53 protein-coding genes (1 of these 53 running past the window's edge) are annotated in these 57,671 nt (G+C 39.7%); 6 read left to right on the top strand and 47 right to left on the bottom strand.

The annotated features are described in order from the left end of the window. The 8 genes from U3A58_RS17470 to U3A58_RS17435 form a co-directional block, all read right to left on the bottom strand. Positions 1 to 523: the 5' portion of a hypothetical protein gene (locus U3A58_RS17470; RefSeq protein WP_323825631.1), read on the bottom strand. It extends 143 nt beyond the left edge of the window; only the first 523 of its 666 coding nucleotides appear in the window; the start codon lies at positions 521 to 523; the stop codon falls past the left edge of the window. After that, the gene (locus tag U3A58_RS17465) at positions 513 to 1,208 is read right to left on the bottom strand and encodes a conjugal transfer protein TraI (protein WP_323825629.1); all 696 of its coding nucleotides are present in this window, start codon (positions 1,206 to 1,208) and stop codon (positions 513 to 515) included. The genes U3A58_RS17470 and U3A58_RS17465 overlap by 11 nt, the downstream gene beginning before the upstream one ends. Further along, positions 1,205 to 3,646: a TraG family conjugative transposon ATPase gene (locus U3A58_RS17460; RefSeq protein ID WP_323825628.1), complete on the bottom strand. Its 2,442-nt coding sequence runs from the start codon at positions 3,644 to 3,646 to the stop codon at positions 1,205 to 1,207. The genes U3A58_RS17465 and U3A58_RS17460 overlap by 4 nt, the downstream gene beginning before the upstream one ends. A gap of 2 nt (positions 3,647 to 3,648) precedes the next feature. Then, a complete protein-coding gene (locus U3A58_RS17455; protein WP_323825626.1) occupies positions 3,649 to 3,966 on the bottom strand; it encodes a DUF4133 domain-containing protein in 318 nt (105 codons plus the stop codon). Positions 3,967 to 4,053: 87 nt separating this feature from the next. Then, positions 4,054 to 4,515: a hypothetical protein gene (locus U3A58_RS17450; RefSeq protein WP_323825624.1), complete on the bottom strand. Its 462-nt coding sequence runs from the start codon at positions 4,513 to 4,515 to the stop codon at positions 4,054 to 4,056. Between the two features lie 13 nt (positions 4,516 to 4,528). Beyond that, positions 4,529 to 4,831, bottom strand: coding sequence for a DUF4134 domain-containing protein (locus U3A58_RS17445; protein WP_323825622.1), 303 nt, complete (start codon positions 4,829 to 4,831; stop codon positions 4,529 to 4,531). Between the two features lie 28 nt (positions 4,832 to 4,859). After that, positions 4,860 to 5,273, bottom strand: coding sequence for a hypothetical protein (locus U3A58_RS17440; protein ID WP_323825620.1), 414 nt, complete (start codon positions 5,271 to 5,273; stop codon positions 4,860 to 4,862). An 82-nt stretch (positions 5,274 to 5,355) separates the two neighbouring features. Next, complete coding sequence (locus U3A58_RS17435) at positions 5,356 to 6,189, bottom strand: RteC domain-containing protein (RefSeq protein WP_323825618.1); 834 nt, start codon at positions 6,187 to 6,189, stop codon at positions 5,356 to 5,358. A gap of 404 nt (positions 6,190 to 6,593) precedes the next feature. Between U3A58_RS17435 and U3A58_RS17430 the strand changes: the two genes are divergently transcribed. Continuing rightward, a complete protein-coding gene (locus tag U3A58_RS17430; RefSeq protein ID WP_323825616.1) occupies positions 6,594 to 7,403 on the top strand; it encodes a LytR/AlgR family response regulator transcription factor in 810 nt (269 codons plus the stop codon). Between the two features lie 77 nt (positions 7,404 to 7,480). On the opposite strand, the gene U3A58_RS17425 is transcribed toward U3A58_RS17430, so the two are convergent. Beyond that, on the bottom strand, positions 7,481 to 8,386 hold the full coding sequence (locus tag U3A58_RS17425; protein WP_323825614.1) for a terpene synthase family protein: 906 nt from the start codon (positions 8,384 to 8,386) through the stop codon (positions 7,481 to 7,483). Further along, positions 8,383 to 8,973 (bottom strand): Crp/Fnr family transcriptional regulator, encoded by a 591-nt coding sequence (locus U3A58_RS17420; RefSeq protein ID WP_323825612.1) that lies wholly within the window; start codon positions 8,971 to 8,973, stop codon positions 8,383 to 8,385. The genes U3A58_RS17425 and U3A58_RS17420 overlap by 4 nt, the downstream gene beginning before the upstream one ends. 288 nt (positions 8,974 to 9,261) lie before the next feature. Here U3A58_RS17420 and U3A58_RS17415 point away from each other — a divergent pair, with 288 nt between their 5' ends. Together U3A58_RS17415 and U3A58_RS17410 are read left to right on the top strand one after the other, a co-directional pair. Further along, positions 9,262 to 9,738 carry a MauE/DoxX family redox-associated membrane protein gene (locus tag U3A58_RS17415; RefSeq protein ID WP_323825610.1) on the top strand — a complete coding sequence of 159 codons (477 nt, stop codon included), beginning with the start codon at positions 9,262 to 9,264 and terminating at the stop codon, positions 9,736 to 9,738. Between the two features lie 416 nt (positions 9,739 to 10,154). Then, positions 10,155 to 10,439 carry a DUF6520 family protein gene (locus tag U3A58_RS17410; RefSeq protein WP_323825608.1) on the top strand — a complete coding sequence of 95 codons (285 nt, stop codon included), beginning with the start codon at positions 10,155 to 10,157 and terminating at the stop codon, positions 10,437 to 10,439. A 58-nt stretch (positions 10,440 to 10,497) separates the two neighbouring features. Here the strand turns inward: U3A58_RS17410 and U3A58_RS17405 are convergent, their stop codons facing one another. From U3A58_RS17405 to U3A58_RS17390, 4 genes are all read right to left on the bottom strand, one after another. Then, positions 10,498 to 11,850 (bottom strand): RagB/SusD family nutrient uptake outer membrane protein, encoded by a 1,353-nt coding sequence (locus U3A58_RS17405; RefSeq protein ID WP_323825606.1) that lies wholly within the window; start codon positions 11,848 to 11,850, stop codon positions 10,498 to 10,500. A 126-nt stretch (positions 11,851 to 11,976) separates the two neighbouring features. Then, positions 11,977 to 15,201: a SusC/RagA family TonB-linked outer membrane protein gene (locus U3A58_RS17400; protein WP_323825604.1), complete on the bottom strand. Its 3,225-nt coding sequence runs from the start codon at positions 15,199 to 15,201 to the stop codon at positions 11,977 to 11,979. Beyond that, the gene (locus U3A58_RS17395) at positions 15,198 to 16,565 is read right to left on the bottom strand and encodes a peroxiredoxin family protein (RefSeq protein WP_323825602.1); all 1,368 of its coding nucleotides are present in this window, start codon (positions 16,563 to 16,565) and stop codon (positions 15,198 to 15,200) included. Before U3A58_RS17395 ends, U3A58_RS17400 begins: the two co-directional genes overlap by 4 nt. 633 nt (positions 16,566 to 17,198) lie before the next feature. Beyond that, the gene (locus tag U3A58_RS17390) at positions 17,199 to 17,420 is read right to left on the bottom strand and encodes a hypothetical protein (RefSeq protein ID WP_323825600.1); all 222 of its coding nucleotides are present in this window, start codon (positions 17,418 to 17,420) and stop codon (positions 17,199 to 17,201) included. A gap of 346 nt (positions 17,421 to 17,766) precedes the next feature. Here U3A58_RS17390 and U3A58_RS17385 point away from each other — a divergent pair, with 346 nt between their 5' ends. Beyond that, complete coding sequence (locus U3A58_RS17385; protein WP_323825598.1) at positions 17,767 to 18,342, top strand: hypothetical protein; 576 nt, start codon at positions 17,767 to 17,769, stop codon at positions 18,340 to 18,342. A 137-nt stretch (positions 18,343 to 18,479) separates the two neighbouring features. Here U3A58_RS17385 and U3A58_RS17380 read toward each other — a convergent pair whose 3' ends face one another. The 29 genes from U3A58_RS17380 to U3A58_RS17240 form a co-directional block, all read right to left on the bottom strand. Continuing rightward, the gene (locus U3A58_RS17380; RefSeq protein ID WP_323825597.1) at positions 18,480 to 18,869 is read right to left on the bottom strand and encodes a hypothetical protein; all 390 of its coding nucleotides are present in this window, start codon (positions 18,867 to 18,869) and stop codon (positions 18,480 to 18,482) included. 20 nt (positions 18,870 to 18,889) lie between these two features. Next, positions 18,890 to 19,126, bottom strand: coding sequence for a hypothetical protein (locus tag U3A58_RS17375; protein WP_323825595.1), 237 nt, complete (start codon positions 19,124 to 19,126; stop codon positions 18,890 to 18,892). Between the two features lie 130 nt (positions 19,127 to 19,256). Beyond that, positions 19,257 to 20,990 (bottom strand): RNA-directed DNA polymerase, encoded by a 1,734-nt coding sequence (locus tag U3A58_RS17370; RefSeq protein WP_323825593.1) that lies wholly within the window; start codon positions 20,988 to 20,990, stop codon positions 19,257 to 19,259. After that, positions 20,983 to 21,939: a hypothetical protein gene (locus U3A58_RS17365; protein WP_323825591.1), complete on the bottom strand. Its 957-nt coding sequence runs from the start codon at positions 21,937 to 21,939 to the stop codon at positions 20,983 to 20,985. Before U3A58_RS17365 ends, U3A58_RS17370 begins: the two co-directional genes overlap by 8 nt. A 357-nt stretch (positions 21,940 to 22,296) precedes the next feature. Continuing rightward, complete coding sequence (locus tag U3A58_RS17360; RefSeq protein WP_323825589.1) at positions 22,297 to 24,240, bottom strand: UvrD-helicase domain-containing protein; 1,944 nt, start codon at positions 24,238 to 24,240, stop codon at positions 22,297 to 22,299. After that, positions 24,222 to 26,303, bottom strand: a complete 2,082-nt coding sequence (locus U3A58_RS17355; RefSeq protein WP_323825587.1) for an ATP-dependent endonuclease — start codon at positions 26,301 to 26,303, stop codon at positions 24,222 to 24,224. The genes U3A58_RS17360 and U3A58_RS17355 overlap by 19 nt, the downstream gene beginning before the upstream one ends. Positions 26,304 to 26,480: 177 nt before the next feature. Beyond that, positions 26,481 to 27,716 (bottom strand): Shedu immune nuclease family protein, encoded by a 1,236-nt coding sequence (locus U3A58_RS17350; protein WP_323825585.1) that lies wholly within the window; start codon positions 27,714 to 27,716, stop codon positions 26,481 to 26,483. Between the two features lie 936 nt (positions 27,717 to 28,652). Beyond that, positions 28,653 to 29,903 carry a GmrSD restriction endonuclease domain-containing protein gene (locus tag U3A58_RS17345; protein ID WP_323825583.1) on the bottom strand — a complete coding sequence of 417 codons (1,251 nt, stop codon included), beginning with the start codon at positions 29,901 to 29,903 and terminating at the stop codon, positions 28,653 to 28,655. Between the two features lie 198 nt (positions 29,904 to 30,101). Then, positions 30,102 to 30,788: a hypothetical protein gene (locus U3A58_RS17340; protein ID WP_323825581.1), complete on the bottom strand. Its 687-nt coding sequence runs from the start codon at positions 30,786 to 30,788 to the stop codon at positions 30,102 to 30,104. A gap of 272 nt (positions 30,789 to 31,060) precedes the next feature. Beyond that, on the bottom strand, positions 31,061 to 31,978 hold the full coding sequence (locus U3A58_RS17335) for a hypothetical protein (RefSeq protein ID WP_323825579.1): 918 nt from the start codon (positions 31,976 to 31,978) through the stop codon (positions 31,061 to 31,063). A 23-nt stretch (positions 31,979 to 32,001) separates the two neighbouring features. Further along, on the bottom strand, positions 32,002 to 32,718 hold the full coding sequence (locus tag U3A58_RS17330) for a hypothetical protein (RefSeq protein ID WP_323825577.1): 717 nt from the start codon (positions 32,716 to 32,718) through the stop codon (positions 32,002 to 32,004). A gap of 178 nt (positions 32,719 to 32,896) precedes the next feature. Then, positions 32,897 to 33,040 carry a hypothetical protein gene (locus tag U3A58_RS17325; RefSeq protein WP_191321942.1) on the bottom strand — a complete coding sequence of 48 codons (144 nt, stop codon included), beginning with the start codon at positions 33,038 to 33,040 and terminating at the stop codon, positions 32,897 to 32,899. Between the two features lie 157 nt (positions 33,041 to 33,197). Beyond that, the gene (locus U3A58_RS17320; protein ID WP_323825575.1) at positions 33,198 to 33,854 is read right to left on the bottom strand and encodes a DUF6904 family protein; all 657 of its coding nucleotides are present in this window, start codon (positions 33,852 to 33,854) and stop codon (positions 33,198 to 33,200) included. A gap of 404 nt (positions 33,855 to 34,258) precedes the next feature. Continuing rightward, positions 34,259 to 35,608: an ApeA N-terminal domain 1-containing protein gene (locus tag U3A58_RS17315; RefSeq protein WP_323825573.1), complete on the bottom strand. Its 1,350-nt coding sequence runs from the start codon at positions 35,606 to 35,608 to the stop codon at positions 34,259 to 34,261. Positions 35,609 to 35,728: 120 nt separating this feature from the next. Then, positions 35,729 to 36,658, bottom strand: a complete 930-nt coding sequence (locus tag U3A58_RS17310) for a HEPN domain-containing protein (protein WP_323825572.1) — start codon at positions 36,656 to 36,658, stop codon at positions 35,729 to 35,731. Positions 36,659 to 36,928: 270 nt separating this feature from the next. Continuing rightward, positions 36,929 to 40,009 (bottom strand): type I restriction endonuclease subunit R, encoded by a 3,081-nt coding sequence (locus tag U3A58_RS17305; RefSeq protein ID WP_323825569.1) that lies wholly within the window; start codon positions 40,007 to 40,009, stop codon positions 36,929 to 36,931. Next, positions 39,996 to 41,528, bottom strand: a complete 1,533-nt coding sequence (locus tag U3A58_RS17300; protein ID WP_323825567.1) for a Fic family protein — start codon at positions 41,526 to 41,528, stop codon at positions 39,996 to 39,998. Before U3A58_RS17300 ends, U3A58_RS17305 begins: the two co-directional genes overlap by 14 nt. A gap of 44 nt (positions 41,529 to 41,572) precedes the next feature. Continuing rightward, the gene (locus U3A58_RS17295) at positions 41,573 to 42,883 is read right to left on the bottom strand and encodes a hypothetical protein (RefSeq protein ID WP_323825565.1); all 1,311 of its coding nucleotides are present in this window, start codon (positions 42,881 to 42,883) and stop codon (positions 41,573 to 41,575) included. After that, entirely contained in the window at positions 42,880 to 44,214 is a 1,335-nt protein-coding gene (locus U3A58_RS17290) for a restriction endonuclease subunit S (protein ID WP_323825563.1), read from the bottom strand. The genes U3A58_RS17295 and U3A58_RS17290 overlap by 4 nt, the downstream gene beginning before the upstream one ends. Then, positions 44,211 to 45,296: a PDDEXK nuclease domain-containing protein gene (locus U3A58_RS17285; protein WP_323825561.1), complete on the bottom strand. Its 1,086-nt coding sequence runs from the start codon at positions 45,294 to 45,296 to the stop codon at positions 44,211 to 44,213. The genes U3A58_RS17290 and U3A58_RS17285 overlap by 4 nt, the downstream gene beginning before the upstream one ends. A gap of 37 nt (positions 45,297 to 45,333) precedes the next feature. Next, on the bottom strand, positions 45,334 to 47,682 hold the full coding sequence (locus U3A58_RS17280) for a type I restriction-modification system subunit M (RefSeq protein WP_323825559.1): 2,349 nt from the start codon (positions 47,680 to 47,682) through the stop codon (positions 45,334 to 45,336). A gap of 292 nt (positions 47,683 to 47,974) precedes the next feature. After that, the gene (locus U3A58_RS17275) at positions 47,975 to 48,343 is read right to left on the bottom strand and encodes a sce7725 family protein (protein WP_323825557.1); all 369 of its coding nucleotides are present in this window, start codon (positions 48,341 to 48,343) and stop codon (positions 47,975 to 47,977) included. Between the two features lie 4 nt (positions 48,344 to 48,347). Beyond that, positions 48,348 to 49,223, bottom strand: coding sequence for a sce7726 family protein (locus tag U3A58_RS17270; RefSeq protein ID WP_323825555.1), 876 nt, complete (start codon positions 49,221 to 49,223; stop codon positions 48,348 to 48,350). A gap of 100 nt (positions 49,224 to 49,323) precedes the next feature. Next, positions 49,324 to 49,998 carry a hypothetical protein gene (locus U3A58_RS17265; protein WP_323825553.1) on the bottom strand — a complete coding sequence of 225 codons (675 nt, stop codon included), beginning with the start codon at positions 49,996 to 49,998 and terminating at the stop codon, positions 49,324 to 49,326. A gap of 367 nt (positions 49,999 to 50,365) precedes the next feature. Then, positions 50,366 to 51,064, bottom strand: a complete 699-nt coding sequence (locus tag U3A58_RS17260) for an IS66 family transposase (RefSeq protein WP_323825551.1) — start codon at positions 51,062 to 51,064, stop codon at positions 50,366 to 50,368. 153 nt (positions 51,065 to 51,217) lie between these two features. Next, positions 51,218 to 52,198 carry a nucleotidyl transferase AbiEii/AbiGii toxin family protein gene (locus tag U3A58_RS17255; RefSeq protein WP_323825549.1) on the bottom strand — a complete coding sequence of 327 codons (981 nt, stop codon included), beginning with the start codon at positions 52,196 to 52,198 and terminating at the stop codon, positions 51,218 to 51,220. Beyond that, positions 52,195 to 52,920, bottom strand: coding sequence for a DUF6088 family protein (locus U3A58_RS17250; protein WP_323825547.1), 726 nt, complete (start codon positions 52,918 to 52,920; stop codon positions 52,195 to 52,197). The genes U3A58_RS17255 and U3A58_RS17250 overlap by 4 nt, the downstream gene beginning before the upstream one ends. A 518-nt stretch (positions 52,921 to 53,438) precedes the next feature. Beyond that, complete coding sequence (locus U3A58_RS17245; protein ID WP_323825545.1) at positions 53,439 to 53,792, bottom strand: hypothetical protein; 354 nt, start codon at positions 53,790 to 53,792, stop codon at positions 53,439 to 53,441. A 129-nt stretch (positions 53,793 to 53,921) separates the two neighbouring features. After that, positions 53,922 to 54,440: a helicase-related protein gene (locus U3A58_RS17240; RefSeq protein ID WP_323825667.1), complete on the bottom strand. Its 519-nt coding sequence runs from the start codon at positions 54,438 to 54,440 to the stop codon at positions 53,922 to 53,924. A gap of 378 nt (positions 54,441 to 54,818) precedes the next feature. Between U3A58_RS17240 and U3A58_RS17235 the strand changes: the two genes are divergently transcribed. Continuing rightward, positions 54,819 to 55,490, top strand: a complete 672-nt coding sequence (locus U3A58_RS17235; RefSeq protein ID WP_323825543.1) for a YiiX/YebB-like N1pC/P60 family cysteine hydrolase — start codon at positions 54,819 to 54,821, stop codon at positions 55,488 to 55,490. A gap of 108 nt (positions 55,491 to 55,598) precedes the next feature. Here the strand turns inward: U3A58_RS17235 and U3A58_RS17230 are convergent, their stop codons facing one another. The 3 genes from U3A58_RS17230 to U3A58_RS17220 are packed head-to-tail and all read right to left on the bottom strand — an operon-like array spanning position 55,599 to position 56,879. Next, positions 55,599 to 56,504 (bottom strand): YihY/virulence factor BrkB family protein, encoded by a 906-nt coding sequence (locus U3A58_RS17230; protein ID WP_323825540.1) that lies wholly within the window; start codon positions 56,502 to 56,504, stop codon positions 55,599 to 55,601. Between the two features lie 28 nt (positions 56,505 to 56,532). Then, on the bottom strand, positions 56,533 to 56,715 hold the full coding sequence (locus U3A58_RS17225; RefSeq protein ID WP_323825538.1) for a hypothetical protein: 183 nt from the start codon (positions 56,713 to 56,715) through the stop codon (positions 56,533 to 56,535). Positions 56,716 to 56,717: 2 nt separating this feature from the next. Beyond that, positions 56,718 to 56,879, bottom strand: coding sequence for a hypothetical protein (locus U3A58_RS17220; RefSeq protein WP_323825536.1), 162 nt, complete (start codon positions 56,877 to 56,879; stop codon positions 56,718 to 56,720). A 273-nt stretch (positions 56,880 to 57,152) separates the two neighbouring features. Between U3A58_RS17220 and U3A58_RS17215 the strand changes: the two genes are divergently transcribed. Continuing rightward, on the top strand, positions 57,153 to 57,389 hold the full coding sequence (locus U3A58_RS17215; protein WP_323825534.1) for a hypothetical protein: 237 nt from the start codon (positions 57,153 to 57,155) through the stop codon (positions 57,387 to 57,389). 81 nt (positions 57,390 to 57,470) lie between these two features. Here the strand turns inward: U3A58_RS17215 and U3A58_RS17210 are convergent. After that, positions 57,471 to 57,671 (bottom strand): alpha/beta fold hydrolase (locus tag U3A58_RS17210; RefSeq protein WP_323825532.1); only part of this gene is annotated, 201 nt, incomplete at its 5' end.

Genomic DNA, 57,671 nt, shown 5'->3' with positions numbered 1-57,671 from the left:
CAGCCAGTCGCTCTCCATCATCCATTTCATAGCTATCGGAAGTCAGTAATTCCCTGAGTTCACTCATGACAAAACCTGACTCCTCTTCAATTTCCCAATTGAATCTGTTGACAGCCAAAATTTCCCGGTCTTCCAGCATCGTTTGATCAATCATATAATAATCCATCCAATCCACCTCCCTGTTAATCTGCTGATATACTTTCAGTATTTCCAGCGCAATTGGATAATCCCGGACTACGGGATGGACAGCAGTCAAGGATCCGAAGTAATTTTTGTGAAGCGAGAATTCACCGTCTTGGATGTCTCCGACCAGACTCCATCCTACCCTAGCTACTTCATATCCTTTTTTTGCCACCTCCAAATAGGCAGAGAGTGCAACGATCTGATTGAGTTTGTAGCTGGTCTGCAGCTTTTTCTGCTTAGTCCACTCCGCCATGGTTTGTGCCTTCGAGCATAGCCCGAAACACATCATTACCAGTAGGAGAATTACCCTGCTTACTCTCCAGGAATAGTTACTGTCCATCCAAATCATAGTTCTGTTTTAGGTTGTTGAGCGGCAGTAATTCACGGGAATGGATCAGGCGCATATTCCGTGAATTCAGCGATCTTAAATCCACTAGATTTTTGCGGATTCTGTCCTCTGCCAGATGAAGGGATGCCAATCGATCTGCATCATTCATCTGGGTAGTATATGAAGTCATCACCCCTGACAAATGGCTGAGATTCTGCAGCGACTCCTCAAGGATTTGTTGATATACCCCACTGATCACCTTCTTTTCTTCCCATGCCAATACAGCAGAAGTGTTGATCACTCCCCAGGTATTTTGATATTCCCTGACCAGCTGTTTTTGCATAGCGGCAATATCCCGCACCCGCTGAAACTGTGTTATGATCCGCTTGACTTTCCATAGTTCCACAAAGAGCTCTTCGTATTGCTTTCGCTGGTTTTCAGTCCACTCCGAGATCTCTTCGAGTTTTAGCTTGCTCAGTTTATTCTCCAAAACTTTCTGGGCATTCTGAAGCCAGATGGTTTGGTTCTGCAAGCGCTGGATTTTTAGATCAATCGCCTGGATGACTTTTTTAACGGCTGCCTTGATTACCTCAATAATCACAGTGATGGGAATAGCGTTAGCCGGTTGGCTAGGCAGTACCGTAAAACCAACAGCCAGCGGAATACTCATGGCAAGAATTCTTTTTTTGAGTTTCATGATTGCTGGTTTTTGAGTTCTTCGGCCAGGATCTGTATGGCTTTTTTCCGGTTCCCGTATTTTAGGGTGTATTCTTCCACCTTCATTTTTTCCCGCTCCTCGGTCGTATAAGTGAGGTATTCTTCCCGGCTCACTTCCACACGGTATACCTTTTTGTAGATGCTGATGTACACTTCCTTGTAATTCCTGCCCGGCTCTTTGGCTTTATTCATCGATAGAATAATTGCCTTCTCCTGATCGGTGAGTCCCAACAACTCCTGTATGTCTTTAAACTTGTTTTGGTACTTGCTCTGATCCAGCAGGATCTTGACATCCGCGTTGTTGATGATCGCATTTTTGATGATCGGGCTGGAGATGATGTCTTCCACTTCCTGGGTCACCACGATGGCTTCGCCAAAGAATTTTCTGACCGTCTTAAAGAGGTACTTGATGTACTCTGCCATCCCTTCTTTTGCTATGGCTTTCCAGGCCTCTTCGATCAGGATGATCTTTCTTACACCTTTTAACTTGCGCATTTTGGAAATAAATATCTCCATGATCATCAGAGTCACTACCGGAAACAGAATGGGATGATCCTTGATGTTATCCAGTTCAAAGACAATAAAGCGCTGCTGCAGCAAATCAAGATTTTCCCGGGCATTCAGCAGGTAATCAAATTCCCCTCCACGGTAGTATGGACGGAGCACATACATAAAATTGTCCACATCGAAGTCATGCTCTCTTACTCCATCCCGCTTTAAAACATCCCTAAATTCATTGTTCAGAAAATCATAAAAGGTGTCAAAGCAGGGGAAGATCTCCGGGTTCTTTTCCAAGAGCCCAAAATACCCGGACAACGCATTTGAAATTGCCACATACTCTGAGCGCTTGAATACCTCATCCTCTTTTTTCCACAACGCGATGAGCAGGGTTTTCAGACTTTCCTTTTTTTCGGTTTCCGGCCGTTTTCTTCCTTCCACATGAAAGGGGTTAAAACGGATCGGATTGTCCTGTTCGTAGGTAAAATAATATCCCCCAACCAGCTCACAGAGTCCATGGTACGAATGACCCACATCGACTAATACCACATGTGTACCCTGTTCATAGTAAGACCGCATCAGGTGATTGGTCAGAAAAGATTTGCCAGAGCCGGAGGGTCCCAACACAAACTTGTTTCTGTTCGTGATCAGGCCCTGCTTCATCGGTTCATCTGAAATATCCACATGGACAGGATATCCGGTAATTCTGTCGCCTAAGCGGATTCCAATGGGACTGGTCGACGTTCTGTAATGTGTTTCTGTATTAAAAAAACAGGTCGCTTGCCCGACGAACGTATCGAAGGTTTCATTCACCGGAAAAGCAGCTTCATTTCCCGGAAGGCCTGCCCAGAAAATCTGCGGAGCACCAACGGTTTCCTGTTTGGGCACCACATTCATTTTGGCCAATGCACCGGCTGCCAGGTTTCTCAGCGTCCCTACATCTTCGGATCTATCTGTCCAGCACATCACATTAAAATGTGCCTTAACCGCCTTTCTTCCTGTGGAAATAGCCTCGTTTAGAAATTCGGCTGTAGCATCCCGTGCAATGGCATTCTCTCTGGAATAGTTGGCCAGAGACTCAAGCCGTTGCCTCTTGGATTCCAGCTCTTTCAACTTCTTTTGGTGATCTTCAACAAACAGGAACTGGTTATAGATATGATTACAGGGAAGCAGGGCACAGACAGGCGTGGAAAAACCGATTGGAAATTCCGTCTGATCGGTTCCGTAGGGTTCATAACTTCTATGGGGACTGACCGTGGAAGGCAGATTCTCCACCTCCCCCAGACTATAGAGCTGTACATACTTGCTTCCTATTTTCCACTCCGGTTTAAACTGAATATCCTGAAGCATACCCACCTCACCAAGATTCAGGTATTCCTCCAAAACACCTGACTTCAACGGGGTTCCCGACAGTTGCTCCGCATTCAGCCTCCTCAGTGAAATCCCGGCATCGCCAAGAATCTGAGCAAGTTGGCCGAGTACATTCTGGAACTCTTCCATTGCATTGCCTTCCAGGATTTCTATCGGAACGAGTGTTTTTCTCAGCAAATTGGAAACAGCCGAACTGCCCAGTTTACTGCTTTTGGGTCTTTTGGTGACAAATAGTCGGCAACGGTGATCCAGATGGGGACGCCCGGCAAAGAAGCGCTCACTTGAAATGGAATGAAAAGAATGATTTTCGCCTTCAAACTTTCCCCGATAACATCCGTCAACAAACCAATCCTGCTTGTGCAGCACCGTATTTCCGGGCAGTACACCAACTGCTTTATTCCAGGCCTGATGGACAGCTTCGAACCCCGCAGAACTAAGCGAAAATAGTTCAGGCAGGTCAATTTCAAAGGCTGCGGTCATATCCCCCACCCGGGAAAGGATCAGCTCATGCTCCACTTTGTATAGTGGAAATAGTTGCTCAAGTTCCATGATCAGCTTTTTATCAGGTTACAGAAGATTTTTCTGCTTCTGATTATCACACTGTCTGGCACCTGATTTTGGGCCATTTTCTTCATCAGGCCGTGCTCACCATAGGTAGCACTCAGGTGGAACACCAGCACAAAATCCGCAGTTGCCAGCACTACAGCCACTGTCAGGCACAGGTACATGGACATCCCTATGACATAGCCGATTGCGAATGCAATCAGTGTAAGACCCAATCCGGCCGCCAGATATCCGATATACTGCGCTTTCAGCCCCTTAAACTCCATGGGCTTGTTGATACCTCTATTGACACTGTACTTGATCATGTTATAGATTAACTAAGGTTCAGAATAGGATAGAGTGGATAATCGTTATGTTCTCAAGCCATACCCAACGGTTGATTCTGAAGGCAGCTATTGAGATTTCCGCAGCGGTATTTTCTGTGGATCTTGTCGATGTTGTTTTAGATTGTTTACAACAAACTCCGGCAGTCCTGATTTGTCCATTGGGGTAACCTTTGACTTGAGTCCTTTTCCATAGGGGTGCATTTTGAGAAAATACTCATCCCCCAAACCGTATTTTCTGGCCATGCCTACCGGATCCAGTCCCATTTCATCCGGGATCTCCACCAAGACAGCATTCTTCGGTAGGTTTACCATTTCCGAAGAAGCATGCAGAATGGATCGGCTTTCACGGTCATAGAAAAAAAGGTAATGCTGGCCGTCCGTTGCAGTCACCATTTCATCGAGTGAAAGCTTTTTGGTGGGAAACTCCACGTTTCGGAGTTCATTGAGCCGCAGATCAACTGTATATGAGTGTCCTGCAATGTCTATTTCCGGAAGTATCCCTATTTTTCGCTGTTTGAGCAGATCCATATCCTGAATATTTTCAGACGCCAAAGAAACTCTGAAGTACAGTGGCTACCACGACCAGAAACACGCAGGAACCAAACCATGCGGCAGCTACTTTTCCTGTATCCGGTTCCCCGTTATTCCATTTGTTGAAAACCTTGACTGCGCCAATGAGTCCAACAATGGCACCTATTGCATACATCAACCCAGTACCCGACTGAAAGTATCCCCGTACCTGCTGCGTGGCCTCGTTGATGCCCGCATTTCCGTCCTGGGCTTTCACCACTCCCGCAAGTAGCAAGAAGTATATAGCACTAATCCATTTAGTAATCCCTTTCATCGAATGTGAGTTTAGTTGGTTTGAATGATCAGTTTGGTAAGGTGTTGAACAGGACCAGTAGATCCTCTTCTTCAAGATCTACCTGTCCGGCCTTGACGGCAAGCAGCAGGTGGTTCAACAGTATTTTGCGTGCCGAATTAGAATCAGGCAATCCATAGCGACCTACTTTTTGCCGTAGGAGTTGAATCACTTCGGCTTTTTTCCCTGCATTGGCCATGAGTTCACTGTCTATTTCAGCCAGCAATGCCGATAAATTATCCAAGGAAGTGTTTCCTTCATTCGTATTCTTGCTTAGCATTCCCGCCAGTCCCACTCTTTTTCCTTTTAGCAGTAAACTGGAAACATCAGGTCGGAAGTAGCGGATAACTACAACCCCATAATAGCAGGTCAGAACAATTCCAAGCAGCTTAAGAAAGACTCCCCATGAAACATTTTCGAGCATAACTGTGTGATTTTGTGGTTACAAACCTGAGGCAGAATCTGCTGATAACCTCACACTGAACTCCGAAGGGGGAGTAAAAAAATCAGCTATCCCCTTTACTGTTTAAGTCGGTATTGTCCATCCAGTTCTCCAGTTTTTCCTTCAGCCGATCCAAGAAAGTGGTACGGCTGTTTTTGCGGATGCGGATCTCCTGAAAGGTTCTATAAAACTGGGAGAGATCTTGCTGGAAAGCCCGTTCCAGATGAGTGGCGATATCCCGGATGGAGGAGTTGCCGTTATTAATGGCTCCGGATGCTTTTAGGGCATAGGCAAGTTCGACCAATGCTGCTTTAGTAGCAGTCCATTTAACAGAATGGCTCTCCTTTTCTGTCCTGTTTTTCAGGTTGCTGATTTCCTTTTCCAGAAATCCATGCAGTTCATCGTAAGCCCGGAATTTTGCAAAGACCTTTCCTGCAGGAACCGAATGTAGATCGCCTAGTGGCAAAAGCTGTGTAATAAAAAAAGGAGTGCTTGGATCAGTTTGGGTAAACAGCTCACCATCATAATCTGATCTTCCCAGCAGGTAGTATTCATAGAGCAGTTGATACCGCTTCTGATAAAGACGGATTTGTAAAAACTGCTTTTCCAGATACCGGATTGTATCCCGTCTTCTTTGTGGGATAGTAGAAAGAATAAAATAAAGCTCCCCGAAATAAATGAGTTCGGCTTCAAAGCCAGGTCTGATTTTTTTAAAGAACTCCATCTCCATTTCCGGTGTATCAAACGTATCGGGTGGCTTCACTTGTGCACAATAGTTATTGACCAGAATAAACGATTTCTCCATCGTCGCCAGTCTGTTGGATGAGGATGCGGCAATAGACGCAATATCCTCCTTCATCTTTAAAAAAAGAGGACTGAAATTTTCACTATAGATCATGATTAGACAATTTTAGTGGAGACGGATCCCCTTTTAAATCATAAGCCCGCGGGCTTATGATTTAAAAGGCCTTGGTACCAGAGAGGTACTGAACAAACTTAGTTTCAAGAATACAAAAAAGTAAAAAATTCCTGCCCATAAAACCTGAAACAGGTGAATATCAGGATGAAACGGCATCACATCATGTTGAACCTAAAACGAACATCAACATATAACTATCTAATGCTGCGATATTTCAAACAGCAAGGTCCAAAAGAACGTCTAGACAATAATAAATGATGCATCCTAACCGGACATATCCCAAAATAATCAAAGAGTTTATTAACTTATAAACTAGTGTTTTCGCTTTTGGAAGCCTTAGCTAGTGTTTATTCGGTCTGCCACGGGCCACAACTTTGTTGATTTTGGCTAAAAAAAATCTACCCGTACAATACAACGACCAGGTACTGCGAATTCTGCTTTGCGTAATCGCCGGATTTCTTGTGGCCATGTATGGTATGGGGGCACGTTATCTGAATTCACTGAACGGAACATCTTTTTATGTCAAGCTGTTGGCGGCCTTCTTAATCGCAGGTTTCTTTATTGAGTTTGTCCATTCGGTGACTGTTCAGTTGGACAAGGTCTATGACTGGAAGGAAAAGCCATTTATCCGCCTAGCCTTGCAGTTTCTGTTAGGCATGTTACTTCCAGGCATCATTGATTACTTATTTCTTTCCATCTATCAATGGTATTTTGGACTGACCGTTGCCCCTGAAAACCCAAGCTCCAACAGTTCCTTCCCCATGATGGCTTTACCGGTTTTCCTATTCAATATCTACTACCTTTTCTACTACCATATCCTGAGAAAACAGGAAAAAACTACCCCATCAAAGTCCAACAAGGAAATTATTTTAGTTCAGCAAGGGACCAAGACAATACCGCTTCAACTACAGGAAATACGGTTCATTTATCATCAAGACAGAATAAACTACCTGGTCACCACCACCGAAACCACCTACTTTTTAAATGAAACACTTGACGAACTTGAGCGAAAGCTACCCTCTCAGGACTTTTTCAGAGTAAACAGAAAGATGATTATCCATTACCGCGCCTGCATCCATTTCAAGTCAAACGGTCATGGAAAACTGTTGCTCCAGCTGACTCCCATATTCAAAGAAGAAGTGGTAGTCAGCCAATCCAAAGCAGGAAAATTCAAAGAATGGATTAATAGGTGACTGATTGAAGTCAGGTTCTATTTTTCATGTTAAACTTACCGCAAATACATTCCCGTCAAACTTAGGAACAAACCAAATTATGAACTTTGGCTTTGAACTTCTCCATCAGTATATCGTTCACTTTCCCCTGACCAAAAAAGACATCCGCCTACCAGCAAAAAGAGACTATCAACGGAAATTTTACATTCCTCAGAAATTTGGCTGATCAACTGGCCTCTCTGTTTAATTTTTTTGCATAGGTAGATAAGTTCTCCCTCCACTATTCTTGCAGCAACATCCAACCCATAATCATGTGACAGTAGAATTACTTCATTATGTAAATCCCCAATCCCCGATTCCTTTGCTACTGACACAAGATCATTTGAAAGGTAGATGTACCTAGCAATATCAGATTCAAGTTCTCTTGTATCACAAGTATGATCTAACATGTTCCCTTTTAGGAGGTGAATAGCAATATAAACTCCAGAGCTGTGAGGTCTCAACTTTTGATATTCGTCCAAAGTTGGTTCCCTGCTTTCCATCCTGTTTTTTCTTTCCCACTGAAGTCCAGCTATGTAAGAACTCCAAATGCACTTGAATTCTTCTTTCTGATCTTCATCAGAAAAATATTCCAAGACCTGTGCATAACAGAAATCTATGGGCAAGCCAAGCTCTGACAAGATGAATTTGCCTTCCTCCAGCTTCTTGTTAGTCATTTCCTCCAAAAAATTTTCTGCGTCTTCACCATCCATTAAGTCCAATAAATCATCCAATGTGAAAAGACAAAAAAACAACTTGGCAATCCCATCCAGCTTGTTTATTTCCATCATTGGAAAAAGGTAGCATGCAAACCAATTCAGTTTTTGAACTGAGCATCGCTCTAAAATCACCCAATCTGCTTCACTATCACTGTTACTTAACCATGTCTCTGCCCAGCGTAATACCGCATCATCTATCATTTGCGAATCTGTATGAACAGCGACGGGAAAATCTGGAAGTTTCATCGTTTTATATTTTTAAGTTCATGTTTAAAACGCTCCACTGTTCGTCGGCTTACCCGGAAGAATGCTCCCAAATCATCATTTGTGATAGCTGGCTCCAGCCCGGAAAAAAGCATCATTAATTCTTCGTACCCTTTTTCAAGGCCTTTTTTACTTAATTCAAATACAATAGCATTCCGCTCATTTATGCGTAAGCTGATCTTGTGGGCCAATTCAACAAACCGGGGATACCTTTCCAAAATATCCCGTTCTGAATCGAGACTGAACTCATAAAAAATGACATCCGAAATGCATTTGAGTATGGTGTCACTGGGAATCCCGGTACGGAAAGAACGATCATCAAAAACAGTATCTGTGGGCTGGTAAATTACAGACAACGAATGTTGCACCTCATCAAATCTGTAAGATCCGATAAATCCTTCGCAGAGATACCTGCTGACAGTATCGGAATCTCCCTGTTCTTTCAATATTTTACCTCTCTTTACACTCTTTAGTTCCATTTCCGCAAACACTAGCCTGTAAGCATCCTCAGGAAGAGCCATAAGCCGGCCAATATCATCAATCAACAGTTTCTTGTACTTATCCTCCATGACCAAAATCAATTATATAAAACAATCTATCCGGATGAGGAAAAAAGCGGAGAACCTATATCTCAATCATTTTTGACCAAATCCTGACTATTAATCTAATTAGCAGAGTGTTTTGAACCAAGGAATTGAGTCATAGAATTAAATATTTAGCTGAAAAACCGACATATGTCGGAAATATGGCCAACATTTCTCATTTCCGACATCAGTCGGAGTTACATGTGGTAATCCTGATTTAATTTTAACTAGGATACAATTACATCCTGTATCTGAAGACTAAAACTAAAAGAAATGATAGGTTATGTCAAAAAACTGAGAAACAAACCGATAGAATTAACTGCTCTAATGATCCATTTGTGCAGTTTTTTACTGATGGTAATGTTGGTCTATACCGGTCTGGATAAACTGATCAGCTGGGATGAAAGCAGAAAAGCATTTCACAACCAGACCTTTCCTGCAGAGCTGGCTGAAGTATTGGCTTATGCAGTGCCGATTTCAGAATTGCTGATTGCCCTGCTCCTGCTCTTTTCAGTCACCAGATGGTGGGGATTTCTCTCAAGTATCCTCCTACTCACCGTCTTTACCACTTATGTTGGGCTGATCTGGGTGGAAGCTTTTCCAAGGGTTCCATGCAACTGTGCAGGACTGTTGCAATCACTGGGGTGGGCAGAGCACTTTATGTTGAACCTGTTGTTTATTTCACTGGGTATTTTTGGACTATATCAAAATCCAACAAAAAAGCCCAAGGCGGATGCCTCAGGTTTTTAACAGGTTGTTAAGCTTTAACTATATAGAAACATTTTGCTTCTATGATGCAAATCTAACCAATAAACCTGATTAAGCATTTCATGTTAAACCAAACTTGAAGTTAAAAAACGGGCAGGGACATTGGTCAGATCCCCACCCAAAAAATAGCAATTACAATAACCAAGCAGTTTTCCTGCTTATAAAATTTGCACCGTCTCTTCCTAAAGCAGGCAGTAGGAAGGCCAGCTTACACTGGGCGGTGCAGAGAGCGGAACCGGCTCCCAGACCGGGGCAACCCGGACGGTTCAACCTCTGAACTGGAGTTCTTGGGTGGATTCCTCAAGAAGGAAGAAATCCTAGGAAGGAACTCCTGATCAGAGGAACAGAACAAGCAATGTTTAACCGAGGGGTAAAACCTTCTCATTAACCACACGATTATGAAATCATTAACCAAAATGCTCCCTGCACTAGGATTAGTGTTCGGAGCAACACTGGCTATGGCTATGAATGTACCAACTATGGTCGCTGAAAAGACTGCCACAAAAGTTTGGACTCCCGATGCTTCTTTACCAAATGGTTATCGGGATATCACAGACCTAGAAATCAGCCAGGATTATTCCTGCAATGGCACCGGGCCGGAATGTGCAGTCGAATTCTCCAACGACAATCCGGCTACCGGCATCAAGAATGTGCTGGAAGCAGGGGTCTTTACAGAAATGTAAATTTCCATAACCGGTACTAATTCAAACACCCAGGGCAAACTTTGCCCTGGGTGTTTTCTTATCTTGGATTTTGACGTATTCCTGACCGTTGGATTTCTTCCTTTGGAATTGGAAATACGTACTTCGGAGAAGTCGGGGGAATCACCAGTTCCTCACCGGCTATTGTCCTTTTGATTTCTGTGGAATGGCCAGCTTCCTGATTCAGCCTTCTCAAATCCGACCAGCGGATTCCTCTTCCGATCAATTCTTTTTTACGCTCCAGCAAAATGGCTTCCAACAGCTCATCTCCTATCAGGGTAACCGGATCATAGAATTCAGGCTGTATTCTGTTTTTTATCAGATCATTCAGGTACTTCTGAGCCAAACTATCATCTCCGGATCTCACATATCCCTCTGCTACAATCAACTGAAGCTCACCTACTGTCAACCCGCCGAACATCGCTGCATTGCCGGTATGCTTGCCTGTATAGTTAAAAATACCAGGCTGATTTTCATTGAAGTAGGCTGGTAGACGGAGGTCGCCTTCCTGATAACTCTGTATCAATGCCGAGTCCACAGCGACCTGTCTGGAATAGAAATAGGAATAGGAAATCATCTGGGAATAAAATATCGTTTCCTCATTGAAACGATCAAATGGTCGGGAGGCATTCACATTTATTTCATTAAAATTCATTCCTCCTTCCGGATACAGCTCCAATGCCTCAGCCGCTGCTTCCACCGCCTCACTATAGGCAAATTGAGTCAGATATATCCTTGCCAACAACCCTAATGCCGCAGCCTTGCCAGGTCTGGATTTCGGCAACTGCAGATCCGGTAATAATGCTATGGACAAAGACAGATCCCCAAGCATCTGAGTATAGGAACTTTCCAGATCAGCTCTTCCAGGATTACCCGTGACGTCGGGATTTTCCTTTAAGACCAGACCCAGCGCATCCCCGTTTGCACCATTCGGGACAAATGCAGGGGTAAACTCCTGTAACAGCTGAAAATAGGCATACGCCCGGTGGAACAGTGCTTCACCTTTTAGCTTTTGTACTTCGGCATTATCATTATTTCCCAATTTTTGGATAGCATCAAGTGCTACATTGGCATAGAAAACCTGCTTGTAAGGAACTGACCAGTCCCCTACCGGCTGTCCCTGATAGGGATCATCCGCCCATCGGTAAACACTTTGCTCCAACAGACTGAATCCGTCAAAGGCACCATCCAGCATATAAAATTCATCCCCTGCAATAATAGGCAGACTGGCCTGTCTGCAGAATACCGTGGTGTTGTCCAGCAGGCTTCGAATATCCTCCACCGTGGTGGGTACTACCAGACTCTGATCCGGTTTCGGATCCAGAAAGCTTTCACAGGACATAAGCCCTGAAAGCATTAGAATGATTGTTCTGACTTTTATTTTTTTCATCATTTTATTGCATTTTAAAAAGGGGTCTGTGGCCAAAAGCCACAGACAGGTCAACGAAACTGGAGGTAACCAACCTCCCCTTATGAAGAAAGCTTAAAGACCTTTTCCCTTTTATGTGTTTAGAACGCCTCAGAAATCCAACTGAATTCCCACTGCCAGGCTTTTTAATGGTTTGCTGAATCCAAAATCAGGATCCCAATCCGTATCTGTAGCTTTCCAAATCATCCCCAGGTTGTTGGCATACACATACACTTCTGCATTTCTGAATCCAGATAGAAATCCCGCGCTGGACAGTTGCTTTAAATTGTAGCCCAAGCGAATGTCCTGTAATCGGATATGGTCTCCCTTTTCCACCAAAACAGCTGCACTTCTGTAAAAGGAATCACGGTAGAAATTGAAACCTGCTGGCTGTGATGGCACGTAAGTTTCCAATTCATCACCTGGTTGCTGCCATCGCTGGGCATAATCAGAATGACCTCCCCTTCCCTGAAGCAGCGTGTTATATTGGATGGAAGACCTCTTGAAGTAATAGCCCGTTCTGAAGGATATATTTGCCGAGAGTAAAAATCCCTTGTAGGTAACCGTATTTCGGAATGAACCGAACAGGGTTGGCCGGGCTGGTCCATGGTAGCTCACGGACTCCATACTTGCACCGTTGACAATCGCTGTGTAATCCTCACTAGGTTCCCCATCCACTATCCCAATGGGATTTCCAGTCTGTGGATTCAGACCCGCCCAGGGGTAGCTGTATATTCCGAACAGTGGTTTGCCCACATTCGGAAAGTAGGTGCCTCCCAATCCTGCCTCCCCATAATTCAACAGGTTGGATATAGCAGGCTCGATCTCAAAGTCCGTTACCTTTTCATTCAGCGCAGACAGCAGCCAGACCGTAGTCCAGTCAAACTTCCCGGCCAGGTTGTGGGTCAGCAGATTCAGATCAAATCCCCTGGTTAGGGTAGATGCGGTATTGCCTGAGAAAACTTCAATTCCCGTAGAAGGAGCATAGGGAGTCTGACCGATCAGATCCAGCCCCAGCTTTTGGTAGAATTCCAGCGAACCTGAAATCCTGCTATCCCTGGTTTCAAAGTCCAGTCCCAGATTGACAATCTTGATCCGCTCCCATCGAAGATCTGCATTGGGAGGGTTTCTGATCTGCAGGTACGGAAGCTGCGTCAGGGTATTCCGGGTTACTACCTGTGCAGTGGTGAAGGCAGTCAGGCTCCGATCCACATTTCCATTATACCCATACGAGAAGCGCAGCTTAATAAATGGCAGTGCTCCCCAGGTATAGAAATCCTCCCCACTGATCGTCCAACCTAATCCCGCAGACCAAAGCGGTACTGCCCGTTGGTTGGTCTCTACGCCAAACAGGTTGGAGGCATCCCTTCTGGCACTGAACGTAAGGTCATAGGTTCTACTGTAGCTCAGCGAGGCATTTGCATATAGTGAGTAGAATCGGTCAGCCCCTTTGCTGAGCTGATCTCTGTTGGGAATGACAGCCGTCTGAAATTCATTGGAAAACTGCGGAAACAACACCCGGTAATCCACGGGCTGCGAACTTGCCCGCTCAACGTTATAGCCATAAAACCGGTTACTGCTTCCTGCAAAGTCCAGGGCTTTCAGTTCTCCTCCTGCCAGCACATTCATTTCCAACCCATTATCCCAATCCTGGCTGAAATCCGTCTGAATTCTTGCAGAATGACTGTTGGACTGCCTGGAACTGTAATCCAAAATAGCCCCAAAAGGCACCTGCCTGATCAGATTATCAGTTTCATCGATTTGGGTAAACTGGTTGATCAGATCACGGGCATAGTAGCTGTTTTCGGCAAACAAAGTTTCAGCACGCTGGTTATTTTCCCAATACTGATACAAGGCGGAAACTTTCCATTGGTTGGTCAACCTGAAATCAACTCCCAGATTCAAACGCAGGTCATTGCTGACAGTTTCTGATAGGTTCCTACCGATTTCATCCAGCGAAACATAATCCCAATCCAGCAATCCCTGTTGTATAGACTCCTCTTTGAATGAATCCCTCAACTCTCTGCTTAAGGTCAACGGGTTGCCTTGTTCATCGGCCAATCGGGCATAAGGATACATATCCACCAAAGCCGAATAATACAAATCTTCCGGTCCGCTGTTCTGATCTACCGAAGATGATTTCACGCCGTACAAACCAGTCCTGAATACCAGCCTACCCTCCAAGAAACTGAAATCATTTTTCAGGTTCAGACTTAGCCGTTCTGTGGAATTCCCGATTACATTTCCCCTATTTTCATCCACTCCCAGTGCCATTCTGTAGCTATGAATTTTGGAACCTCCTGAAAGACCCAGGCTATATTGCTGGTTAAGTGAAGGTTGGTACAGGTATTTCTCCACATCCTTTCGCAGATCATAAGACCTAAGCTGCTGCAGCCTGGAATCCGCCTCCGCGTCTGAAATCAGCCCGTCACGCTGCTGGATCAGTGTTTCCACCACCGGGCTTAAGACCGGATGTGACGCACCGTTCTCGGAAGAAGTATAGAATCCTGCCTCAAACAGATTCATCTCCGTATCGATGTAATCCCCTACCGATAAGTTGGGAGCAAGGAAAGGATCGGCAGGCTGAATCCAGTTGGCATTGGCGCTCAGACTGACCTGGAGCGCTTGGTCATTCCTGCCGGACTTGGTGGTAATGACGATGACGCCATTTCCTGCCCTGGCACCCCAGATGGATGCTGCGGCAGCATCCCGGAGCACGGTGATCGATACCACATCATTGGGATTTATATCATCCAAGCTTCCGTCATATGGAAAATTGTCGATTACGATCAGTGGCTGGGAGAATCTCCCCAGGGTACTTCTACCTCGGATGGAAATAGGATCTCTTCCGGTATCCCCTGTACGGTTAAATATCAATCCCGAAGTCACATCCTCCAGTCTGTCCACCAGATTGGTGCTCACCCTTCTGTCTACCAGTCCCTCATCCAACTGGACAAATGAACCTGTGGATCTTGCTTTGGGAATTTCCTGATAGCCAGTAGCGAGCACTTCCACCTGATCCAGTCCTATTTCTAGGGCTTCCATTTTCAATACCAGCTCATTCTCCAATGGAATGGTACCGCTCCACTTGAGCGTAGCATAGCCCAGAAACTGTACCGTGAGTTCCTTGGCGCCTTGGGATACTTCCAGACGAAACAGTCCATCGGTATCCGCCACCGTAGTCTTGTCATCCGGAAGGATAGTTACCAAAGCACCTATCAGCGATTCCCCTGAGCTTGCATCCACTACTTTTCCTGAAAGCACTGTTCCTTGAGCAAGTCCGAGCTGAGTGATCAGCATCCCGCCGATCAACCAAATGATTAATTTTATTCTCATGGTGCCAACGGATTAAAATCCCCCACTTTTTCCAGGACCAGCACCGCAATAACTTCCTCCTGTTTAACCAGATCAAACCCATTCATGCGAAGCGCTTCACGCAGACTTTCGATATTGGAAAGCTTGGCATCTAGGAACAAATCTATCGGGTAATCTATCCCGGTGTGGTTGACGATCGGATAGGGATTGTTTTGCTGAAAACCGGAATTCAGGTGATATACAAAACCCTGAAGAGGGTAATTGCGCATACGGACACCATTTCCGTTAGCCTGATAGGCTTGCTTACCTGCCAATGCTTTCGGGAAGTGTTGTCCCTCCAACTGGACCAAAGCATACACTGTCTTACTTTTCCTTTCCACACTGGCCTTTACCTGAGGAAAGAAACGTTTCAAATCCTCCTGCATCAATTCGTAAGGATTTAAATTTGGAGGTGAGATCAGTTCGTATCCGAAGACATGGGTTCCTTCTTCCATCCAGTCCAACGCATCCTGACCTACTTTCTCTGCAAAGAGCTCTTCGGGTTCAAACCCGGGTGTTTCAATCCTGTTTCTCCCGTAATAGTCCACCAGATCCCGCTGGGAATAGGCTAACTGGAAATGCGAAAGGATGCTCATATTCACAATTCGTATATGGGACAGCCCTGCATAATCCTGAATAATTGAGCCTCCTAGCCCCGGAATATAACCGGTCATTGCCGACTGGAACCAAATGTTTTTGTTCTCCACCTGGGGACTTCCTGAAATCAGTCTGGCATTCCTGTCCAGATTAATTCGCTTATCTTTTTTCTCCCTGAAGACCCCCTCATCCCCGGACAGCATTTTATCGAGATTCTGAATGGTAATATCAGATTGACTGGTGATGGCAGCTACCCTTCCCTCCGGATCGAGAATCACAAAATGGGGAAGCAGCGTATGCGGAAAATACTCCCGCATTTTCTGCGCATTTACAACGATAGGGATATCCAGATTCTGCAGTACAGAATAGGCGGACAACACTTCCTGCACCCTGCCTTCAGGAAATATCGTCATGGGAAGAATGGCAAGGCGATCACCATAGTGATCATGCAGCTCTTCCATGTCTGCGAGCGAACCCGTACTCAGACTACAGGTAGGAGCCCAAAACTCCAGAATGACGTATTTACCCTTATAATCATCCAGACGGAGCTTATCAGAGTCATACTGTAATACCTCGGAAAACTCGATCCCCGAGGGAATGTGATCTCCGATCTTCAGGGTATCAGAGGAAGTGGAGATAGCTCCCCACTCCTCCTCTAACCCAGGTGACGCAACTTTACTATTTGCTTTTAATTCACTTCCGTATAGGCATAGCAATGCCAGGAAGCATGTGAATAGATATTTTTTCATATGATTATAATTTGATTTTCAAAGGCCATATGGAATCTCGCATGGCGGATAATCATCCCGGTGTGTGACTTTTGAGTCATGCTCGATTTCATGTGCTTTTAATTTTAAGCTGGAAGACCGGAGACGGGAGACGGAAGTGCAGTGAAGAGGGACCGAAGACAGGAGACGGAAGACCGAAGTGAGTCAGTGCTCCTTCTGGAATTCCGAGTCATTTCGAACGGAGCCTGCGGAGAGAGAAATCTCTAGCTTCTTGACTCTTGACTCTAGCTTCTTGACTCTTGCTTCTTGGCTCTAAACCAGACATAGTCTTTCCACCTTGCTCCAACCGAGCAACCAGCAATAATGAATACTAAGAAATGTGTCAGCTCTACCAGCTACTGTGAGCTTGCTGACGTGAGTGTGTGGTAACCGATTTGCTCAGGGATGTGCACCTCCCCTTAATCGGCCAGAACCTGAAATATGCATTAGCTAATCTACTGCGGGCTAAAGTTGCTTTATAATCAGTCGCTTTGCTGCTGTTTTCGAATTCACCATAGCGGTGCTATGCCTCATTCTCAAAACAGCCTGATTCTTTTGCAACTTGACCCCTCGCTACGAAACCTAATGCAGAATCCAGATTAAAAAACGAACCCTTTATATAGGATTCTTAGGCTTCAGGGGATACAGGCGATCTGAAGCGATAATGCCCTGTACCTCTGGTAATGAATAATAGGTACCGATAGGAATAGCCCCGATAGCTAACGGGGGAGAACAAACTGACTCGCTTACCAACTGAGCATACCCTCCCACCCTGTGGATCCTACAGGATACTGTCTGCAACAGAAAAGGAAGTAAATCAATCATGCTCGTTTTCATTAGAAATGAAAAATGGTAGAACGAGTCTTTCAAGATTGAGGGGAAACTATGACGGGGCTCCTATCAACCGCATCGCAGGGTTCCGACACCTCATGAAACGGAATATCGATAGGTGCCCACAGTCATAGCTATGCAAATATAGCATAACAAGACTATGAGCAGTTACCTACCGTCTCGTTCATGATAACAAAGGTCGGAATTTGCGATCGAGACTCTTTAGTAATTGCTCTTTTAGTACTCCAAGAAATTGATTCTTAGAACTCTGATGATCTAAATTTCCATAAATAAAATTTATCAAACAAGTAAAAGTTTACTTTTTACAGTAAACTTTTTTATCCCTTCGGGGATGGGAAATAGTAACGAATTAACTCATCAACAGAAAAAAGAAAGATTATTAGAATTAATCGATCTTACTGGATTTACTTTCTTAGGATTTGAAGTGTTTCTCAAATACAAGAGCGAAGGAAAATATATGAGTGCAATAAAAAGTGGTAATAAAATAGTTTCAAAATTTCTACCTAAAAAAATTGAAGATGCTTTTGGCTTTGAAGAAGGAACATTTTTCGATTTAACTAAAGAATTTGATCAAGAAAAGATAAAAGGGCCTATTAAGAAATTCTTAAAGGATCATTCCAAGGCAGATATCTCAAAATACTTAGCCACTGAAAAAGAACATATAATGGTCATAAAGAGACTAATAAAGGAAGATTTCTTTAATACCAAAAGAACTTCTCAGGAAATTCTTCAAAAATTTGAGGAATTAGGATACTTCTATACCAGCAATGACCTGTCTTATAAGTTAGTAAACTTAGCTAAAGTAAACTTGCTTCATGTAGAAAAGGTTATCAATACCCTCAAAAGTGGAGAGGAGGGCGATAGGCCGATAAATCATTATTGGGTGGTGGAGAAGGGTGTGAAATAGATCACACCTATTGTCTTTGTACTGATAACCATTCTACGTTAAATTTGTGAAACAGGTTAAAGATGGACATCAATACGAAAAATTAGTTATTTAGTTTATTTCCGTTAGGGTGCCCAAAGGGAGGGGAAGGACAGAGTTTAGCTAATACTCCCCCCTGACTCTCTGCCATTTCTAAAAACCGTTTCAATAATTTCTTCCAACATCTCTTCACCTTCTTTGGTTTTACTAAGTTTATCTCTAGTTGTACTCATAAAGTCTTCCAAAGCTTCCACCGCCCCTAGAGATTTCCCTTTTTCAAAAACATGCGAAGCCTCAATATCAATTAATTTGCTATTTAAATCCAGTGTAAGTAAGAAGAAGGCGTATTTATATAATCTTTCAACATCAACATCTTGTGCATACCATCTTAGTTTTGGGAACCATGATATCAACTCTTTTTTTCTATCCTTAGAACTTTTTATGATACTAAAGTAATTTTGAAATGAATCAATATCATCAAGGTGTGCGAACTTATTCCTAATCGACATAAAATTTAGGAATTTGGTCTTTAGATTTTTTCAACTCCTTTCAGATCATTAATCAGTCTGATTTTATTATCGAAGCTTAAACTCCCGCTTCCATAGCCAAGTGATTCAGATTCTTTCCAATCGATTCCTAAAATTCTTCCAAGTGTTTCAGAAGCTCTCCTCTCTATAAATACTGAACATTCTACAATGCAGACACGAGCCTCCTTATTAATAGACTCAAGTAGGTTTTCTAATTTTTCAACGTTATTACTAATCACTAATTTCGCTCATTAATTCAAAATAAATTAAATTCAGATGGTATATCTCCCTTTAAAAAACAGTCAAAACGTAATTGTACTATAGGATATTGTAATGTTTTATAAAGGGAATAAAATTATTGCTTTATGATTATGATAAAGAGGTATAAAAACTATCAAGCGCATCAAAAACAAATTCCTCATCCTCATCAAAGATACTTTCTAGAGTTTTTGAATGTAATGGTTCGTCTGTAATTCCATGAAGACATGCAATTTCTCTTACAAAGAAGTTTTCGCTATTCATAAGCTCTAAATCAACTCCCATACTTGCAAGTTTCTGAAGTTCAGAATCTGGTGCTTTAAAAGATTTAATAATAACTCCATTAAACAAGAAAATTGAGATGCCATGTCTATGGACATCGGAGTTGCTCTTGTTTTCAAAATACGCTTCCCTATTGGTTGCTTTGAATATCTGTGCTGTTGCCTGAGCGACATCTGCTCCCAAATCAAGTACGTCATCAATATTGCCTGATAAGATTGATTCAATAAGAGTGTGATAAAACTTAAACTCCTCAAAACCATTGATCAAACCAGCAATTTTTTTAATTTCTTCATCAGAGGAAAGGTACAAAATTCTTCCTATTCGATATCGAATCTTAGGGATTATGCTTTTTCTATGAAATCCCTTTGCTTCCTTAAACTCCCGTATTAACTGATTTACCTCTCGTATATATTTATTTCTCAGAAAATCTGCATCATCAATAATACTCTCATTGGAAATTGACAAGCTCTTTATCCAGCCTTGAAAAAGCTTCGGATACAATTTAATTTTTTCGAAACTACTTCTTTCTTTGCTTAAAATCCTATAATGAAACAACGGCAATCCAATATTATTTAGCCTTAATTGTTTTTCCAAAACTAATAATGCTTCCGGCTTGCTGATTAAATGAAATTTCACAGCTCCAATTAGCTTTTTCCATGATCTGCCGTGCTCAGTTTCTCTGAAGTCATTTTTGTATTGGAGCCAATCACTTGCTCTACCTTTTATATTTTTTGAAGATCCTTCTGAATGAAGATGAAGTCCAATTTCTTCAAGCTTAGACTTTACTATGATTATAGATTCATTAACATCTTTCTCATTTCCAACAAAAGTCATATCGTCCACATAGCGAAAATAGGATGCCGGTAAATAATTCTGAAACTCTTGATCCAAATCATGCAATATAATATTCGCCAAAAAATGGCTGAACATTGGCCCAACAAGAACACTTTTAGATTCTTTGCCATCAACCAAAGTTCGATAACTTATAATAATCCTCTCACCCAAATCAATGAATTTTTGTTCCATTTGAGTTTTATCACATTTGGCAAGCCAAACATTGATTGCCAAGTCAATGGAGATTGAGGGATAAAAGTTTTGAATATCTGTATGTTCAACTACCCCTTTAGGATATTTCTCGCATGCTAGAGCAATTGAAGACTGCCTTCTCTTCAATCCTAACATATAATTCTTAAATACCCCACTTTTACATTTATTATCAGAAAGATCATAACTAAAAACACTTTTGGGATTAGCGAATACTTCAGGATAATTGGCGCATTCATTCAGCAAAGCAGTCTCCGCTAAGGAATCATTTGGAGAAGGAAGAAAAATTTTTCTGTGCTTAATTTTCCCATCTGTTGTAATCTCCTTGAAATGATCAACAGGATAATATTTTATTTCACGGGTTAATGAAAGATTTAATGAAACCTTCTCTATCCAGTTATCTGATCTTGCTGCTGAATTCCCCAGATAATACCTTAAACCAAGATAAGAAAGTACGTCTCTTCTTCTATATTGGTTTACTGCTCTAAGGGCTAATTTACCATGCCTCATTTTAGTCATTAATATTAAGTTTTAAGGCATTTACGGCAAGTCTCACAACTGCGCTATTTGGAGCTTCCAACGGTAATTCAAATGATGAACTAGTCTTTAGATGTGTTACACCCTTCTCCAAATCTTTTTTCTTAATGAATTTTTTCAATGCTGTTTCGATTTTTCCATTTAGCCAACTGAATAAACCTCCCTGTTGAATAGCATCATTTTTTTGGGGCTCTATCCATATACCAAAACTATTTTCCTCAGAGGAATATCGTAGAAGTTCGAGAATTTGCTTCTCAGCTTCTTTCCTTTTGAGTTTCAAAAAGCCACTAAAATTGGCAACAATTAATAACCTCTTAGGATTTTGGTCAAATGCTTTAATCATTTGTTTGATCAGGTTAGTATTGCTAACCTCATTTGTCACATCCCATTCGTAAAACTGTGCTTTTACATTGATTGCCTGTAATGCTAAGGAAGGCTTTAACCTAGTTAATATGGTCTGAGCCAATTCTCTTGCAGGTTCAGAAATTTCAGCTCCGATTAGAGTAACGTCAAGGGGTTCTCTAGGGATAATTCCACATTTACGAAGTTCAGCTAGTGCTGACAAAAAAGAGAAAGTTGCTGCACCACAACCACTGGGCGCGTCAGTTATTAGAAGTTTCCCTCCAGCAAGCTGGGTCATGAAGGAATTTGAACATTTACCCACTTGGTCTTTTGGGTCGAGAACTGCCAACTGTACCCTTGCAACTGAACCATCATATGCCTGAGCAAAGTGTTCTTCGGTTTTCTCTTTGGTTAATCCCCCTACTGGTCCATCTTCGCTATTTCTCTGACCAGATAGTTCCCGAAGGCCAAGGTCATCTATTGCCTCACAATATAATTCGGATAATGCTGGTGAAATAAACAATAAATCATTTGCAGATTGCCATAAAGATAATGGTAGCAAATCAGGTTTAAGCAGACGTTCGGACATGTCCTAAATTAGTAATATTAGCCGATACTTGAGCAATCGAATTTGAAACTGCTATGAACGTTTTCACTAAATGCAATTGAAGGTGTTTTGCAAAAATGGTAATCGGGTCAGGCAGGGGGAATTGGATCCTCCCCCTCCCTCATAACTGTGCGCGAGACTCTCACCTCACCCTGCCAGTCCCGATACTCTATCAGGAGCTCTTCATGTTTGTAATTGCTTTGTACTAAGAGTACTTAAAGCTGAACCAATTTCCAATGCTCAAATAAGCTCGATGAGATGAATCACTACAGACACCTCATCTGTTTCTTGCAACAGATCTTTCATCTTTTGTGCACTCAACAAAAAACTAGTTATAAGTTATAGAGCATATTTTTCAATATTAATTACATTACCCTCTCCAAACCACTCTTTAGCTTTCGTTATTACTTGGGCTTCGGGATTGTGGAAGAAAACTGCTAAATTTTCTTTTGCCCTTGTACAACAAACGTAAAATATTTTTTGGGTTCTATCCAATACACTAGCCGAACCTGCTTCTAAAAAAAGATTACCAAAGTTATAATTGTTCCATCCGCCATTATCAAGTATGACTAAGACATTATCAAATTCTGCACCTTTGGTTTTGTGCTGCGTTGAAAATGGTGTTTGTCCTTCAAGGTATTCATAAAGTTTTTGAAATTCACTAAACTTAACATCCTTCACTCGATTATACAAATACTCTTTAATCTCTTTAAAAGCAATCAATTTATCATCAATCAAACAAATCCCCCTTTCATTTGCATCATTAATGACTTGTTCAATTGTACTATCTCCAACGTTCAAAAGAATTTCAATGTTTTCCTTTAAGGCTTTTTTACTTGCAATACTTGTTATCCGAAATCGATAATCGGTTACTCTTAAAAATTCATTGTATTTTTTGTTCTGATAGAGAGAAATATTGTTCTGAATTTTGAATAGATGTTTAATAAGGTTATCTCTTTTTGAGCCTTTCCTATTTTCATCATCTTCATCTTGTTTTTTATCATCAATTAGGGCATCTTTATTTAAATAGATTTTTCTTATTTCAGAAAATGGTTTATCCTTTAGCTGATTGTACAATTCTACTTTTATAGGGTCCGCTAATAAAATATCTTTCTTCAGTACTCTTTGTCTATTTTTTAATCCAAACTTATCTACAACAGTATCGAAAGTATCATCTTCATTAATTTTAATTTCTGGTCTATTATTTTTCTTGTTATCCTTTATTTTATTAAGGATATCCGTTTTCAAACCAATTACAGGGTCATCATCATAAATATCCATCAAGGTTCTAAAACCTGCTTTGCCTGCTATTAAATTGTGAGTAAGATTAAGTTCTTTTGTTTCCTTTGAATTTTTAAAATCCCAAGCATAATTTGCTGCTAAAAATTCTTCAACTTTGTGGATATCTCCATCAGTGGAATGCAGAAACAAAACAGTTCCTTGCTTTATTAAACCATTAACCATATTAGGAGCTTTCGGGTCGGCAGAAGGTTCTTGAATTATACCATCAGTACGAAGTTTGTTTGCTAAATCAATAATAAGTTTGGGATTTCTTCTATTTTGCTTCTTTGGAATTTCGTTTACTTTTTCTGCATCATCTCCCTTGTAATCGTCCAAGTTACCAATACCATCTTCATAAATTGCTTGCATAGCATCTCCAAAAAAACCTATGATATTCATTCTTCCACTTTTCTTAAAATGTGTAAGGAATGTTTCTACAACGGCTTTGCTTGTATCCTGGTACTCATCTATGAAAATGAACTTATATTTATCTTTTACAATGCTGCTAAGCTTGGGATATTTTTCAAAAAGATAGCTGGCTACTATAAGCAATTCATCGTGAGATATAATTCCTTCACGTATTCTGACAAACTCTTTGTATTGTACACCATCAGTTAAAACCGCAAAATAACTATCCGGAACGGGATTGACTTCTTCAATAGAAATTTTAGTTACTTCTTCATTATTTACCAAGGAAATAAGAGCTTCTTTAAGCTCTTTTTGAAAGTTTTTGACACTATCCCATAAGAAATCGTGTATAGTAGATACATTAAGATTTTTGTGGTTTACTCTTTCTTCAATTTCTTTTACTGCGGCATTAGTATAGGTCATACAAGCAACCTTAGCCGTTGGATTTTCAGCTATTGCCTGCCTAATTACGTTTACCAAGGAGTAAGTCTTTCCACTGCCTGCACCTCCACTTAATAAAAAGTTTCTACCATTATCAATAGATTGAAAAATTTCCTGTACTTCTGGTTCTAAATTTAATCTTCCTTCAACCATAACAAACCATTTTTAATGTAAGTAGGAATATTCCAATTACTAAATTTTTCATCACTGTGGTATAAGATATCCAAGGCAAAATGTGTCTTCTTCTTAACACAATTCGCAGCTAAAACATAAGGGATTTTCGCATCATCATCAAAATCAGTAGCATTTTTTATCCCTTGGAAAGTATCTTTATTTCCTTTTACGAATGCTCTATTTAGGTGTATAAAGGCATCTTCAAAACTTCTTGCGTGATAGGTGCTTTCTTCCTGTTGGTAACATATACAAACTGTGGAACTCCCGACAGTAATTGTTCTATTAGCAAGAGATAAGGATTTTAAGTCGTCCCAAGTTACAGCATTCAAGAAATGATTAATTGCTGAGTTACTTGTTTTTGTGCCCTCACTTACAGGGCATGCTCCCCATTCTTCTTTCCCTTTTGCATTTTGACCTGTTACCTTTATAGAATCTATGTCTGTTAATATCACTGATTTAATACCCAAGAAGTCAATAAACTTCTCAAAGATTTGAGAATAAGCCCCAACTTCGATAATTGATATATTTTGCGATAAAAGCGGTAAGAAGGTATCTTCATTTCCTTCAGCTTCTAAACGAGAAGCCTCTTCCAAATCAATTTTTCGCATAAAAGTTGGTATCAAAATTCTTTCAGTATCTCCCTCAATAAGAACAGCTTTATCAGCAAAAAATATTTCAGCTCTACTAATCGTTAGATATTGTTTCAAGAATTGATACTGTTTTGGGTCAGCATCATATTGAGTTCTTAAATCTTTCAGGTTTTTCGCAGTTACATTATTCTTTGTTGTTGCTTTCAAATATTTAATATCATCGAAATCGCTATCTGCGACAATGTGAGATGAATGCGTTGTGATTATGTACTGTAATGGTCTGTTTATACCATCATCTCTTTTGATGCCTTCTCCAAGCAGTTTTTTTATATTTTTTATAAAGACATACTGCATTTGGGGATGGGTATGAGCTTCCGGTTCTTCTATAATAAGCAAATTAATATCTGTTGGCTTTTTGACTTTATCTTTTTTGAAATCCTGTACAAGAATTTCAATTTCAAAAATCATACTTATTAGGTTCATATAACCCAAACCGTTATAATGCTCTGGTAACTTATGGTCATCGTGAGTGTACACCACTGTAGTATTCCCTTCAAGCAATTCTCGGTGTTGCAGTGTTGAAATAATTGCTATATCAGTATCATTTAACTTAATGCCACCAAAATCATGTACCTTTTTTATTACATCTTTAAACAAGTCTTTGTAGATGTCGCTTAAGGTACTATCGGTCTCGGAAAGCTGGTCTTTGAAATCTTCTGTAGCTTGGGTCTTATCGCTACTATCTTCTTTCTTTTTATAAAGGCTAGAAGTTTGTTTTGAGAGTGTGTTTTCCTTTTCCTTATTTGTCACGTCCCTCCTTGCACTTATGTATTTGAAGCTGATAATATCTTTTAAATTAATATTTTCACTAATAAGGTCGATTGGTTTAGTTTCGGTAATCTCTTTTGTAGCAGTATCGTACTCAAAGGAGAATTTATGAATTTTAAAGTAAGCTTCTAAGTTTTGCTTTAAAAAATCTTTTAGTTCCCTTGGCTTATATTCTTTCTTCTTAACATTTTTGGCATTTTCACTGGCTGCGAAGGCTCCATAGTCAGCTTTAATTTTTAAAAAATCATCATTGATTACAGTGTACTCAAAACCTAAAACAATATTATTATTATCAGGATCTAAATCCATTAATACTCTGCTAACATTAGATAAGTCATCAGTATCGTTATATTCAATATAAATTTTCAGTTTAATGCCTTTGGGCAGGAATTCGTCGGGAACATCAGCCGACTTGATTAAACCTTCTAATTCGTTTTTAAAATCAATATTGAAATCATCATAAGAAAATTTACTTTTCTCATTTATAAATTTATCAAGAACTGACAGAATAGAAGTCTTTCCTGTATTGTTTTTCCCGATAACAAGAGAAAGTTCATTTTCAAGGTCCATTGAGAAAGTCTTCAGTAATCGAAAATTTTCAACTTCTATTTTCCTTATTTTCATATTATTAAGGGTTGATTGACAAAGTGTTGGTAGGTTTAGTGCAACGATTCTTAAATGAGATTTGGCATGTTGCGGCACCAGCCTCTTCATACAAATAAGTGGGTTCGTAAAATCGGAAGGATTTTCCAAGTGTGGACAGACCAAGCCATAGTTTATAAACGGTGTTGGCATTTGTACTTATTCCGCAACTACCTTGAGTAATCCATTTAATTTGGCTAGTAATTCATCAAATGTCAAAACATCCACATTTTTTTGATTGGAACGAAGTAATTCAAAGCATTTATTTTGATGTTCAGTCAGATTGTTTTTCATACCAATTACCAAAATAGATTTTGGATCAATTATTCTTTCTTTATTTCCAAAATCTCTTAAAAAAACATCTTTTTGGTCAAGACATTGACTTATTCCACCTGATAAGTCATCTGAGTAAGCAAAAACATCAGGTTTCCTATATGCTGTTTTCTTTAATAAATCTTTTTTATGCGTTTTAATTTCTAATAAAGCAAAATTATCTTGAAAACCATTTTCAAATAGAAAATCAACTATACGACCATCTTCGTTTTCTAAAGTTTTGCCTCCAACGTAAGCTTCTTGTTTTCTTAAAATAACTTCAAAAGGGAAAAGATGATTTAGAATCCAAGAATTTTTACCAAAGAAAATTTGCCATTGTTTTTCATTATCATTTTTTGCTGACATGAGTCTCTCAAAATTTTTAATGATATCTTCTATGAAAACTTTATTTATTTTATCACGAGTTTTTATAAAATTGGTAGTAACAGAAATCTTACTTGGTGGTGCAGTTTCCATAACCGTTGATAGAGACTCAATATCAGCTTTTGTTACTTTTTCAAATGAGTCGAATTTTTTTAAAAATGCGTCTAATTGTCCAGCGTTTAAAAATGCTTTCTCTTTTTCAAGTTTTGTTGTGATACCGGCCATTTCATTCGTTATCATTAACTTTCGTGTCCTATCGTACCATCTCTTTTCATTTCCTATTTTTTTAAGAATTGGAAATAAGTCTGCCCAATTTATTGTAATGGTTTTTGTGGAAAATCTATTTTGAATATTAATTCCTACCGTAAGTTTTTCGACTTCTTTAAACTTTGAATAGAGAACTTGGGTAAATTGCCTCACCCTATTTGATCGAAAACCGTATCGACCAGTAACTTTGAAGTCATTAGGTATGTCAGATTCCTTTTCCCAACCTCTTAACTCAATTGTATGAATCTTTTTCAATTTTACACTTCCATCGGTCGGATTAACTGAATATGGATAGTAAATAAACTTTTTCTCTTTTTTAAATATTTCTTTAGTTTTATGAACTGGTTTGCCCGTATCGTCACAATATGAAAAAACCTTTTTAGCTCCTGTATTGATCGTTACGTTTTCTTCGTTTGGTTTATAGTCAGGCATAATCTCTCTTTAGTATTAATGGCAACTTGTTTATCTACGCAACAACGTGGAGATTGTCAGCTGAATAATGGGTAGCTAACCGCCATTACCTCTCGCTTTCAATGCCGGTGGTCATTGAAGACACATCTGAAATAAGAAAGTGCCAGTTAAGTACTCTCATCTGGACTTCAGAATCAAAAGGTGTTTGATGGTTTCCGGATTTAAGCCCGGATGGGTGATAAAAGTTGGCTGTTCTACCTCACCCCCTGCCCTCTCCTGAAGAGAGAGGGTGATCGGCTCTGCTCCAGATGGAATAAAGGGTAAGAAGTAGGTTGGTTGTTTTCAAAAACTAAAAGGCTTGTGCAAGAAAAGGAATAAAATGATAGCAAAACATACCCTGTACAGGGTATTTTTTTAGGGAAATGACAAGAAATCTGAAGGAATTGCAGTGTTTTTTGGTCGATCAGCAGAATTATCTGCATCCCTCTGAGCGTTTTTACACATCAAAACAGAAGGTGAGTATCCTGGGTTCGGAGCTGCAAGGTGGACGATAGGTTTGGCTTCCCTTTACTATCTGTGAAAGAATAACGTTTGCTGTATACGAATTATCGAATCAGCTTTTTCACCCGTGGGATTATATTTAGCGGTTATCGAACATGTCCGCTAAAAAAACAAAAGTATCGATCAGAGGGGCAATATGCCCTGGAATACTTCCGAAAATCTATCCTAAAGGGGTCAACATGCTCCGGAATATCCAGTAGCCCAGAGTCCGATTCTGATCACTACTATCACTTTGTCACGCCTGAAAAGAAAGGGATATGAATCCATGCTTTCCTATTAACTCAAATCGCAACCTAAAATCCAGTGAAGCGCCGTATACGAGACCCGTACGTACGGTGGTGTGAGAGGCGCACCGTGGGCTTATGGCTCACGGCCGTCTACTCGGTTAGCCCATTGTTATTCTATTTCTTCGTATTCTTCTTCCAGCTCAGTTTCAATATGGTCTTTTCCGTGAATTTTATCGTGGCACTTAGTACATAGTACCATAATATTATCCAATTCAGATTTACCTCCTTTTGCATACATCTCTTTATGGTGATATTCTGCTTCTTTGTAATCCTTGAACTCTATTTCACATTTTGGATATTCACATTTACCCTCTGCTTTTCTAAAGGCAGCAATTTTTTCTTCGTTATTTATTTGTCTTTTGTCGTCTAACTCGTTCAAGTCGTATTTTATTAAAAATTCAACTATTAATATTCTCTTTCTTAATGTTAGAATTTTTTCAGACCAACCACCTCTAACATTGTCATAGAATCTTTGATAATTGGCCTTTGAAGTTCTAAATGATTCATCGTAAACTTTAGAATGAAATGATTTAATGAAATTTCTAATATTTTCTTCTTGCCCATGGAGGGAATAGCCAATTTTTAATTCCCTAACCATTGTGTAAACCGCAATTACCCAAGCGTGCTTTTCAAGATATTTATAGCTTCCCGGTTCTTTTGGAAAACATTTTTCAAGAAAATTTAATACACTTATGGCGTTTTTATATTCTTTGGAATTTTTCCCTAATTCTTTATGCTGGTCAAAGAAATTATAGAGTTCGTTAGAACCCATTTGCTTGCATCCATACATTTCGTAAAACAAGAGTCTTGCTGCGTCTGGATAAACACCATATCTATTTTGCGAAATTCCAATTGAATATTTCATAAAATCGTGGTTAGCAATTTCTCGCATACATTCTACAATTGTACCAGGATTTGCATTTAATCTTTCTCCAAGTTGCAAAGGTTTACCTCGTTGAAGCCTTGAAAATATTAATCTAACTCTTTCATCATCATAGTCCTCCATAATGTGAAATGTCAAATTGTAATTTAAAAAAATCTCCTTTTGGCTATCAGATAATGGTTTCTCTCCATTGAAAGTTAATCCGTGATTTTTTTCTCCAGAGAATTTCTTGTTTAAGGGTAATTTATTCTCGTAAAACTCTTGAATGCAATGGAGGCGTTGTTGTCCATCAACAATGTAAAACTTCTCTTCGTCTGATTTATAATTCATAAAGAAGATTGGAATAGGTTCTCCTTTTAAAATAGTATCAATTAGACATTGCTTATCCAATTTAGACCACGCGTCAACTGGTCTTTGATAAGTATGGTCAACTTTGTATTTATTTCTGTCGTTTATGAATTTCTGTATTGTTGGCATATTTCTTTTATAATGTGGGATAATCGGGTCAGGCAAGGGAATTTCACCCTCACATTCCCACAGAACTCCCTCCTTGCGGGACAGGCTGTGTATGAGACTCTCTTCTCACACTGCCTGTCCCGATCTATATCAGGGGCTCTTCATGTTTATAAATCGTTTGGTACTAAAAGCACCTAAGGTTGAACCTATTTCCAATGCTCAAACAATCCTAATTTTAATTACAACACCAACATAGTGAAAGTTTTCTCTTATTAATTCCCCTAATTCAAATTGGTCTAAACCCTCCATTTCATCGTTAGTTTCAAAATTCGTGAATTCCCCGATTGATTCACAAAAAAAATCGTATTCAAGCCTACTTTTAATTTCATGGCTAAAATTACAAATCATATTTTTAGCTTTGACTTTCGCTGAATCAATATCCTTCTGTTTCTGCTCTAAACTTTCAAATACTTTTTTTTTGTAAATGTAGACAAAGTAGGCACCTTCTATCGAAGATCTATCAAAGGCCTTTAGATAATCTAACAATCGTATCAAATCTTCTTCAACTAATATTATTTGTGGATTTATCAATTTGACTTCTATGGGGCAAATTGCCTTGAAATCTGAATTATAAATTGCGATGTCGATAAAACCAGATCTTTCTATTCCCCATTTGTTGTAGAAACTTGGTTCTGTCATGAAATCCCCAATTTCATAACTTCTCTGATGAAATTTTTCAGTTCTTGCTTCTAATTCAATCTTGTAGTCAGGAAAATCAGATTTGATTTGGGTTGCAATTTTATATTTTAATAAGTATTCTGGTTTCAGATTGGCATAATCGAAGCCTCGCAGCTCAATATTTTCAGTAAATGCATTCCTTAATCCTTTTAAAATAGACACTTCCATATAATCGATTTTTAAGAGTTGGGATATTCAAATCACACTAAATGGCGGAGTGGGATTTGTAATTCCGCATTGATATCCGAAGCAATTTGAAATTGGCTTTTCTATCTCACCCTATCCTTCTTCCCGATTTTCGGAACAAGCTCTGAAGAAAAGGGCACTTGTTTATTATTCATCAAGATATCAGAATCAAAAGGTGTTTGATACTTCCCGGATTTAAGCCCGGGTGTGAGATAAAAACTTGTGTAGTATCCACATCATTTCTTGAAGATATGTCATGTATTTGGAAATTTAATGTTCTTTGCGAGATGTGGGTACAAAGCTTGAACTCTTGCTTTTTTTTCCTCTGTATCTGCCTTGTCAAGCATCCTTTGATACACATTAGACCTTAAATAGTAAGTATCAGCCCCCATGTAATAATAGTCAGAAATAAAATCAGCACTTAGTTCAAGCAGGTATGTCATTTCGATCAATTTTGGCACTTCGAATAGAATTACTGTATCATCTTGAGGGTTATCATCATATTTAATGAAATGTTCTTTAAAGTCTCCTGGAATTTTACCAAGATGATCTACAAAACTATAAAGTGGGTCAAGTACCGATATTTGAAAGAGCGAATCATTGTGGCTTTTGCTAATCATCGCTTCTACAGTTTTTTGATATATCAAAGATAATTTATGGGATTTTGGAGCTTGGGTACCTGTTAACGATAAATAAGCCTTGCAGAAAACTTCCACATAGAAAGCTAAGTTATGATAGATAGCTGGCGACAAATTGGCAAGAAGCCCAAATTTATAGGAGTCGATATCATAAACCCTTTCGTCTTGAACGACTTCAATAGACTCTTTTAGAAGCATTGATATTACCGTATGTTGATTTAAACACGAATTAACAGCGCGGTTGGTAGTCGACTTGTTTTTTGCAATTAAACCCACGGTACTTATCCATACATAGCCAAATTCGCTTTCACTTATGTGAAGTCTTCTATTTGCATCGAAATGATAGTACTTGGTCGTAAAGTCTTCATAATTAATCCTTAATGATCCCAGTAGCTTAATAAAAAAATCTCTTTCGGAAAATTTAAATTGATATGCAAATTGTTCTCCCTCAGAAATTCTGGTAATTAATTCTTCCAAATGGGTTTGATCAGTTACCAAAATAAATTCTTCTCCCTTTTCCGTTATGAACTCCATTTAATAAAATTTGTCATGTGTCGTTACTCTTTACCAGTCAATGCCATATGCACACTCTCAGTCACAAATTCGAATTGAGAAATGGCTTTGTAAGCATTTACTTTGTTGCCATAAGCATAATCAACTCCATGGAGGATCTTATTCCTACTTAGAACATTTGGATACCTGAGGTATTCGTCGTTAGAGAAGCGAAGTCCAATAATGTCGCCATTGCTCACTGCATCAATAATATGGGTCATCATTGGAACGACTTTCAGTTCTTGACGCCGTTTAACTACGCCTGCCATCTTAGATTTAGGTTTTTTTGAAAAAAGGTCTTCACCGGTTAGCTCCCTAAATAGACCTTCCGACAATGTTAGAAAAAGTGGTATCGATGCCAAATAGTTGCCTTGCCAATGTGCGTTGAAAGCACTGTTGATCATCTTCCGTCTATGGGGAAATAGTTTTCCAGCTTGCCATTGGATTCTAAGAGAGGCCCATCGTAGCTTTCTGACAAAGTATTTGTCCACCTCATCATCCCCGAGTTTAATAAAAGGGATCAGATCATTAGGATGCATCCATAAACGAATGTGCCAGCCATAATCTCTAAGAAGAACATCAGAAGCCTCACCCCATTCTTTAGGCCACTTGTGATGAACAGCGTTATGAAATAACAACATGGTACTCTTAAAGTTGCTAATTTCCTCTTCAGTCAGAGTATTGTAGCCGTCTTTTTCTATTTGCGCAAATGTCCTACTCATATGTAATATATGGTTTTGAAGTTAAGCCCGGTGGGTAATAATAGTTAATATATCCTGAGATCTTAAAAACCTCAGAAAAGAGAGCTTTGGTAGATAAGAACAGCTAAACGAAGGGGGAAATATTAAAGATTTGAAACCCTTTATTAGGGTATTTTTCAAAATCCAATCGCTGAATCATTTACTTTCCTGGTTTATGCTTATGGGGCTTAAGTGAAGGTGTATTTCCTGGAGTATCCTTATTATCCCGTTGACGTCTGTCCGGTTTTCCTGTTGAATCTGCAATTCTCTTTGGTCCTGGTTTGATACCGTTTCTAGTTTCCATGATTGTGTGGTTTGGTATATCGTAATTTTCTGATAATGATAAAGTTATGGGAATCTGTAGAGAAATTTGTAACTCAATTCACTTATAATGACAATTACTGTTTCACAATCAGTTTTAATAAAGCAGCTTCTCTACACTCAGGTATAATCCGGAGACCTTACCATTGAATATCATAGACTGCATCATCCTCATCCAAATCAAGTTCACCAGGATCACATCCCAATTCTTTAGCTTTTAATATAAGTCTGTTTCTGATAGTCTTGAATGCCACAGTTCCCTTTACTCCCTCCTTCATCAATTCCGGCAATTGATGAAATGCTCTTTTACCCCCTTTAAGCTCAAAAAATTTAAGATTTGCCAATCTCATAAAATAATATAAGTGGGGATTTGAACCATCAAGTGATTTGCCCACATAAGTTAGCATCAGTTGACCTGTTTTACCATCGTATTCAACTAAAGCCTCTTCTGTCCAATATTCTAATTGAAAAATTATCGCGTCCAAGAGTTTATTCCTTGGATGGAGGGATTTCTTGTGATTGACAAAAGCTATAAAATATAGTAACTGGACCCACGAAATTTGACAACCAAAATGTGACTCTCTTTCAATAGAAAAATGGCTGTTCTCCCGGATTAATCTATCCCCTTGATCTGCATGTCGAACTTCATATAAAAAAGCACTTAGGATATTTTCAGTTAATTTGTCATCATCCAAATCCCACAAGTCTGAAAAAACCTGATACATAAGCCTCAAATCAGCGGAAGTACCCCATAGTTCTACACCTACACCTCTTTTGGTTGGATTTAAATAAAACATCTATCTATTAATTGAAAATTTAGACAACAATTTTAATCTGGAAAAATACTTCTTCCAATCCTCGGTGCTCTTGGTTTTGGTTGGATTATTAAGATCATTATAAAAGAAGACCCAGCCAATTAAATCAGTTTTATCCCTTTGAACCATTTCAAGGCCGCATGCCATCCCAATCAAGTTAGAATCCTCAAGACCAACAAACTTACAACCCAAGCGATGTTGTATTATGGGGAGAGAATCATGATCAACAAAAGTCAGTTTTTGATCCTCCAATGGCTTGAAATAACTATTGAATGATGTCCAATAATAACCTTTATCTGATTTTTCTATCCCAAAAGGTATATTACTTCTAAAGAACCTCGACTTCATAACACGTGCAAATAATTTAAGACCATACCTCCTGTGTTTCAATTTTTCAAATACCTATTTTCTCCTTTCAATACAAAAAAATGAAGATACTTTTTAAATCTCCCTTTAAGAATTTCAGCAGGAAGCCCAAGTTCTAATAATAGGCACAAGCTACAAATAAGCTCTATCCTCTTGGAGTAAACGCCTAATAAGCGCTGTGGAATAATTAGAGGATCATTATCCCTTGATTTTAAGTTATAGTGTGAAAAATGATTCCTAGTCTCTATGACTTTCTTTAAAAAGATTTCATAATCAGGAATAACTTCCCAAATAATGTCATTAAGAATTACAAGCATTGATTCAAACTTCTTCCATAATTCACCCTTCTTTTTTCCACCTGTGGTCTTTGGATCGATTTTGACTTTTATCTCCAAAATTTTATAAAACATTTCTACACCTTGTATGGCATTCATAAATATTTCACGTTGATTGACTAGCGTTCTCTCACCAGAAATCCTGTAATATTCATTAATAGCAATTTGATTTTCACTGAAAATTCTAAACCAATTGTCGAGAATTGAATTTGAATATGACATAACCACTTCCATATTCAGAAAAATATTTTGGTCATTGAAAGAGTTGTAATTCAATTTCAATTTATTCTCATAAGTAAAAATTTCCTGGATTTGATAATCCCCAGTTTTAACTGTTGTTTCTACTATCCCACATTCATTACCTATAAAGCATTTCAAAAGATGCTTAACCGCTTCTCTAAGTTCTAAAGCCTTTACCAAAAGGATCGGAGAACTAAATACTAATGCAAGCCTTGGCAATGGATAAAGAACCATTCTATTAACTTTCTGCAATGAGTATGAAACTTCATGCCCTAAAAAAACTTCCATTTCACCAGACTGAAATAGAATCGTTTTCTCCGGCACATCTACTTGAATATCCAATCTTCCGAATGTACCATCATCAGACTGCTTAACATCAATTGGAGTTTTGTTACTCCATTCATCTATATATTGTTGCCTAATATAAAGAGCCTCAATTTTCTTCTCTTTTTCAAGTAAATGAATTCCTCTCACCAAAAATTTACCAAATAAGCAAACATAGGGTATTCCACTTCCCAAACGGAAATTCTCAAGCTGCAAATAAAACAAGGAGAAGTCTTTTCCATCTTCGAATTGCCCATGCAAACAATCCAAAGGATTATGAAAATTTAAATCAGAAAACAACTGACCAAATGCTGCGATATTCTCCCAACATTCAATCTTAATTGGTTTACCATTAACCACTGATATTGTACAGGGAGCTTTTTCTTCTGGATCATCAGGACTCCATAAGTAGGCTCGCCATTTTTTATCAGGCTTTTCGTAAGCCTTTGATAAATCAATCTTTGAGCTCATTATTTTAAATTTTTAGCCATAATTCCTTTACTTAGAAACGCTTATACACAATTTTTCTCAGCTATTCAGAGGATTCAAATTTCAATCAAAAACAGTCTAACAATGGACCTTTAATGGTTTTCAATCAAATAACTCCAGCCTCTTATTACTTAAAACCAATTCAAACTCTTCCCTCAAACTTTCAATTTTTTGATTTGTGGTGTGGAACATATCTTGAGCATAAATCAGGGGCTGAATTGTTCCTCCACGAACAGTATCAGCTTTATAATTCGCGTGGGATTCACGGTATTCTCTCCACCTATCCATGCATTCATCAAATAAGTCATGATTAAAATCCAACATAGGTTCCTCTTCAAAATTTTTAGATTTTATCTCTAAAATAAGTTCCTCCAATACCTTTTCTATCTCTTCGAACCTCACTCCAGATTTGATATTCATTTCCGTTTGTGTAACTGGAGCACCAGGATACAAAATTTCACTGATCAATGAATTAGATTGCTCTAAAAAAGCCTTACAATTTTGGTAGTCCTGGATTATTACGTCATAGTTAACTTTATAACCAGTAGGTGATTCATGACAAAAAATATGTCTTATTTTGTACACCCGATCTACGCTTTGAAAAATTTCACCTGCTCTATCAACGAAGTCAATTCTAAACGCATTTTCTGATTCAAACTGCGACTTCTTTTTGAACTTTTTCAATTCCGAAATAAAATCCTGCCCTATCAAAGTAGTAATGTTAGAATTAACATCCGGCATATTGTTATAAGGCAAAATATGAGCAATCAACTCACCTATGGTAAGGGATTTGGCTTGCATAGCCCCCAAAACTTCAAAATCAAGTTTGATGTTTTGGGCTTGGTTAAATTTTTTAACATTATCACTAAAAGGACTGCCAAAATCAACCAAATCCCGAACTGCTGATTTAAAAAATGCTTCGAAACAGGCAACCGTTGAAATAGGAATATAACGTAGGAGTTCATTTTTAAACCTTCCATTATTTTCTTCTAAATCCTGTATTGCACCATCAATCCTAAATACCCTCTGCATGTAGTCATATCTGGAATTATGATAAGATCTAGATTTTACTGAATGAATCTCATTAATCAGGTTTCTCTTTGACATAAATAATTTATAAAAACAATTTCTTACTTAAACTCTACTTCTTAATTCTTACCCTTGAAATGGGTAATCTTTGGAATGAAACCACTTAATGGTCTAAATAAATAATAACAACAAGTTGGTGGAGCCCCTCATACTGCCAGCAATAACTACATTAGACAAACCCATGCCCAAGCCAGAACACCTCAGCTAATCAATCTAAGTTTTTGACATCCCAGGATTATCAATCATTCGTTTCATGGTGTCAAAAAACGCCTGATAAAAGGATTCGTCCTTGGCTGTCAGCTTGTATAACTCCAACTCTTGCCTCCGTTGCTTATTTAATACTTCTTTGAGCATATGATGAAGTGCTAAGTTCCTGGTATGGCTGTCTGGATTATTGAAATATTTCTCTTCTATATCCGGATGCTCGATCAGCTTTCTCGACACCTGAATAAACTTCACACGCTGGTCTTCCGGGGTGGCCTCCCAGCCATGAAACCATCTTTCATTAAAGGTTTTGATAATTTCATCCAATTGATCCTTTTCTTCCTCTCCTCCATGGGTACCTCTTGGATTTGGGTTTTGGGGATCCAATTCTGTTGAGGAGTCATCCAGGTCAATGCTGTAGTTAAGTTTGGTACGCTCCAATCCATACGTGGACAAATCCACTGATTCCAACAATTCATCTATCAATTCATCTTCTTGGGTTTTGACATTTAATTTTGGAATAAGAAATTTTAAAAACCAGAAGAGCTTTTCCCAATCCAACACCTCATACTCCATAATCGAAGCCATCTGACCATAGATCTTTACAAACTGCTTAGCCTTGATTTTGAAATCCGCTTTTTCTTCATCTTCCAGTTGGAGTTCCTGATTAAAGCGGTCAGCAGCAACATCTATGATCGGACTGAGTTGCTGTGCATCCATTCCTGCAAAGTATTTTTCCACAAAGGAATCTACCTCTGACCATTCGTATACTGCAGCTACATCCAAGTTGCCCTTCAATTCGTGCAGTACATTGATGTCCGTTGCGCCACTGAGTGAAGTAGAAGTATAGAATGGATCAAAGGAAGCTTTGATCTCATCCACCTGATTAAAGAAGTCCAGAATAAATAGGTCTTCTGTTTTCTTACCCAATTTATCCGCAGCACGGTTTAACCTGCTCAATGCCTGCACTGCCAAAACGCCCTGCAGTTTCTTATCCACATACATGGTGCATAGCTTGGGCTGGTCAAAACCTGTCAGATATTTATTGGCCACGACCAATAGGCGGTACTCGTCTGAATCGAAATGATCCCGGGTATCTTTTTCTGCAAAACCATTCAATTCTCCCTCTGTGTATTCTACCCCGTCAACCGTTTTCTTCCCGGAAAATGCTACGGTTATTTTAAACGGACTTCCTTTGTCTGCCAAAATGCGGTTGATGGCCATAAAATACCGAATGGCTGATTCAATATTTTGAGTAACCACCATGCCTTTGGCTTTTCCTTTTAGCTTTTTGGTATTATATACTTTGCTGATAAAGTGCTCCATCATAATCTCTGCCTTGGTGGCAATGGTCCGCTTATCCCGCTCTACATAGGCGCGCAGCTTTTTCTGAGCCTTGGTAGTTTCGAATTTGGGATTGTCTTCGATGGATTTTTTTATTTCATAGTAGCTTTTATAGGTGGTATAGTTTGCCAGTACATCCAATATGAAGCCTTCCTCTATGGCCTGCTTCATGGAGTACAGATGGAAGGGTTCAAACGTACCATCCTCCTGTTTGCTTCCAAACCGTTCCAAAGTTGCATTTTTGGGTGTTGCCGTAAAAGCCAGGTAAGATGCATTGGCTTTCATTTTACGGGCTTGCATGGCTTTCAGGATTTTGTCCTGCGCATCTTCTTCCTCACTTTCCTGAGCGGAGTCTTGAGATCCACCATTTTGTCCAACCCCCATGGCTTGGTTCATCGTGCCTGCAGCCGTTCCGCTTTGCGAACTGTGTGCCTCATCTATGATCACTGCAAAACGCTTGTCGCTCAAGTCTGCAATACCATCTACAATGAAGGGGAATTTCTGAATCGTGGTGATGATGATCTTTTTGCCTTGCTCCAGACTGTCCTTTAAATCTTTCGAAGAAAAAGCAGGGGCAACGATGTTTTTGACTTCTGAAAATTCCTTGATATTCTCCCGAAGCTGTTTGTCCAATAATCTTCTATCGGTTACCACGATGATGGAATCAAACAGAGGGGTTTGCTTGCCTTTGGAACCGGGCAAGTCTTCCCATTCGGGATAGGTTTCTATGAGCTGATACGCCGCCCAGGTAATGGAATTGGACTTGCCCGAGCCTGCAGAATGCTGGATCAAATAGGTTTGATTAGTGCCATTTTGGGCTGCATGCCTGAGTATCCTTCGCACCACATCCATCTGATGGTAGCGTGGGAAAAACAGGGTTCGCTTGCTCAAGGCATCTGTGGCCTTCCCATCAAAGCGGACAAAGTGCTGAATGATATTGGTCAGGCTTTTTCTGGTAAACACCTCTTCCCAGAGATAGCTAGATTTATGTCCAAATGGATTGGGCGGATTTCCTTTTCCATCCTTATGGCCTTTGTTAAATGGCAAGAAAAAGGAATTGCCTCCGCTGAGCTTGGTGCACATATAGACCTCATCGGTATCCACTGCAAAATGAACGATACAGCGGCCAAATTGCAGCAAAGGCTGCCGAATATCTCTGTCGTACTTGTATTGTTTGATGCCGTGAACTTTGGCATTTTGTCCTGTCCAAGCATTTTTGAGTTCCAGCGTAGCGATGGCTATCCCATTCACAAACACCACCATGTCGATTTCCTCACGGGGGTTATCCAGGTTATAATGGATTTGGCGGCTTACACTGAATTCATTTTTGGCGAAGTTGTCCTTTACCGTTTGACTGCTGCTTGCCATGGGTAGCTGATACAAGAGAATAAAGTGGGCATCCTCCACTTCCAGCCCTTTTCGCAGCAATCGCAGAATGCCATATTTCTTCACCATGCGGTCGTAACGTTCCAGAATTTTCAGTTTCCAGTCGGCTGAGCGTTGGAGTTTTTCGAGTTCTTCCTTTTGGGATTCCTCTAAAAAGTGCCAAAAGCGGGTTTCGTCTAAGGCGTATTTTGCATTAAACTCTTTAGTATCACCGATGTAAAAGTCTTGACCAGAACCATACAGAGCGCTAGCTTCCTGCACTGTATTGCCCATCGCCCGAATCTCCTCCAGGGAGGTTCCAGTTAAGGTTTTTTCTATGGCGGATTCTAGGGCGGCTTCGTTGGTTTTACTTGGGGTCATGGGCTATTTTTTGTTTTTCTTCCAGCCCAGCCTTTGTCAACCGGTAACGTTGTTTTTTGCTTTGTGGCTTGTCTGGGATTGTCATTTCTATCCAATTATTCTCAGTCGCAGGATCAAGATAATTTACATTAAAATTTGTTCGATGGGTAAGTCCCAACCTTTCCATCATTTCACTTCTGCTTAGCTCTCCATCCAAGATCCACACTAGACGGTGTGGCATGTATTCAAGGTTTATAAACAACCGGTCATGTGCGGTATCATGTGCGGTGTCATGTGCGGTGTCATGTGCGGTGACTTGCCCGGTACTTGCAGAAGGACGCCAAATCGTGACCAAAAATGATTTATTATCCTCAAAATCCGGAGCTCTTAGTCCACTCTCAGCGGAAAGCGCATACATTTCCGGAATCCCAGTACCAAAGCGCTCGATGGCACCTGTCAAAAACATGCAATTGGCCAAGGTAGGATTAAAAGGATAGGAACTATGCGGTTCTTTTAACTGGGAAATATCCAATTCTCTGGGTAAGGAACCCGGATTGGAGATCTCTATCCGGTCTTGGAAAACAGAAACCTGGATACTGCCTTTGCTGTAATAATCCCGATGTGCAATGGCATTGATAATTCCCTCTGCTATTACTGCACGAGGAATTTCATAGGTGGTATCTACCAAATTTGCTTTGCTTCTGTCTCCTGTGGAAAGGCTAATTTTGGAAAGCACAAAGTCGATGGCATCATCTGCCATTTGAAAAACCGTCCCTGCGAATTCCTTGTAGTCTGGAATAGGTTTACTGACCTTAAACCCATGAAAATGGGCACACTTGACAGTAGCAGCAGGAAAGTAAAACTGCGGATTTTTCCCGAAAGTCAAGATGGCACTGTTGGTCAGCTGCCCTTGTCTTACTAAGCGTAAGTGGGTAAGGATTTTTTCTTTTGGATCCGTTTCTCTAAGCGGGAAATTACGCTTGGCCCTTGCTTCACGAACAAAAGTCCCCAAAGCTTCTTCCGAAATGTCATCAAGACTGGATTTGCTCAGGGTGCCGCTGTCAAAATCATCTGCATCTATTTTCCCAGTTTGCTTGAGGTACAGAATGGCAGAACGGTAGATTTCCCTTTTGAGATCATCCAAAGTCTCAAAACGCTTTCTGGAGACCTTTTCGCCAACTTTTTCAATGAATGTCAGTTGCTTGGGATGGCGCTTCAAAGCCTGCTTTCCTTGGATAAATACCCAACACGGCTTGTGATTTTCTTGGGCTGCATCAAATTCCCGTTCGGTAGGAGAAATACCCTCACTGTCTTCAAAGCCATAATCTGCACCCAAAATACCCAAATAGATATCGGTGTTGTTGACTTCTTTGAGATATACTTTTCCTGGACTATCTCCTGTAGCGGCTACTTCCTCAAACAAAAAAGCATCAAAAAACAGCCTTAACAAATCGTCTTCCCTAACATAGACGGCTAAAACTTGCCGGATTTCCGCAAACTCCTTTTGAACACTCGATATGAAGATGGTTTCTTTAGGCATTAACTTATACTTGTAATAGAGATTAACTAATACATACTAAAACACTATCTCTCTAGTTTATACTTTGATTTATCATTAAATTTTCGCCAACCTCTCCAATTTGTATGAACCAAAGCTTCTATTTCTAATATGTCTAAAACATGGATAAATAGATACAATTCAAGCTTTTTAGATAAGTCAAAAGCATATTCAGAGGAAATTTCTTCGGGTAATTTTCCGGTATGCATCAATTCATCTCTGATAGTTTTTAATTCAGTCAAGTCAAGAGAAACATCCCAATTGTTTCGCAAAAAATGATTGTTGATTTTTCTTTTAAAAATTTCATCCCAAGCCGTTATTTTCTGAATACTTTGATGGATACTTGACTTTTGAGATTCATTGAAAGCAGTAGGGTTTTTCAAAAGATACTCGCCAAAGTTTTTTTTCAAAGACAGCTTTAAGCTTTTCATTTCACCATTCAGAACCTTCCATGCATTTTTATCATTGGCTTGTTCTTTAGCAATTTCACTCCCTAGCCTTTCTAAGGAAACAATCAAACTTGTTAATTTTAACTCTAAAAGCCCAGTGGAAGAGGAGATTGCTAAAGTATTACCAATATCATTAATGCTTTCTAGATCAAATTCACTTAGTAAATCCAATTTTTGAATCCCTTTTTCAAAGTATTGCAAATAGTCGCATTTCCTTTCCAGCATTTTATAATCTCCACCAAAAAATTCACCTGATATATAGTTATCCAGGTAAACCAAGTGGGAGTCATTAACGATAAAGGCTCTATAGAAAACCTGAGAACAACTCAAAGGCCTCATGAGTATGCATAGCTTCCTCAAAAAATCATTTGCTTCATCTAAGACTATATTATTACCTTCTATAACCACCTCATTACCTTCTAAAATGGCTCCCGTTAAGATTTGGGTTCTTCTTGCTGTCGATTTAGAATGTTTGGTAGGTTTAATGTGGATTTTCATCCCTTTATATTCGAAATCAATTGAAAAGGGGAAATATACGCCCGACATTTTTGATGATACTTTTAGTACTGAGTTTATTTCCCCAATTGTTAAAGTACTACAAAAAGCTATGACATCATTATTAGTGGACTCAAAGTCATTTGCTATTTGCCCGGTACATGGATGCCCATCCTCTAGTTTTCCGGTAAAATAAGCCCATTCAAATTGACCCAAAAAAAACTTTCCTGTACTAAAACAAATTAAGGCTCCTGATGAAAAACATAACAACTCGAAAGAAATTGTCTCAGACATTTCACCTTTCACCAGCTCACCAGTCCCCTTAAATTTTCTAAATTTAGTGGAGCCAAGAATTGAGTCCGAGACACTATGTAAGGATTCATCAAACATCATGTCACTTTAATTTCCCCCGTTACCGCACTGTCTATCAAAGTAGCCTTGTATTCTTTGAGCTTTTCGATTTGGGTTTGTTGCAAAGAAATGGCTTGGTGGATTTTGGTGGATTGGGTTTCGATGTTTTTAATAATTTCAATTAGTTCAGTTGATGGGATTTTAAAAAATTTGAGATTTCTTAAATCGCCTAATGACAAAAAACCTTGTGCCCCCCCTCGAGAGTTTATCTCAATTTGAATATCTAATAGTCCACTTTGCAGGTAGTACCTAATGAATTTAGATAATTGTATGTTGCCTTGAGTTTTGAACAACCCTACGTTTTTTATTGCATAATCAGTAAAGTCATTAGCTATTACTGATTTACCTATATTACCTCCAATCATTGACATTATTACATCACCTGATTGAACTGCGGAACGCTTTGAGATTTCCAAAAAATCTTTCTTCGAAATGCTTTTTGCGTTTGAAAAATCAATTTCATCACCTTTAAAATCTTTAGAAGTAATCAAATGAAAGGACTCTTTGAACTCGTCTATATATTCTGGAGTATCATGAGTTCCATCTCTAACATCAACTAAACGCCTAATAGGTATCACCTCCCAATGCTCCGGTATCTCCCCAATCCATTCCACGCCACTATCCTTCATTTTGACATTAGAATCTAAACCTGCCTTCACTCTTTCTTCGGCAGGTAAACCTTTGGTTACTGCATTCTGTATGATGATTTGCTTGCGTTCTTTGAGCAGGGCAATGAGCTGCTCTTTTTGGGCAATGGCACGGTCTATTTTGGCGGTTTTGTCGTCTAGGAAGGTGGCAATGGCGATTTGTTCTTCTTTTGGGGGGTAAGCTAATAAACTATTTGCAATATGATTAAAGCTAATGGTTTGTCTTACCCCAGATCCTAAGAGTTTCATATATGCCACATCATATCGATTTAATAAGTAATTGAAATATGATTTATCAAGCTCTATAGCACTTTTAAGAACAATATATCCTGAGCTTACAACAACATTAATATCCGAAAGGCCAATCCTCAAACTAATTAAATCATAGTTTAAGTTTAGAGGATTTACCAAATATTCACCAGCTAAAACCTCTTGATATGATGCCTTTGTTGATTCTGGAATTTTTTCATCATCCTTGTAAACAACTTTACCAAAGCTGATTGAACCACAATTTAGACTTGGATTAGTTATTTTCTTCTTCTCCCTAAAAACATGTTTCAACTTTTTAATCTCCCAGTATTCTGGGATATCACCCATCCAGTATTCACCCGAATCTTTGTAAGCAGGATATTTTTGAAAGGTTGTATTAGTTGCTATTTCCATCATTCCATCAGTTTTTTAAGGGTTTCGGCATCGGGTAACGCATCTTTCAGCTGTGGTGGTAAAGTCTCCGAAGTTTGGTAGGTGGCTACCCCCAGAGGTTTGCTGAAATCCCTAAAACTGTACTCTACCTTTTTTTGGTCTTTTTCTTTGCATAAGATGATGCCTATGGAAGGATTTTCGTGTGGCTTGCGTACCAAGTCATCCAGGGCAGAAAGGTAAAAGTTCATCTTGCCTATGTATTCAGGTTTAAATTTCCCACGCTTCAATTCAAATGCAATCAGCGACTGCAATCCCCGGTGAAAGAAAAGCAAATCGATAAAGTATTCGTCTTCCTCAACTAGGATGCGGTACTGATTTCCCATAAACGAAAAGTCGTTTCCCAAGGACATAAGAAACTTCTTGATGTTGAGCACCAGCTCCCGCTCTAACACACGCTCATCTATTTCGTCATCCCCATCCTCCACATTCACATAATCCAAGAGATATTGGTCTTTGAAGGCTCGAATGGCTTTATTTGAAATCTCCTTGGGTAGTACTTGGCTAAAATTGTTGCTGAGGTTGATCTGCTGGAGATGACTCTTGTTGATTAACTCGCTACGTAAATGGTTTACCGTCCAGAAATTTACTGCTGATTGATTGATATAGTACCAGCGGTCTTCTGCCTTTTCGGTTTTTAAAATTATTTCTACATGATGTGTAAAACCAATCGAAATAAACCTAGAAAAGTCATTAGCTTCAAATTGGTTCGTTGATAACGAACTCATTTCAGGCTTACTATTTTCTAATTGGTTCGTCAATGACGAACTAATTTCGCTCACAGCGGCCCATGCATTGTAGAAAAGTCTCATTTTTTTGAGATTAGAAGTAGAAAAGCCACGTAATCCGGGCAATTCTTGCTGTAAACGGGCGGCAACAATAGCTAAAACTTTATCACCCCACGCCTTGGTTTTTATCTCTGCATCCAAATCATGACCTATGGTGAAATACAGACGCAAAGATTCTGCGTTGGCCATTTTTGCGACCAAATAGCGACTGGTAAGAATACGCTGCTTGAGTTGTTTGATGAGTTCAATTGTTGCTTCCATTTAATCTTGATAATCAAATAATCCTACAAATCCTGATTCAGACATTATTTAAAATATCCATAATCAACCCTTCATTTTCCTGTTCTAGGGCCAGTATTTCCGCACTTACTTCCTCAATGCTTCGCAAAGGCTTGTGCTGGTAGAAATACTTGTTGAAGCTTATTTCATAGCCAATTTTGGTTTTATCCAAATCAATCCATGCTTCTTCCACATGCGGTTTTACTTCCCGTAAAAAATAGTCGTGGATGCTTTCAGCCAAAGGCACGCTTTCGCTATCGCGCAGGTCGGTTTGGTTTTCGAAAATGATGTATTCTTCCTTTTTTCCGCTTGGGTAGTAGCCGTAATCGGGCAGTTGTTCTATGGTGCAATCCAAATGATGCAAAAGTTGGTCGAGCTTGTCTCCACTCAGCTTTTGCGTTCTCTTGATGACCTTTTCGGCTGTTTCGTCATACCAACTTACAGCAGCCAAAATTTGGTTCTTTTCACTGGCAGAGAGTTTTGATTTTTGGGCTTTCAGTGTTTGATTCACTTCCTCCAAAAAGAAATTGTAATCGCTGTATTTATCCGTGCCAACGGCTTCCATTAATGCACTGGCAGTTTCCAACAAGTCTTTTTGCTTTTTCCATGTGGTAGCTGAGGTAAGAGTTTTACGCTTCTTGGAATTTAAGTCCAGGTCGTTTTTCTCGCACCATTCCAGGATTTCCTTTTCAAGGGATTTTAAATCCGTGTAAATGCGTTCCCCATAGGTTTCATAGGCCCATTGCATGGGTTCTTTGAGTGTTTTGTCAAAGCGCAAGTCAGCAATACGTTCGGCAGAGAACTGCGCTTTCAGTCTGGCAGGTCTGTCAATGGTTACTTTGTAATAGCCGAAATCAGAGTTGTCAAAAACCTTGGCCGCGATTCCATCATCACCTTGCCGCTCAATGGTTTTAAAGTCAATATAGGCTTTTTGAATTTCTGTGATATGGCTGGCAGTTAGCTCGCAGTTCTTATTCCCCAGATTTTTACGCAGCTTGGCAAAACGCTGAGAAGCGTCAATAAGGATAACTTTTCCTTTTCGATGTTCTGCCTTGTTGTTGTGCAATATCCAGATATAGGTGGTAATACCCGTATTGTAAAACAGGTTGTTGGGTAACTGAATGATGCAGTCCAACCAATCGTTTTCAATGATATGCCTACGGATATTGCTTTCCCCACCTCCTGCATCTCCGGTAAACAAACTGGAGCCGTTATGTACGGAAGCAATGCGGGAACCCAGAGGACTTTGGCTCGTAGGTTTCATTCTATTGACCATCTCCATCAGGAAGAGCAATTGGCCGTCAGAGCTACGTGGCGTGGCATCTACTTCCTCGGTATTGCCCCAATAATCTTTGAGATTAACTAAAAAACGGGAATCAATGATAGCGCTACCATCTTTAATATTTTTCACTTCACTGGCCCATGACTTCCCATAAGGAGGATTGGAAAGCATAAAATCAAAGGTATGTCCAGAAAATTCATCGGTGGAAAGTGTAGAACCCACACGGATGTTTTCAGGGTTGTTGCCCTTGATCATCATATCAGACTTACAAATCGCATAGGTCTCGTCATTGATTTCCTTACCGTACAGATACACATCACCCATCGCACGGATAGCCCCTTCTTCATCCTTGATAAAGTTTTGGGATTCGGTCAGCATCCCTCCCGAACCGCAGGCCGGATCGTAAATGGTCATCACCGGAGGCAATTGGTCTTTGATGGGATCAAAAACTATGTGGGTCATGAGGTCGATTACCTCACGAGGTGTAAAGTGCTCCCCAGCTTCTTCATTGTTCTCTTCATTGAATTTCCGAATCAGTTCTTCAAACACATACCCCATTCCCAAATTGGAAAGAGGCGGTAGTTTTCTACCGTTAGGATCCTCCTTTTCAAAGGGCGTAAGGTTGATATGCGGAGAAGTGAATTTTTCCAGTACGTCCAACAAAATGTCTTTTGAAGCCATGTGCCGGATTTGACTTTTCAGCTTAAATTTAACAATGATATCTACCACGTTTGGGCTAAAGCCATTGAGGTAGTCCTCGAAGTTGGCTTGTAAGATTTGCTGACTGTTTGTCGCTGTGTCGTACAAACGCTGCAGCGTCCATTCACTGGTATTATAAAATACAAAGCCACTGGCATCTCTCAATCCAGACTCGTCCCATTCCGTAAAACCCGCTTCATCCCGCTGAAAGGCAAGCTCTTCCATCACGGCATCTTTGGTAGGCTCCAGTAAGGCATCCAGTCTGCGCAATACCACCATTGGCAGAATGACATCGCGGTATTTACCTCTGACATACACGTCTCTCAGGCAATCGTCTGCAATGGACCAGATGAAGGATATTAATCTATTGTGTACGGTTTGGTTCATATTTTACTTTCTACTACTTGTTAATTCTGGTTCTTATTTGCCTGTCCAGAAGTCAGGACATTCTCTAACCTCCAAATAGATAGCCTTTTGCTTTCTACTTGAATGATAGTTTGGTGATTCATTCGAGATTTTCTGCAAGCTAAAAAACCTATGCCCGCATCAGATTTAAAATATCCCGAAAATGATTAAGAATTAAAGATATAAAAGTTCAACCCTAAGAAAAGGTATTTTATGAAGATATTGGCGATGGAAAATAGAATAATCGAATACCTATTTTATGTAATCTCCACAACTAGCCCCGTGAAAAACCATCATCACAGCAGCATACCTGGCAGATCTTTCTAAAATTCAAAAAATCAGCTTGATTTTGAATTATAAAGGAAGGAATTAAATTATCAATGCCTTCAGAAGTGTCTTGAAATGCAATATATTCCAATATTGCTTCAGTCTTATTTTTTAATTCTCCATACTGAGGATTTACAATCAGTTGCATTTTGACACCAATTGTTTTCAGTGCTTTAGCGGCAGTAGTAATCGTATTGAGGTTTTTTTTAATCGGCTCTACCACTGGCGAGACCAAAGAAGGATTTAAAGGAAGCGCCACTAATTCCCTTAGCGCAATCAGCTCATACTGCTTGCCTCGTAAAAATGGAAAATACATGAAGTCAAAAGGTTATATCCAAACTATCAATTAAGTGAATATAGTCTTTTTCTTTGATATTTTCTGAATAGCAAAAGAATTTAAGCCAAGATGGGATTTGATCAGATTTGATCAATTCATTCGTCGATGGATTGATTCTCTTTTTGATAATTCCCAAGTACTCTTTTTGAACTTCGGTGCACGGGTAGTTTCTTACTATTTGCTGGCAAGTTTTAAAAAGCTTTACCGGAGTAGCTTCAGGTACTTCTCCTGACAGTCTAGTAGCAAGGAGAATCAACTCATCTTTGCGTAAGGACTTAACCATCACATCTACATCCAACCGGCTGATATCTGGAGTGGCCTCTTTATAATTCAAAATTCGGCTTTTCTCTGAGAAACATAATAATCCAATTTCCTCAGCAATTAAAGTTGAATATTTTGCAGCCTGATTTTCATGCACTACCAAATAAACCTCAGAAAAGGCTTTCTTGTAGTCCTGAAGCTGGGTAGTTAGTCGATGGGGTGAATCCAACTCAGTCTTGATTTCAAATACCTTGTTGGTTCCATTGACCAGAACTGCATCAGCTATAGACTTACCGATCTGGAACTCGTTTAACAAAATGGTGCTCTTCATGGAATATTTCTTCAGCACATAATCATTGAGAAGTGTGGTCTTGAATAAATATTCGTGCCGGTAATTTTGCATTAGTTCTTGATAGTCGATATCCAGTAATCCTCTCAGCGTATACCCTTTGAAGTCACTATTCAGGGTGAACTGAAGGTTTTTCACAAAGTCATTCTGCTTCCCTCCGGGCTTGCAAAGGTTTCGGAATGAGGCATTGGAATACAATCCTGCCAGGAGTTTAGGATCAGAAAAAGTAACAGGGGCGGTTTGAACCATGACACAAAGCTAATTGAGAATTAGGTTTACAAATTACCATTGAGCAAAAAAAAGTCCATTTTAATGGTGACTGGGCTGCACCGGAAATCAGTGTACTAGTCTACAATTTATTCATCTGTTCTATCGTAGTATCCATCAAAGAAGGGATTGTGCCGTTTTCGATATCCTTGTACCTGACTACTTTACCACTAAACACATCTACAGCAATGCAGAATGACGTATTTACAAAATATTCCTTGGAATAGCAGGTGTCCAAATATCTATAGATCATATCAGCAAACATGCCTAAATCATATAGATGAAAACCTCCCTTTTTTGCCACAAACCAAACTGCCCCAACTTCTTCACTTCCATTTTCAGAAAAACTAAAAACATGACTTGGTTTTGCCTCGATGGGTAGACCGCTGATGTCTAATATAGCTTTTGTTTTTGGTTGTTTTTTAACATTGATTTCTGCGGCTGGTCTTATTGTCTGCAGATCAAAATCTTCAAAACCTGTGAGGATATCTATATTCCTTTGATACTGATCCTTCGTTTGTTTCCTCGTCGTTACTTTAAGTTTGTCCTGAATTTCCGCCACTTTCTCTCCCAGCAAAGTTCTGTCATTATTCCTATAAACATTACTAATAGCACTTACGCAACTTCTCCAATAATCACCACCATCATCTGTAGAAGCTTTTATTTTCTCCTTTCTCAGATTATTCAAAAAAGTAATCTTAGACCGATCCGTCTTAGCTCTGAAATCAATCAAATTTTTAATAGTAACCTTTTTCATTCGAGAAAAATGGGGAAAGGTGGAGTTCCGGATTTAAGCCCGGATGGGTGATAAAAGTTGGCTGTTCTACCTCATCCCATCCTTCTTCCCGATTCCCGTTGGTCTCGGGACAGGCTCTTTAGGAGAAGGCGATCGGCTCTGCTCCAGATGGGGTAAAGGATAAGAAGTAGGTTGGTCGTTCTCAATAACTAAAAGGCTTGTGCAAGAAAAGGAATAAAATGATCGAAAAACATACCCTGTATAGGGTATTTTTCATGAAAATGGGTGGAAAAGTGAAGGAAGTGCGGTGTTTTCTAGTGTTTCCACAGAATTATCTGCATCCTTCTGTGCCTTTTTACAGTATTCACATGTGCAACCCCGTCTTTACTTAGTCTGATTTTTTAACTAGTGACAGTTTGTAATTTTTCGGCAGTAGTTCCTGTATTTTCTGGATGTTTGTATCCATAATATTGTCGAAGACGTACTTGAGCCACTGCTGTGGGTTGACCTCTTCGTATTTGCACATAGCAAAAAAAGAATAGATCATTGCCGCCCGCTGTGCCGCATCGTGTGATCCAGCGAACAGGTAGTTTTTTCTGCCTAATGCAACCCCTCTCAGTTTGTTTTCAATTGCATTGTTATCGACTTCCAACACCCAATCCTTCAGGTAGTTGTTGAGCTCTTCCCAGCGGTTCATGGTATAGGCCATGGCCAGGCCGATGGAGCTTTTGGGAAGCACCTGGACATAGTTTTCTTTTAGCCATTGGGAGAAGGCATCCAATACCGGCAGTGCTTTGTCCAGCTGACTCGTCCGCTTTTTATACTCTTCATTACATTTCCCGAGAAAATCTTCATCACGGCCAAGTTCCCAAACGGACTCACCTGTTGGTACATAATCATTGTCTTCATCTATATTACATTTCACATCAAAGCCAGGTTTGTAAATGCTGTCTCCGATGGGGATATGAAAGTCAGGGAAACTGGTACAACTTGCGATAATTAGTTTCCGGATTAACTCAGGTAAAATCAACTCAAATTCTTTCTTTCCAGAATTCGAGTGTAAATCTGTAGATGATATCCAGCGCATTCTTAAATTGATTTATCTTGGTTCCTTCGTAAAAAACAAACGAAACTTTAGAAGAAAGATAACTTATTTACACTTCTTATCTCTTCTCATTTTATCTCATTTTAATGGTCATAACTCTGAGAAAATAAGAATTCCTTCATGTTTCCAAAGAATTCAATCTACTCTAACCTCCCAAATAATCTCATCTAGTCTATCAGCCAAGATTTTCATAGAAGACAATACATCCTGTGGTAATGGAAAGTCTCCATAAACCAATCCACTAAAATCTCTGGAGTAAGTAGTCTCCAATTCTTTCCAGACTCCGTCAAGATCCGCAAAAATCAAAGCTTCTTTAGGGTGAAGATTCAGCCAAGAATTGTTACTTCTATATCCTATCACATCGTCCTGCCCTACCCTGTTGATCATCACCTCAAAGTCCGAAGACATTATAAAAGCCCTGATATTTTCCTCTCCCAATATTCTATGTAAATCATAAAGATGACGAATCTTCATTTTCAGATCAGCTATGGGGTTTTCAGAATGGCTAAAGCGGACTAAACTCAGTATTTTTTCGCACACGGTTCTTTTCACATCCAGTACTTGAACAGTAAATGGCTCTAGACGATACTGAGTAATCAATTCATTTTGATTAGTACTCCTCATCATGTCATAGATAAAAGAGTTTATTTTCTGCTCGTGAAATGGCTCATAGTGCCCTAAAGTGGAAGACTCCAAAATTACTTTGTCCCTGACCTGTCCAAATTTCCCCGAAAAAATCATCGGATATTCATGGGCGGTCTTTCTGATCATCCCACGCTTATTGGTGACTCCCTCTATCTCAACTTCTGGCATCACCCTCTCCACAACATTATAAATAGCTTTCAATTTGCCCTTCAACTTACTGCCCGACTCCCCTTCTCTAGAAAGAACTACCAAATCAATATCCTCAGAAAATCGCTCTATCAACCCATAACATTTTGAAAGTGCAGTACCTCCTTTAAAAACTACCTCTGCTCCGATGGGTTCAGAAAAAATAAGGCTCAGTGCCTTAGTCACCCAGTAGTCTTTTTCCACATAGATATCCAATATCCCCATTTGCTCTGCTGTAAACCGAACAGCCTCTCGGAATAATGACGGGTTTTCATGAAGATTCATATAATATTCCAATTTTGAGAAGTGGACAAAACATCTCCTGCACCAGAAAGCTGATATTGAGTAATCGGATTGAGCGATTTCTTTAGCATATTCAAATATTCAATTCGTTTGAGTTGTTCCAAAATAGCCCCCAATAGCGCCCGGCATGAGGGAGGGTATTTTTGAGACAGGCGAACCAGTGTTTTCACTTCCGATTCATTCAATTGCGAAATCAATTCAATAAATCTGAAACAGGATCCAGAGATGGTGGCATCAGGGATTTTCTTGACATAGCGCATGGCATCCAAAATCTGTAAAAGAGGGATGTTTTCTTTCGTAATGGTATTGCGCTGACGAACAAAGGAAATTTTATATCTCCCTCTTTTGAATTCAGGCCTCGCCTCATTCTTTCCGATCTGAATAAGATTTCCAATCTGGGTGGACAATCCGAGTTTCGCATAAATACTATACCCCGTTAGATACCCAGTGACCTTTCCGTCTTCCTCCAACAAATCTTTGACAATCTGATATTGAGGAGGTGCCAATTCTCCAAAAGCTGTTTTCTCCGGCTTGAAGTATTTCCCTTTCGATAGTTTGTTAATTCTTCCTGCAGACACCATCCGATTCAATGCTTTGATGACCGCCTCTCTACTTTTCACCTCCCCCATAAAATCAGCATAGGTGAACACGTACCCTTTGGGCAGCCTATCAACGCTATCTGCTATGTAATCAGTGATTTTCATAAATTTTGTAGGTTCTCAAAAATACAAAAATGTCCAGTTTTTTAATTAAAAAACTGGACATTTTGACTCATTTCAAAAAAGAAAAAACTTTTCTGGAACTTTTTTAGTAGTGATCGCTTTATCCGAACGGTTATAACCGTTCGGATAAAGCGATCACTAGCATTCCATAGGATGCTGATCAAAGATCAGCATCCTTATATAAACAGTATTTTCCTTCAAATAACAACCTACCATTTTATCTTTTTATTCATCATCAATTCAGTAAAAGGGATACTGAAATATTGCCTTAAGTGATTTTACAATAAACCCTTAGTCTATCTTCCATTCCTAACCGGTTTCATTTGATCTAGCGATATTTCTGCTGAATCAAAATCAAAGTGTTTCTGCTTCAAGAGCCTTATTTGATAGGTAACTGGCAAGTATAGTGCCCACTTTGAAAAGCCCATAATACCGGGATTGGATTCAATTTTTTGCTGAATCTTTAAATCCAATTCTACTTCTGAAGCCTTCCAGCTACCTCATCGTGAGTTAAACTCCTCGACGGAAGCCTTAATTTCAAGAGCACTTTTCTGTTCTTCCAAAATGGTTAAAATTCCCGCCACATCAAATAAGAACTGAATGGTTCTATTAATCCGGCTACCTGTAAAGGTAAATAACTCAAGCTTTTTTTCAATTACCTTCAAAGGTCTCTGCGAGGCTTGATCTGTGATATCATAGGCTGAAAAGTCCTTCCTCAATATGTTAATCTCAATTTTGCTCTGCTCATCTAAAAAATCATAGACATCCGTAGCGTAAAGAATCTCCAACATTTTCTCTCTGACTTTTGGATGTATGGACCCAGCCCCACCAAAAAAGATCGGTTTTTTTTTCATTTGCAGGGATTTCCTCTACACGCTTCGCCTGCGCATCCACAAATTTGATTTTCCAGATCCGGGCAGCAAGCAGAATATTTTCATCTTCTACCAGTTGAGGAGAATAAGGAACCTCTCCGATATTGTTACCTACATGGACGAACTAAAAGTATCCTCGGATTGAAACATGCTGTAAAAATTGCGGCTATTGACCAGCTTTTCGCCCTCCACCCCAATAATCACCTCCTGCCTACGCTTCTCTAATAAATCAATTTCGATCAAATGATCAATGATTTCCTTTATCTCACTCCCTTTGATGTACTTGAATGTGGGATTTGTTCCAAGCTGATCAATTAATTCCGGGATGGGTAAGCCAGAATGCCCTTTGGTGATCGACAATGCCTGATGCAGCAAAATATCGAAAGGTCTTTCCGTGACTTGGGGAGGCTCTATAAATCCTTCTCTGTATAATAACCAGCATGCAATAGACTGCAGTAAACTCCATGGTTCAGTAGCATACAGAAACAGATTACTATGCTGATCGTCTTTCCTGCCACTTCTTCCTACGCGCTGGATCAGGAATGCAATACTATGGGTGGAATCTATCTGCACCACTTCATCCACTGAACCGATGTCAATACCCAACTCCAGCGTAGAAGTACAGGAAATACAGAAGTTTTGATAGTTTCCGGATTTAAGTCCAGAGGGGTATGATAAAAGTTAGCTAAGTAGTTCTCTGCTAAAAGGTTGCTGCATCTGAAGATTGTATTTTGTCAAGCAAAAGTAGATTATGCCCCCACGGCAAAACTGCGACAAGCTGTCGCAGTTGTGTATCTTCTGGATATTAGCGCTCTTAGAATCTCTTCACTCCCCATCCACTCTCTTCCTAGTTCCATTATTCGCCCTTCTCCCATGGAGAGTCAGGTGAATAGAAAGAGAGAAGTAAAAAGCAAAAATGGAAGATCTCTAAGCTAAGCCACTGGTGAGTCATTCCATTCTCCTTCAAGTTGTGATAGATTTGTATCTTCAAGAATTTAAACCTTTACTATGTTGAATATCCGTTCACTTTCCCTCCTATTACTCTACCTTTCTTTTTTCCGTATTCCGACTGTCATCGCTCAAGACTCAATCCCCTACCTCAATCTGCACGTTCAGAATGGGGACCTTCTGTTTATCGGGGCGCAGAAAGAACAATTGTCTGGAGCTATCAATAGGGTAACACAGCAGCAAAGTGATATATCATATGACCATGTTGGCATTCTAGAAGTATGTAAAGACCAGATCTATATCCTTCATGCCATAGGTAAAAAAGGCTCTGTCCGTGAACCATTGGATAGTTTGGTAAGCAGTAAAGATGGGCAAAAGCAACAGTTTGCCTTATACAGGCTATCTGGGGCAGAGCAATCGGCTGTCACTGAGGCAATCGATACGGCCAAGACCTTACTTGGCCAACCCTACAATTGGAGCTACGTGCTGAATGACACTTCCCTATACTGTTCAGATTTTGTGGAGCGTGCCTTTCGCCACGCGGAAATATTTGAATTGGAGCCCATGACTTTTATTAATCCAGCCACTAAAAAAACAGATTCCTTCTGGGTGAACTTCTATCAAAAACTTAACATGGAAGTACCTGAAGGAAAATTGGGCTGCAACCCAAACGGTTTGGCGGCAAATAAGCATTTGATACGCATTGGCTATCTGGAGTCAGTTACAAAGTAGTCGTGTACGGATAATGTAATACAGATCTTAACGCTCAATCTGGATAAACCTCATTATGGATTAGAAAATCTACTACGGCTGCTACGAATCCTAATGCATAGTCCGGGTTTAACCATGGACCGACTCCCCCATAGCATGGTGTTCAATTTCGTAATTCAATTCAGCACCTAAGAGAACTATAAAAGTGCTAATAAAAAGCCACAACATAAGAAAAATAACTGCCGAAATGGACCCATAGATTTCACCTAAATTCCAGAAATTACGGATGTAAAATGAAAATGCCCAAGAAGCGAGAAGCCACAAGGAGGTGGCTAAAATGGCACCCGGAATGACCCACATAAACCCGGGCCGCCTTCTTTTTGGTCCAAAATTATAAATCAGACCAATACTCCCCACCAGAATAATACCCATGACTAGCCATCGCAACCAACTTATAAGGTTTACAATGTTATCGGGTAAACCTATTTTCTCAATGATTGTCGGGAATGCCACGATCAATGCGGCACTTAGAATAATTAGTAGGATAGCACCAAAAGTAAATAATAATGTAAGCCCATTGTTTTTTATGATCCCCCTTTTACTTTCTGTCTCATAGGCAATATTAATTCCCCTAAACAAAGATTTTGTCCCTAGATTGCCAATCCAAATACCCAGCAGAATTCCTAAAAAAGTACCCCAACCTAGAGAGTTCCCCTCGGATTTGATAAAGTTATCCACCCGGTATTGTAGGATTTCATGGGTCTGCTCTGGCATCATCAAACTGATTTTGGATACCTGTTCCTCAATTTGCTGAGGGTCCATTACAAACCCATAAATGGAAATGAGCGCCATAATCGCAGGAAAAATGGCTAAAAAACCGAAAAATCCCACTCCGGCCGAAATAATTACTACATTATTTTCGTCAGTACGTTCTTTTACTTTTATAAAAATGCTCTTCCATTCAGAGAATGATATTTTAGAAATGGATTGAACCGTTTTGTGCATAATTCTAGGCTCGGTGAAATCGTCACTCAAGATACAGAATGCTTTTTTCTGCTTTTAACTAATCCCAACTATCTTTATTGACAAAGGAATAAATACTTTTCCAAGTCAGTAAAAAAAGAATGGTAAAGTCCGTGCCTGCGTAATCAAAAACTACTATCCCTTCTGGGGATAGAATACGTGAATAAGATGATTTACCCGCTCCGTTGCATCCTGCGATAACCAAAAGCTGGGGTTGTTCCATTATTAGTTAAACTGTGGAGACACCTTAGGATTCTTTGTCAGTGTACCCATGGCAGCTTTCTGCTCATAATTGCGGATCTCCTTTTTAATGCGCGGCATCTGGCTTTTCATTTTTTTAGTCAAATCTTCTATCTGCGCAGTAAGCTTATCTTTTTTCGTACTCATATCACAAAAATACTAAATTTTAAAATTCCCGAAATCAAGCTGAAATTGAAAATATAGGGACTTTTTGTACTTTTAAAAAAGTGAGGTAGTTTCATTACTGTTTGGCGTTGTAGAATCAAAAGTTGTTCAGTGTCCTAAAATACTACTTCTTCATCCTTATTAATCAGCAAAAGATTATGCCCCCAAGGATCTACTGTCAACTTAAAAGGATTCAAAACCCAGGCTGGAGATAAAGAAGGCTTGCTACGTTTCAATGATACATTTCAACTCGTTTTGGAAGAAAAGAAACCAGCCAACTTTTCCTCTTCTAAAAAAACTCCTCCGGTCATTTCCTGCCCATTGTGCAAGAAGGGAAGAATAATAAGAGGTAAAACAGCTTATGGATGCAGTGCCTACAAAGAAGGATGTGACTTTAGATACGCTTTTGATACCATCCGGAAAAAAGCGAACAAGAAACCATTAACCGTGGAGCTGGTGACATCTTTACTGAAGGAGAGTGTGGGTGTTTAAGTGGTTGGATGAATGATATAGGGGGTTTACCTTTAACTCCCCTCCTTGTTGCTGACAAGTTAACGCATATGCCATCTGGGACTAGATAGCACTCTGTTGTTCTAGCCATTTTAAAATCGCTTGGTTTGCTTCTTCCGGCTTTTCTTGCTGAATCCAATGACCACAATCCAGTCTAACAACATCCACATTAGGAACGAAATCTTTTAGATTTCCAGACTTTGGAATCGTATCCTGTTCACCATATATCATAAGGGTCGGCTGATGAATGATCGGGTTTGCCTC

The sequence above is a fragment of the Algoriphagus persicinus genome, assembly GCF_035156415.1.
GTDB lineage: Bacteria > Bacteroidota > Bacteroidia > Cytophagales > Cyclobacteriaceae > Algoriphagus > Algoriphagus persicinus.
The sequence above is the reverse complement of the archived record's forward strand: the minus strand, read 5'-3'. Positions and strand labels throughout refer to the sequence as shown.

Bases quoted from the DNA above. Each gene is read 5' to 3' on its own strand.
- U3A58_RS17465 (WP_323825629.1), bottom strand. From the start codon at position 1,208: ATGAAACTCAAAAAAAGAATTCTTGCCATGAGTATTCCGCTGGCTGTT.
- U3A58_RS17460 (WP_323825628.1), bottom strand. From the start codon at position 3,646: ATGGAACTTGAGCAACTATTTCCACTATACAAAGTGGAGCATGAGCTG.
- U3A58_RS17455 (WP_323825626.1), bottom strand. From the start codon at position 3,966: ATGATCAAGTACAGTGTCAATAGAGGTATCAACAAGCCCATGGAGTTT.
- U3A58_RS17450 (WP_323825624.1), bottom strand. From the start codon at position 4,515: ATGGATCTGCTCAAACAGCGAAAAATAGGGATACTTCCGGAAATAGAC.
- U3A58_RS17445 (WP_323825622.1), bottom strand. From the start codon at position 4,831: ATGAAAGGGATTACTAAATGGATTAGTGCTATATACTTCTTGCTACTT.
- U3A58_RS17440 (WP_323825620.1), bottom strand. From the start codon at position 5,273: ATGCTCGAAAATGTTTCATGGGGAGTCTTTCTTAAGCTGCTTGGAATT.
- U3A58_RS17435 (WP_323825618.1), bottom strand. From the start codon at position 6,189: ATGATCTATAGTGAAAATTTCAGTCCTCTTTTTTTAAAGATGAAGGAG.
- U3A58_RS17425 (WP_323825614.1), bottom strand. From the start codon at position 8,386: ATGAAACTTCCAGATTTTCCCGTCGCTGTTCATACAGATTCGCAAATG.
- U3A58_RS17420 (WP_323825612.1), bottom strand. From the start codon at position 8,973: ATGGAGGATAAGTACAAGAAACTGTTGATTGATGATATTGGCCGGCTT.
- U3A58_RS17415 (WP_323825610.1), top strand. From the start codon at position 9,262: ATGATAGGTTATGTCAAAAAACTGAGAAACAAACCGATAGAATTAACT.
- U3A58_RS17410 (WP_323825608.1), top strand. From the start codon at position 10,155: ATGAAATCATTAACCAAAATGCTCCCTGCACTAGGATTAGTGTTCGGA.
- U3A58_RS17405 (WP_323825606.1), bottom strand. From the start codon at position 11,850: ATGATGAAAAAAATAAAAGTCAGAACAATCATTCTAATGCTTTCAGGG.
- U3A58_RS17400 (WP_323825604.1), bottom strand. From the start codon at position 15,201: ATGAGAATAAAATTAATCATTTGGTTGATCGGCGGGATGCTGATCACT.
- U3A58_RS17395 (WP_323825602.1), bottom strand. From the start codon at position 16,565: ATGAAAAAATATCTATTCACATGCTTCCTGGCATTGCTATGCCTATAC.
- U3A58_RS17390 (WP_323825600.1), bottom strand. From the start codon at position 17,420: ATGAAAACGAGCATGATTGATTTACTTCCTTTTCTGTTGCAGACAGTA.
- U3A58_RS17385 (WP_323825598.1), top strand. From the start codon at position 17,767: ATGGGAAATAGTAACGAATTAACTCATCAACAGAAAAAAGAAAGATTA.
- U3A58_RS17380 (WP_323825597.1), bottom strand. From the start codon at position 18,869: ATGTCGATTAGGAATAAGTTCGCACACCTTGATGATATTGATTCATTT.
- U3A58_RS17370 (WP_323825593.1), bottom strand. From the start codon at position 20,990: ATGACTAAAATGAGGCATGGTAAATTAGCCCTTAGAGCAGTAAACCAA.
- U3A58_RS17365 (WP_323825591.1), bottom strand. From the start codon at position 21,939: ATGTCCGAACGTCTGCTTAAACCTGATTTGCTACCATTATCTTTATGG.
- U3A58_RS17360 (WP_323825589.1), bottom strand. From the start codon at position 24,240: ATGGTTGAAGGAAGATTAAATTTAGAACCAGAAGTACAGGAAATTTTT.
- U3A58_RS17355 (WP_323825587.1), bottom strand. From the start codon at position 26,303: ATGAAAATAAGGAAAATAGAAGTTGAAAATTTTCGATTACTGAAGACT.
- U3A58_RS17350 (WP_323825585.1), bottom strand. From the start codon at position 27,716: ATGCCTGACTATAAACCAAACGAAGAAAACGTAACGATCAATACAGGA.
- U3A58_RS17345 (WP_323825583.1), bottom strand. From the start codon at position 29,903: ATGCCAACAATACAGAAATTCATAAACGACAGAAATAAATACAAAGTT.
- U3A58_RS17340 (WP_323825581.1), bottom strand. From the start codon at position 30,788: ATGGAAGTGTCTATTTTAAAAGGATTAAGGAATGCATTTACTGAAAAT.
- U3A58_RS17335 (WP_323825579.1), bottom strand. From the start codon at position 31,978: ATGGAGTTCATAACGGAAAAGGGAGAAGAATTTATTTTGGTAACTGAT.
- U3A58_RS17330 (WP_323825577.1), bottom strand. From the start codon at position 32,718: ATGAGTAGGACATTTGCGCAAATAGAAAAAGACGGCTACAATACTCTG.
- U3A58_RS17325 (WP_191321942.1), bottom strand. From the start codon at position 33,040: ATGGAAACTAGAAACGGTATCAAACCAGGACCAAAGAGAATTGCAGAT.
- U3A58_RS17320 (WP_323825575.1), bottom strand. From the start codon at position 33,854: ATGTTTTATTTAAATCCAACCAAAAGAGGTGTAGGTGTAGAACTATGG.
- U3A58_RS17315 (WP_323825573.1), bottom strand. From the start codon at position 35,608: ATGAGCTCAAAGATTGATTTATCAAAGGCTTACGAAAAGCCTGATAAA.
- U3A58_RS17310 (WP_323825572.1), bottom strand. From the start codon at position 36,658: ATGCAGAGGGTATTTAGGATTGATGGTGCAATACAGGATTTAGAAGAA.
- U3A58_RS17305 (WP_323825569.1), bottom strand. From the start codon at position 40,009: ATGACCCCAAGTAAAACCAACGAAGCCGCCCTAGAATCCGCCATAGAA.
- U3A58_RS17300 (WP_323825567.1), bottom strand. From the start codon at position 41,528: ATGCCTAAAGAAACCATCTTCATATCGAGTGTTCAAAAGGAGTTTGCG.
- U3A58_RS17295 (WP_323825565.1), bottom strand. From the start codon at position 42,883: ATGATGTTTGATGAATCCTTACATAGTGTCTCGGACTCAATTCTTGGC.
- U3A58_RS17290 (WP_323825563.1), bottom strand. From the start codon at position 44,214: ATGATGGAAATAGCAACTAATACAACCTTTCAAAAATATCCTGCTTAC.
- U3A58_RS17285 (WP_323825561.1), bottom strand. From the start codon at position 45,296: ATGGAAGCAACAATTGAACTCATCAAACAACTCAAGCAGCGTATTCTT.
- U3A58_RS17280 (WP_323825559.1), bottom strand. From the start codon at position 47,682: ATGAACCAAACCGTACACAATAGATTAATATCCTTCATCTGGTCCATT.
- U3A58_RS17275 (WP_323825557.1), bottom strand. From the start codon at position 48,343: ATGTATTTTCCATTTTTACGAGGCAAGCAGTATGAGCTGATTGCGCTA.
- U3A58_RS17270 (WP_323825555.1), bottom strand. From the start codon at position 49,223: ATGGTTCAAACCGCCCCTGTTACTTTTTCTGATCCTAAACTCCTGGCA.
- U3A58_RS17265 (WP_323825553.1), bottom strand. From the start codon at position 49,998: ATGAAAAAGGTTACTATTAAAAATTTGATTGATTTCAGAGCTAAGACG.
- U3A58_RS17260 (WP_323825551.1), bottom strand. From the start codon at position 51,064: ATGCGCTGGATATCATCTACAGATTTACACTCGAATTCTGGAAAGAAA.
- U3A58_RS17255 (WP_323825549.1), bottom strand. From the start codon at position 52,198: ATGAATCTTCATGAAAACCCGTCATTATTCCGAGAGGCTGTTCGGTTT.
- U3A58_RS17250 (WP_323825547.1), bottom strand. From the start codon at position 52,920: ATGAAAATCACTGATTACATAGCAGATAGCGTTGATAGGCTGCCCAAA.
- U3A58_RS17245 (WP_323825545.1), bottom strand. From the start codon at position 53,792: ATGAAAAAAAAACCGATCTTTTTTGGTGGGGCTGGGTCCATACATCCA.
- U3A58_RS17235 (WP_323825543.1), top strand. From the start codon at position 54,819: ATGTTGAATATCCGTTCACTTTCCCTCCTATTACTCTACCTTTCTTTT.
- U3A58_RS17225 (WP_323825538.1), bottom strand. From the start codon at position 56,715: ATGGAACAACCCCAGCTTTTGGTTATCGCAGGATGCAACGGAGCGGGT.
- U3A58_RS17220 (WP_323825536.1), bottom strand. From the start codon at position 56,879: ATGAGTACGAAAAAAGATAAGCTTACTGCGCAGATAGAAGATTTGACT.